The sequence below is a fragment of the Azospirillum brasilense genome (assembly GCF_007827815.1).
GTDB lineage: Bacteria > Pseudomonadota > Alphaproteobacteria > Azospirillales > Azospirillaceae > Azospirillum > Azospirillum brasilense_C.
Genome location: NZ_VITH01000004.1, coordinates 168,982 through 223,484, shown reverse-complemented (window position 1 = coordinate 223,484; position 54,503 = coordinate 168,982). Strand labels below are relative to the sequence as shown.

Genomic DNA, 54,503 nt, shown 5'->3' with positions numbered 1-54,503 from the left:
CCCTATCAGGTCAACCCGAAGCTGATGGCGGCAAGCGGCAACCCGCAGGTCAAGTTCATGCACTGCCTGCCGGCCTTCCACGACAGCGAGACGACGCTCGGCCGGCAGATTGCCGAGGACTACGGGATGCCCAACGGGCTCGAGGTGACCAACGAGGTCTTCGAATCGGAGGCGAACATCGCCTTCGAACAGGCGGAGAACCGCATGCACACGATCAAGGCGCTTCTCGTCGCCACGTTGGGGGAATGAGGGGGAGAATGAGACCATGCGCGTCGTCGTCGCTTTGGGAGGCAACGCTCTGTTGAAACGCGGCGAGCCGATGACCGCCGACGTGCAGCGCCGCAACATCCGCGTCGCCGCCGAGGCCATGGCCCCGGTCGCCCGGGAGCATCAGCTCGTGATCAGCCACGGCAACGGGCCGCAGGTCGGGCTTCTGGCGCTCCAGGGCGCCGCTTACCGGCCGGACGAAGCCTATCCGCTGGACGTCCTGGGGGCCGAGACCGAGGGCATGATCGGCTACATGATCGAGCAGGAGCTGGGCAACCTCCTGCCGTTCGAAGTGCCCTTCGCCACGCTGCTGACCATGGTGGAGGTCGACGGCGACGACCCAGCCTTCAACGATCCGACCAAGTTTGTGGGGCCGGTCTACGGAGCCGCCGAGGCCGAGCGCATCGCGGCCGAGAAGGGGTGGGTGTTCAAGCCGGACGGCGCATCCTGGCGGCGGGTCGTGCCGTCGCCGGCCCCCAAGCGCATCTTTGAGATCCGGCCGATCCGCTGGCTGCTGGACCAGGGAACCATCGTGATCTGCGCCGGCGGCGGCGGGATACCCACCATGTACCAGCCGGCCATGCACCAGCCGGCCACGCACCAGCCGGGCAAGGAACGCACGCTGGTCGGCGTCGAGGCGGTGATCGACAAGGACCTCTGCTCGGAGCTGCTGGCGCGCGAGCTGGGTGCCGACCTTCTCATCATGGCGACCGACGCCGAGGCCGTGTTCCTCGGCTGGGGAACGCCGGACGCGCGGGCCATCCACCGGGCAAGCCCCGAGGCGATGGGCCGGTACAGCTTCCCGGCCGGGTCCATGGGGCCGAAGGTGGACGCCGCCTGCCGGTTCGCGACGGCGACGGGGCGAACCGCGGCTATCGGGGCGCTCGCCGACATTCCGGCGATCGTGCGCGGCGAGAAGGGCACGCTGATCGACACCGCCTTCACGACGACGAGTTGGCACGGGTAGGCGGCCTGATTGGGGCGGCGATCCGGAAAAGGAGGCTGCGGCTATGGCGAACCACGTTTCGATGCCGGCTGGGGAAAAGCGGGAGGCGCGTCGGCCCACCCTGCTTGACGCCCTGCTTCCGATGATCGCTCTTATCGCCCTGCTCGCGCTGTCCTACCTCCTGTTCGGCAAGGACGCTTCCGCAGGGCCGAACCAAGTGGCGCTGCTGTTCTCCGGGATCATCGCGGCGGGGATCGCCTACAAGAACGGGATGCCCTGGGACGGGGTGCGCCAGGCTGTGGTCGACGGCATCGCCACCGGGCTTGCGGCCATCATGATCCTGCTGGCGGTGGGCGCGCTGATCGGCACCTGGGCGCTCAGCGGCACCATTGTGGCAATGGTCTATTACGGCCTCCAGATCCTCAGCCCCCACTATTTCTACGCGACGACCGCGATCATCTGCGCCCTGGTCGGCTTCAGCATCGGAAGCTCCTGGACCGTTGCGGGGACCATCGGCATCGGCCTGATGGGCGTGGCGGCCAGCATGAACCTGTCGCCGGAAATCACGGCCGGCGCGGTGATCTCCGGCGCCTATTTCGGCGACAAGGCCTCCCCGCTGTCCGACACCGCCAATCTGGCGACCGCGGTGACGGGGTCCGGGATCTACGAACACATCCGGGAATCGCTGTTCACCTCGGTTCCGGCCCTGCTCGTCGCCATCCTTCTCTTCGGGATGCTGGGGGCGCCCGGCGATTTCGACGCCACCGCCATGATGTCCGGCATCGAAAGCCACTTCACGGTGTCGCTCTGGGCCTTCACGCCGCTGCTGCTGGTCCTCGGCCTGTCGATCGCCCGGTTTCCGCCCTTCATCACGATCTTCTTCGGCGCCCTGGCGGGCGGGCTTCTGGCGGTTGTCCTGGAGCCGGGGCGTGTCGCCGCCTTCGCCGCCGCACCGGAGCTGCCGGCCGCCGTCACCATGCTGAAGGGTGTGTGGATGGCGCTCGCCAACGGCTACGTCGCGCACAGCGGCAACGAGTCCCTCGACGTCATCCTGACGCGGGGCGGCATGTCCAGCATGATGAACACGGTGTGGCTGATCATCACCGCGCTGTCGTTCGGCGCGACGGTGGAGCACGCCGGGCTCCTCAATCGCCTGATCGACCCGGTGATCCATCGGATGAGGTCCGTCGGCGGGCTCGTGGCGACCGTGGTCGCCACCTGCATCGGCGCCAACATCGTCACCTCGGACCAGTATATCTCGATCGCCCTGCCGGGCCGGTTGTTCAAGGCGGAATTCGCGAAGAGGGGTCTCGCCCCCGTGCTGCTGTCGCGCGTCGTCGGCGATTCGGCGACGGTGACCTCACCGCTGATCCCCTGGAACAGTTGCGGGGCCTACATGGCGGCGGCGCTCGGCGTGTCGGCGACCGGCTTCGCCATGTACTGCTTCTTCAACATTCTCAATCCCTTGGTGACGATTCTCTTCGCCGTCTCCGGTCTGCGGGTGTGGAGAAGGACCATCGACACGCCTCCGGGCAACGCACCGCCGCTGCAAGGCTGACGAGCCCTGCACACGGTGTCGGCCGCTGCGTGGCGCGGATGGGAGCAGTTCCGTCTTTTGGCTCAACGTGTGGAGTGATCACTGCCAGGATGGAGGGGACGATCATGAACCGCTGTTTTCTGGCGTGCTGCGCTGCCGCTGCTCTGGCAATGGGCGCCGGGGACGCCAACGCCCAGGCCAAGTACGAGATCAAAATCGGTGGCGATGCCTTCTTCGAAGCCGGCTTCGTCAATCAGGACCTCGACTCCGGCCTGCGTTCGACCGAGTTCCGCAACCGCTTCCGCGTGCACATCACGCCGGTCGCCAAAGCGGACAACGGCCTGGAGTATGGTGGGCGCATCCGCATCCGCGCCTCCGGTTCCGACACCGGCGTCAACGCCGACCGTGCCTTCATCTTTGCACAGGGCCGGTTCGGCGAGGTGCGCCTCGGCGTGTCCAATTCCTTCAACGATGAGACCTTCATCTCGACGCCGGGCGACTATCTGCCGACCAGCATCATCGATCTCGATCAAGTGACGAACTGGGTCGGCCCAACGACGGCCGGGCAGTCCGTCAACCCGGCGAATGGCCGGTATCAGGGCTCCGACGTCCTCGGTGGGGTCGCCGAAGCCGTCAACGCCGCCAGCATCCTGTGGCCATCGCTGACACCGGACGCCAACGCAACGAAGATCGTCTACTTCTCCCCACGCTTTGCCGGCGTGCAGTTCGGTGCCAGCTACACCCCGCGCAACGACTCCTTCAATCAGGACGTCAACCGGTTGAAGGCGTCTTCGGCGATCGCCAACCAGGGCGTCACCAACTCCTTCGCCAATCTGGTCGAGGTCGGCGCGAACTATGACGGCAACGTCTTCGGCTTCGACGTCAAGGCCAGCGCCGGCTATTTCTGGGGCACGTCCTCTGACAGCACGGTGGCCGCGGACTCCTTCCGCGACCTGAACGCTTGGCAGGTTGGCGCGCAGCTCGGTTATGCCGGCTTCGCCGTCGGCGGCAGTTACACCAGCTTCGGCAAATCGGGCCAGAACAAGCGTCCCGGTTTCTTCGCGGACGATATGTACAACTGGACCGCGGGTGTGCAGTACACCGCCGGAGCCATCGTGGTGGGTGCGAATTACAAATACGGCGTCGACCCCGGTTCCATGCTCGACCCGGGCAGCCGGCGGGTGACGGCCTACGAGGTTGGGGCCGGTTACACGGTCGCTTCGGGCCTGACCGTGAACGCCCAGTACGACTATGTGCTCTCCAACAGCGATCGCCCCGAGACCGCGGCCACGGGCTCGCCGGATGACAAGGCGCACGTCATCGTGCTTCGCACGGTCCTGGCGTTCTGATCGTCAAGGGGGCGGAAAAGCTGATCCGGCGTGGAGCGTTGAACCGAAGAGCGCCGGAATGCGGGGTATCGTCAACGTTCCCATGGAAGCCACGGCAAGGAAGGGAACCATGGCCAAAACGATGAAAGCGGCGGTGGTCCGCCAATTCAAAATGCCGCTGTCGATCGAAGAGGTTCCGGTGCCGGAGGTCGACAACAGGTGGTTTCCAGCATGCAGACCCGCGTCCGTGATGGGATGCTCCGTTCCGTGACGCCTGCCGCGGCCGGGCCATCGCGCTTGCCGGCGGGATCCGGCGGAGGCCCGGATCGCGGTGGCGCCGGAACCCGGACCGGCTCGTTTGATCGCGGCAGCTTTGGTGGAGGCAGGCTGGGTGGCGGTCGGTCGGGTGGTCGGCGTGAGCGGCATGGATCAACCGGACTTCGGCGTTCGCAGATCAGGAAAAACTGCGAACGTCCGGGCGCCTCGCATTCCGAAAAAACACTCGATTCTCTCGGGGCAATGAACATGATGCACAGCCGCAGGAAGCAAATGGAAAAATCCCAATACAAGTACCTTGTCATCCTGATAGCAAAAACGGCTATTGTTGTTTTGGCAATAGCCATCGCAGGATATCTGATTTTTGGCTATAATAGTGATGTTCACCCGCTCAAAAACAAACCAATGGTCGTGCCGCTTCTGCGATAGAGAAATATTTTCAAGAAAATTGATTTTTGGTTCATGCCATCGCGTTCTTGAAGACACTTGACCAGCTTCCCTCTGCACGGAAAACGGGGATGGTCAAACTTCATTTGGCCCTTGCAACGCGGGAAAGCCGGAGCGGATGCTCACCCGGAGCGGTTCGCCTTTCGCACCCCCCTCAAATGGGGTGCCACGAGCTTTTCGTAGGCAAACTTGACCTGCCGGTACTCCTCTTCGCACAGTTCGGCCCGTTCGGCCGGCAGATAGCCCTTCTCCACGAAATCGCCGAAGCTCTTCCGGTCGGAGCCATAGCTGATGCACATCAGGTTGTAGAAACGTTGGGCCGGCAAGCTGTGCTCGTTCGCGAAGTCCTTCAATTCCGTCGGCGCTTCCTTCGCCTCGCTCGCGTACATCACGGCAACGCTGGCGATCACCCGGCGGGCCTCGTCCTTGCCCAACTGCAGCAACGTGTAGGCGGCGATCTGGTCGGCGGCATCCTCCTCGCGGCCCAGGATCGGCACTTTCTTCAGATCAAAAATGGCGTGGGCGAGTTCGTGAAGCACGACCTCCAGAAAGGGTCCGACGATGTAGTTCGCAGGCGTCAGCCCCTCGCTGACACCAGCCGGTGGGATGTTTTGTCCGAGTTCCTGGATGTAGGCGAGATACTCGTAGCAGATGCTCAGTGTGGCGTCGGAGGTTTCATAGGAGGCATTGATCTCACCGTCGCACCCTTCGGTCCTGATGGTCAGCACGCGCGGCAGGTCGATTCCCTCGACGCGGTCGCGGATGCGTTCCAGCACGCGCTTGTCCTGCAACGTCCGGTAAATCGCCTCGTGCGAAGGGTTTTTCGGTACGGCGTAGACGATCCGCACATCGCCTGGACGGGCGTCCGCCGGGCAAGCGATGGCAACGGTCGCCAGTGCGATCAGAAGAACGCCGCAAAACCTGTGAGCGAAACGGGTGCAACGTGAATGAGCACGCATGGGCCGCGCTCCTCTGTCGGCCAAAGGGACGTTAATCGGTCCCACAGACATCATCCAACATGATCTTTTCCGGCCCGCTCGTCACACCAGGGTGGCAAGCGCTTCCTTGGTGAAATCGCGCAACGCCTCCATGCGCCCTTCCCGAACCTTCCGGACCCATTGTGGGTCGGAGAGCAGGGCCCGGCCGACGGCGACGAGGTCGAAGTCACCGCGCTCGAAGCGGCGCAGCAACTCATCCAGAGGGCTGGGCTGCGAACTTTCGCCCTGGAAGGCGGCGATGAACTCGCCCGACAGGCCGACGGAACCAACGGTGATCGTGGCCTTGCCGGTCAGTTTCTTGGCCCAGCCGGCAAAGTTCAGGTCCGAGCCCTCGAATTCCGGCTGCCAGAAACGCCGCTGCGAACAGTGGAAGATGTCGACGCCCGCGTCGGCCAGCGGAGCCAGCCACGCTTCCATCTCCTCCGGCGTCTTGGCGAGGCGCACCGCGAAATCCTGCTGCTTCCACTGCGAGAGGCGGAGGAGCACGGCGAAGTTCTCGCCGACCGCCGCACGCACCGCCTTGACCACCTCGACCGCAAAGCGGCTGCGTTCCGGCAGGGTGGAGCCGCCGAAGGCGTCGGTCCGCTTGTTCATTCCGGCCCAGAAGAACTGATCGATCAGGTAGCCGTGGGCACCGTGGATCTCGACCGCATCGAAGCCCAGCCGCTTCGCATCCGCCGCGGCGCGGCCGAAGGCGGCGATGGTGTCCGCGATGTCCTGCTCGCTCATGCCGTTGCCGCCGGGCTTGCCCGGCACGACGAGGCCCGAGGGGCCTTCGAATGGCTGCGCCGGCGTCCAGCCGGACAGGTGCGGGGCCATCACGCCCATGTGCCAGATCTGCGGCGCCATTGCGCCCCCCGCCGCGTGCACGCCGTCGATGACCCTCTTCCATCCGGCCAGCGCATCCTCTCCATGGAAGCGCGGAACGTTGGGATCGTTCGAGGAGGTGGGCCGGTCGATGACGGTGCCCTCGGACAGGATCAGGCCGACCTCGTTCTCCGCCCGGCGGCGGTAATAGGCGGCCACATCGTCCGTCGGCACGCCGCCCGGCGAGAAGGACCGGGTCATCGGGGCCATGACGACCCGGTTCTTCAGATTCAGCGACTTCAGGGCAAACGGGCGGAAGAGGATGTCCACGCTCATGGTGACGGTCGCCTCTGCAATGGTTTGTGAAAGAGGACGTGGAAGCCAGGGCACGGTTTTTCTCTGCGCCGGTTGTCTTCGCCAACAGAGCGCCGCGACGCTTGTTGCCCAGGCGATGTCGTGCAGGATCGGCAATCGCCCATTTCGCCCCGCCGTCCGCCGAGGCCGAGCGAGCGCAGAAGCAGGTCGAACAGGGTCTGGGCCACCAAGTCCGACGGCATGGCAGGTCTTCTCTCAAAATGTCTATAAAAAAAGCCTGAATATTTCTATGAATGTGTTTAAAGCATATAAACAACTAAATCTAAATGTTAATAATAGGTGTGGTTGTCCGTTGCCATGCCAGCGTTCGGGGACGTACCGCCGCCGTGTATCCGCTGATCAGCTTGCGGACGGCAGCAGCACGGATGGCAGGGACGCCGCCAGCATGGCGATCACCTGCCCGGTCAGGGCACCGAACACCGTCAGGATGGCGGCGGTCCGAGGGTCGAGTCCCCAGGCCCGGAAGGACATGGCCACCATCCCGAAGGCGAACCCTGACAGGCTTTGAACGAACCCGGCCACGGCTGCGCCCAGCGCGACGATCCACAACGACGCTTCCATCACCGCTCCCGAAGTCCCTCGCCGCCCGGTGGCTTGGCCGGACGCCCGTGCCAAGCCGCCGCTTGCGGGAGAGGTGTGGGGACCCGGACCCATCAAGAGGCTTTCCCGGGCGCGGAGACCGCGATCCCGGGCAGTGTTGCGATGGGAACACCCTTGGTCCGCCCAGAGCACGGAACGGACCCGCCGTCTTGTCGGAAGCCTACTCAGCGTTTGCGTTTGCGCCAGCACCACACCGTGGTGAGCACGGGGACCGACAGCGCGGCCCAGGACACGGCGTCCACGACGCCGTCATCCAGCAAAGCGGCAACCAGCCCGACGGCGGTGACGAGCGCGATCACCGTCGGAATGCCGAAGACCGCCAAGGGTCGGAAGGGAGCGCGCGGCGTCATTCCGCGGCCTCCCCGGCGGCATGATCCTGGAGACGGCGATCCTGGACATGGTTGTCCTGGGCACGGCGATTCTGGACAAGGCGGCGGCGGGCGATCCACAAATACAGGCCGCTGCCGAGGATGACGATGGTCAGCAGGTCCAGCACCGCCCACAGGACCTTCATCGGCAGCCCGCCGTAATCGCCGAAATGCAGCGGCTGCGACAACCGCAGCGCCAGCATGTACCAGGGCATGGAGCGCATGTCGGTGAAGGCGCCCGTCTCGGCGTCGATCAGGGCGGGGGTCAGGATGCGGTTGGTGGCCGGCGTGGCTCCCTTCAGCCACACCGCGTAATGGTGGTTGCTGGAAAAGCGCACGCCGGGGAAGGCGACGAATTGCGGCCGCATGCCGGGAGCGGCCTCCATGGCGGTGCGGACGGCCGCGTCGACCGAGGTGAAGCGTTCCGGAACCGGCTTGCCCTCATAGGGAGCGATCATCGCCGCCAGCTCGTTGGCGCGCCAATAGGCGACCAGCGGCACGGACAAGGTGTTGATGACGCCGGTCAATCCGACCACCACCACCCACATCAGCGTGACGATGCCCAGCATGTTGTGCAGGTCGAGCCACTTCAGCCGCCGGCCGCGCCCGGCCCGCACCGTGCCGAAGGACAGCTTGCGCATGAAGGGGGCGTAGATCACCACGCCCGACAGGGTGGCCAGGAGCAGCAGGAAGCCCATGAAGCCGAGGAACAACTCGCCGGGCAGCCCGGCAAACAGGTCCACATGCAGGCGCAACATCACATGCATGAACCCGCCGTCCTCGTTCAGGTCGGCGAGGATCCGCGTGGTGCGCAGGTCGATGGCCGAGATGTGCATCTGCGACACCGGAGGACGGGCCCCCGGTCCGGTGGTGACGTTCACCACCGGCCGGTCCACGTCGAAGCTGAGGAACAGCGGCCGCTCGCCGGGGTAGGTCGCCAGCGCCGAGGCCACAGCCTCGTCCAGCGATTTCAACGGCGTTTCGGCCGGCATCGGCGGGAGGGTGTCCTCGGCCGTCAGCGCCTCGATCTCGTCATGGAAGATCAGCGGCAGGCCGGTCAGGCACAGCAGCAGCATGAAGATCGTGCAGATCAGGCTGGTCCATTTGTGGATCACAGTCCAGATCCGGATGGTTCGGTTGGTCATCGGGGCCCCCTCATGCCGCCGTCACAGCTTCGCCGGTCGGGCATCCACCTCCAGAAATCCGCCGTCAGAAGTCCACCGACACCGACAGCTTGGCGGTCAGCGGGTTGCCCTGGCTGAGGTAGCCGCCGGAGGCCGACGCCCAATAGGCCTTGTCGGTCACGTTCTCGACCGCCGCCCGGATGGTCACCGGACGGTTCTGGACCTCGGCGATCATCCGCGCGCCGACGTCGAAGCGGGTCCAGCTGGGAATCTTCAGCGTATTGGCGGCGTTGAGATACTGCGATCCGGTGTGGATCACGCGCCCGGTCAGCGTCACGGTGGGGACGGACGCGGGGAGGAAGGGCAGGTCCCATTCGACGTTGGCGTTGAACTGGTGGCGCGGCACGCCGACGGCGTCCTTGCCCTCGGTTGCGGCGCTGCCGGTATCGCTCAGCTCCGGATCGATGACGGTGGCGCCGCCCAGAAGCCGGACGCCCGGCACCGGCTCGCCGTACAGCATCAGCTCGATGCCGCGGTTGCGCTGTTCGCCGGACACTCTGTAGACGCGGGTGAACGGGTCGGTGACGCCGCTGGGCTGCGTGGTCTGGAACAGCGACAGCGAGCCGCCGAAGCTGCCGAAGTCCAGCTTGCCGCCGACCTCGTACTGGACCGACCGGTAGGGCGCGAAGATCTCGCCGGAGTTGGCCGCGGTGGACGGGGCGGTCGGCCCCTGCGCCAGCCCTTCGATCCGGTTGGCGTAGAGCGACAGCGTCTCGACCGGCTTCACCACCAGCCCGACCACCGGCGTCAGCGCCGACTGGTCGTAATCGGAGGTGCGGGCGCCGTTGGCCCGGTTGTAGCCGCGCACCTGGATGTTCTGCTGGCGCAGGCCGGCGGTGACCATCACCCGGTCGTTCAGGATCGACACCGTGTCCGACGCGTAGACGCTGCGCAGCACCGACTCGCTGACCTTCGGCAGGTCGCCGATCATGCCGCTGGCCGAGGTCGTCGCCGGGCGCGGCAGGCCGACCATGGTGTAGAGGTTGATGGTCGAGGTCGTGCCGAACTCGAAGCCGTTGTTGTTGGTCGTCCGCAGCGCGGAGGCGCCGGCGTTCAACTGGTGCCGGAACGGGCCGGTCTGCAGGTCGGCCCGGACGCCGCCCTGGCCGGTGACGGTGTCGTCCTCGCGCGGGACGGTCAGGCGCCGGACCGTGCCGGTGCCGTCGGGCCGCGTGATGGTGGGAGAGGCGTAGTCGCCGTCCTCGCGCATGCTGCGCAGGCCGAAGGCGCCGTAGGCGGTCAGGGTGGGCAGGATGTCGTACTCGGCGCGGATCTGGCCGAAGGTGTCGCGCATCCGCGAATAGCTCCAGGGCTGCGCGTAGTTCTGCGAAGCCGACGGCACCGCCGGGACGAAGCTGCCGACATAGACCACGGGTCGGCCCTGCTCCACCCGCTGGGTCTGGGTGCCGACGTCGAGCGCCACGCGGGCGCGCTCGCCGCGGTAGTCCAGGGCCAGGGAGCCGAGCGTCAGCCTCCGCTCCTCGTCGTCGATGGCGGTGTCGCCGCCGCGGATCGCGGCGTTGGCGCGCACGCCGAACTGCTTGGCGTCGCCGAACCGGCGCCCGACATCGGCCGCCAAACCGAGGCGGCTGTCCATGGCGTAGCTGGCGGTCAGCCGGGTCAGCGGATCGTCCTCCGCCCGCTTGGGCACGAGGTTCACGCCGCCGCCGATGCCGGACCCGCTGGGGGCCGCGCCGTTGAGGAAGGCGTTGGCGCCCTTCAGCACCTCCACCCGTTCGAACATGTTGGTGGCGACGATCTGGCGCGGAGCGGTGCCGTAGAGGCCGTCGACCGACAGGTCCTCCCCGGCCAGCGGGAAGCCGCGGATGACGAAGCTCTCGGAGAAATTGCCGTAGCCGAGGCTGCTGCGCACGGCCGGGTCGTTGGCCAGCACGTCGGCGATGGTGTCCGCCTGCTGGTTGCGGATGGTTTCGGCGGTGTAGCTGGTGACGGAGAAGGGAACGTCCATCGCGTCCTGGTTGCCCAGCGCGCCGATGCGCCCGCCGCGCGCCACCTGGCCGCCGGCATAGGACGGGGGTAGGGCGCCGGGGCCGGTGGCGCCCCGGCTTCCCTCGACCTGCAGCGGGTCGAGCAGGACGGCGTCGCCGGCGGACACGCGCTCGACCGTCACGGTGTCGGCGTTGAGGAAGCGGGCGGCCAGCCCGGTGCCGGACAGCAGGCGGTTCAGCCCTTCGCGCGCGGTCATCGATCCGCTGACGCCGGGAGAATTGACGCCCTGGGTCACGGCGCCGGGGCTCAGCACCTGGATGCGGGTGGCGGTGGAGAAGGCGACGAGCGCCCCGTCCACCGACTGCGGCACGATGGCGAAGGTCACCGGGCCGGCCGTGATCGACTCCTGGGTCGACTGCGCCAGTGCCGCGGCGACGCCGGACAGGAGAAGGCCCGGCACGATCAGCATCGTCGTCGCCAGAAGGCGCCCCATGAACCGGGCTTTGGACCGGACTTTGAACCGGCTTGGGACCCCGTGCCCCAGCCGCCCGCCCAGAACACCGTCCCGGCACCCGTTCGTCACACCCGTCGCTTCACACATCACCGATGTCATCGCTCGCCTCTGTCGTCCGGTGAGAGAGCGCGCCGCTTTCTGAGATTGCGTCTCATTCTCTCCTTTCCCGAACATGACGACGGGCGCACGGAGAACCCTGGGAAGTTTTTTCAGGCCCCGCGTTTTTTTCAGCGGAGCAGGGTCAGGTAGGGAGTGATGCGGGTGGCGCGCACGCCGAGACCGCGCTCCAGCGCGTCGATCACGGCGTCCGGCCGGTCGAGCGCGAAGACACCCGACACGACGCGCTCCGCCGCCTCGTCGTTCAGCAGGACCACCCGGCCCGGCCATTGCCGGTTCAGCGCCGCGATGACCGAGGCGAGCGGCTGCTGGCGGAAGACAATCTGGCCCTGGCGCCACGCGAAGGCGACGGCGGGGTCAACCGCCCGTGGCCCGGTCACGCCGTGGGCATCGGCCTCCGCGCTCTCGCCGGGGCGCAGGCGGACGCTGTCGGGCCAGGGGGCGTTGCCATCGGCATTCCGATGGGCGACGACCTCCACCAGCCCTTCGCCCACGGTGACCGTCGTGCGGTCGGTCTCGCGCCGGACGCTGAACTGGGTTCCCAACACGCGGGCGGCGCCCGCCCCGCCATCGACGACGAAGGGATGGTCGGGATCGCGCGTGACGTGGAACCACGCCTCGCCGCGCAGAAGCCTGACGCGCCGCTCGCCGTCCCGGTCGTCGAACGCCAGCGCGGTGTCGCCGTTCATCTCGACCGTGGAGCCGTCCGGCAGGGTCAGGGTCCGGCGCTGGCCGGTCGCGGTTACTTGGTCCGCGACGGCGTTCTGGTACAGCGTCGGTCCGTGCCAGACGCCGACGCCGCCGACCGCCAGCAGGATGGTCAGCGCCGCGGCGAGGCGCCGGATGCCGGCCGCCGCCGGGCGGCGCGGCGGCGCGACGCGGGACTCGGCGTAGGCGGCGCGGGCGGGTTCCTTCAGGTCGTGAAGGAGGGTCTGCAAGCCGGTCCAGGCGCCCGAATGGGCCGGGCTGCGGGCCAGCCACTCGGCGAAGGCGGCGCGCTCCGCCGGCCGGACATCGTCGGACTGCAGACGGAAGTGCCACGCGTTGGCTTCCGAGAACAGCCGGTCCTCGTCCGGTCCGCCTTCCACTGGTCCGCCTTCCGCCGGCTCGCTGCGCTGTCCGTCCTGATGATCCATCGCGTCCCGCTGAGCGCTCCTGCTGTGCCGTGTTTGGGGTGTCTCGTGTTTGGATAGACGGTCGAGGGCGGCCGATCCCTCAAAGAAAATGGCCGGCCGGGACCCAGGCCCTGCCCATCATCGCGGCGGGCGCCGCTTCATGCGGGCGCGGCACTGCTCCAGCGCCGTGCGCAGATGGTACTCGACCGTGCGGGGGGAGATGCCAAGCCGTTCGCCGATGGCGCGGTAGGACAAGCCTTCGACATGGTAGAGAAGGAAGACGTCGCGGGTCTTGGGCGGCAGGGAGTCGATGGCGTCGCGCAGCCGGGCCATGGTCTGGTTCCGCTCCACCACCGCATCGGCCGCGGGGCTGGAGGAGGGCAGGTCCTCGTCGGGCGGACCGGCCTCGCGCTGGCGCTGGCGCTTGGCCGCCCGGCAATGGTCCAGCGCCACGCGGTCGGCCACCACATACAGCAGCCCGGCCGGGTTCTGGACCGCCTCGCCATCGGGCAGACGGGCCAGCCGCAGGAAGGCGTCCTGCGCGAGATCGCCCGCCGTTTGCGGATCGCCGGTCCGCCGCGCGATGGCACGCTCCACGCGCAGGCGATGGGCGTCGAACAACTCCGCGATCTTGCGCGCCCAGGCGCCCATGGCGCCCGTCATCGGGCGCTCCGGGACCGGGTGTCGTCGGGCAGCGGTGGGCGGAGGATGTCGGGCACAGACGCGCGGAATGACGGATGCGAGGACACCGGCGCCCGTGGGGTCATGGCCAAGGAGGCCGGTCGCACCCGTATAGCCGCATCACGCTTGGAATGCGAACTATTCTTATTATCAAGGCTCGCGGCGGACCGGCGGTCCCGGCGTGCGCTTGGACGGGTCCGGCGTCTTCGCCCTTTGCCGCGAGCTCAGGATCTGCTCGATGGTGACCGGGCGGAAATCCCACACATCCACGCCGACGTCGAACTGCCGGGGCATGCCCTTCAACTGGCCGTGGCTGTGGCCGTGCAGGTTCAGGGCGCCCTTGTACATGCCGTTCCAGGTGCGGAAGGCGTAATGGCACAGCACCAGCCGCCGCTCGTCCAGCAGCAGTTCCGCGTAGGGCTGCACGCTCGTCCAGCCGGGCAGGGCCAGGGTGGCGGGGCCGTCGTTGTTGCCGGTGATGAGGTGCTTGGTGCCGTGCAGGCGCTCCAGCAGCACCGCCATGGCGTCCGGCTTGCGGTGCAGGGCGAAGTCGCCGAGGTGCCAGACCGTGTCGTCCGGGCCGACCGTGGCGTTCCAGCTGGCCACCATGGCCTCGTCCATGTCCGCGACCGAGGCGAAGGGCCGGCGGAAGCGGCTGATCGCGCCGGCGTGGCCGAAATGCGTGTCGCTGGTGAAGAAGACCGCCATCGGGAGGCCTCAACACAGCGGCGGCGCGGAGGGTTCCCCGCGCCGCCGGCTGATGACGCCGTCCGTCAACCGTGCTTGTGCCCGTCCGCCGACGGATCGAGCAGCCGGTGCAGATGCACGATGAAGTAGCGGGTGTGGGCGTCGTCGATGGTCATCCCGGTGGCGCCGCGCCACGCCTTGTACGCCTCGTCGTAGTTGGGGAAGATGCCGACGATGTGGACCTTCGTCGGGTCGACGAACTGGTCGGAATCGGGACGGACGAGTTCGCCGCCGAAGACGAGGTGGAGAAGCTGCTTGTCGGGCATGACGCGGGCATCCTTGTTGGGCGGGGTTGGGATGGGAGTGGAACGGGGGTGCGCCGGTTTTTTGAGTACGTCATATCCGCCGTCCACCCGCTTCTTCAAGTGCAATGACAGTGCTGTGGTGCCCGGTTACCCCCCGATTGTCGCTTTTTTCCCGAAAGCTGGGCAAAAGGCACCGCCTTGGGGCATAGTCTAAGGAAGAACAGAAGAAGCGAGGGGTGATTCATGGTTGTTGGTAATACCACAAATCGGGCGAAGGGCCGGCGCGAGGTGGCGGTCTGGGACTTGCCGACGCGCCTGTTTCATTGGGGTCTGGTCCTTCTGGTGACGGTCGCGGTGGTCTCGGCCAAGACCGACCGCATGACCATCCACGTGCTGGCGGGGGAGGCGATCCTGGCGCTCCTGCTGTTCCGGCTCGTCTGGGGGCTGATCGGCAGCCAGACCGCGCGTTTCAGCCATTTCGTGAAGGGGCCGCGCGCCGTCCTCGCCTACGCCTGCGGGATGGTCCGCGGCGGGCGCGGTGGCGGCGAGCCGGCGCCGGTCGTCGGGCACAACCCGATGGGCGGGCTGATGGTGCTGGCGCTGCTGGGTGCGTTGACGCTCCAGGCGGTGGCCGGCCTCTTCACCACCGACGACATCCTGGTGGACGGGCCGCTGGTGGCCCAGGCGTCGGGGGGTGTGGTGGCCGGTTTCAGCACCCTGCACCGCATCCTGGCCGACGGGATCCTGATCCTGATCGGCGTGCATGTGCTGGCCGTGCTGGCCTATCTGGTGGTGAAGCGGGACAATCTGATCCGCCCGATGATCACGGGGCGGAAGGCGATCGCGGCGGACGCGCCGGTCGAGTCGCCCAAACGCCGTCCGGCGGCGCTGGCCCTGGCCGTGCTGGCCGCGGCGGCGGGCTTGGTGGCGGCGGTGGTGCAGGCGGGCTGAGTGGCGCCGCCCGGATCCTTCCCCGCAAGCGGCGGGGAAGGCATTCGTGGGCTTGCCGGATCAGTCGGCTCGGTAGCTCTCGTGGCAGGCCTTGCAGGTGCCGCCCACGGCGGCGAACTGCTTGGCGGTCGCGGCCTTGTCGCCGGACGCCGCAGCGGCCTCCAGCCCCTTGGCGGCGGCCTCGAAGGCCTGGGCCTTGGCGGCGAAATCGGCGTTGTTCGCCCAGATGTCGGCCTTGGCCTTGGTGTCGCCCTTGTCGCTGCCCGCCGGGAACAGGGTGGGGATCTGGGCGCCGAAGGCGCTCATGCGCTGGGCGACCGGGCCGACCTGGGCGACCTTGTCGCTGCCCAGCAGGTCCTTGATCTCGGCCATCGCCTTCTTGTTGGACTCGAACCCGTCCTTGCGCGCCTTGATCGGATCCTGAGCCATCGCCGTGCCGCCGACGCCGGCACCGGCGAGGAACAGGGCGGCCATGGCGGCCAGCGTGACGCGGGTGAGCATGCAGATCCTCCGGATGATGGATATTGATTAGAAAGAGGTAAGATACCCCGTCCGCGGCGTTGGCTTCAAGCCGGGCCCTTGCGGTGCAGCATCGGGCCTTCGGCCGAACGGTTGCGTCCGCCCGACGGGAAACCGCCCCGCTCGGGGAGTGATCGGCTTGCAAGAGCAATAAGGCGGAAGTAAGGTCCCGCGTCGCGTTCGCGCGGTCATACCAAGTTCTCACCCCAACCTTCCGCCACCTTCGTCATAGGGGCCAGTACGCCATGTCGATCATCGCGTCCCGTCTGTCGCGCATCAAGCCCTCGCCGACCATCGCCGTCACCCAGAAAGCCCGCGAGCTTGCGGCGGCCGGTCGCGACGTCATCGGCCTCGGCGCCGGCGAGCCGGACTTCGACACCCCCGACAACATCAAGGACGCCGCCATCAAGGCCATCCAGGCCGGCGACACCAAGTACACCGCCGTGGACGGCACGCCCGCGCTGAAGAAGGCGATCTCCGCCAAGTTCGAGCGCGAGAACGGCCTGAAATACGCCCCCGACCAGATCACGGTCGGCGTCGGCGGCAAGCAGGTGCTGTACAACGCCCTGATGGCGACGCTGAACCCCGGCGACGAGGTCATCATCCCGGCCCCCTACTGGGTGTCCTACCCGGACATGGTGGAGCTGGCCGAAGGCACGCCGGTCTTCGTCTCCTGCCCGGCCGAGCAGGGCTTCAAGCTGCAGCCCGCCGACCTGGAGAAGGCGATCACGCCGAAGACCAAGTGGCTGATCCTGAACTCTCCGTCCAACCCGTCGGGCGCCGCCTACACGCGCGACGAGATGAAGGCCCTGACCGACGTGCTGGTGAAGCACCCGCAGGTCTGGGTCATGACCGACGACATGTATGAGCACCTGCTCTACGACGGCATCGAGTTCGTGACCCCGGCCCAGGTCGAGCCGGCGCTGTACGACCGCACGCTGACCGTCAACGGCGTGTCGAAGTCCTACGCCATGACCGGCTGGCGCATCGGCTACGCCGGTGGCCCGAAGGCGCTGATCAAGGCGATGGGCGTGATCCAGAGCCAGTCGACCTCCAACCCGACCTCGATCGCCCAGGCCGCCGCCGTCGAGGCGCTGAACGGTCCGCAGGACTTCATCAAGGAGCGCGCGGCGGTGTTCGCCCAGCGCCGCGATCTGGTGGTGTCGATGCTGAACCAGGCCAAGGGCATCTCCTGCCCGAAGCCGGAAGGCGCTTTCTACGTCTACCCGTCCTGCGCCGGCACCATCGGCAAGACGACGCCGGACGGCAAGGTGATCGAGACCGACGAGGATTTCGTCACCTACCTGCTGGAGTCGGAAGGTGTCGCGGTCGTCCAGGGTTCGGCCTTCGGCCTCGCCCCGCACTTCCGCATCTCCTACGCGACCAGCACCGAGGCTCTGGAAGAGGCCTGCAAGCGCATCCAGCGCGCCTGCGGCAATCTGAAGGACTGATCTCCGGCATTTGCGACCGGTGAAAAAGGAAGAGGGGGCCGGAAGGCCCCCTCTTTTCGTTTGTGCGCTTTTGCTTTACGCGCCGCGGTCGGCGCCCGCAGCCTGCAGGGCCGAGGGAGCGTCCTTGGCCGACACCAGCCGCAGGACCACCGCACCCGCCGTCGCCGACAGGATCGAGCCGGCGAAGACGCCCACCTTCACCGCGTCGCCCAGCTCCGGCGAGGTCGGGAAGGCCAGCGCGCCGATGAACAGGCTCATGGTGAAGCCGATGCCGCACAGCAGGGCGACGCCGTAAAGCTGCACGGTGTTGGCGCCGGCCGGCATGTTGGCGAAGCCGAGCCGGATGGTCAGCCAGGCGGTGCCGAACACGCCGACCATCTTGCCGAGGAAGAGGCCGAGCGCGATGCCCAACGGCAGCGAGCCGGTGAGAATCGAGGGGCTCATGCCGGCGAAGGACACGCCCGCGTTGGCAAAGCCGAAGACCGGGACGATCAGGAAGGCCACCCAGGGGTGGATGCCGTGCTCCAGCCGGAGCAGCGGCGCGTGGGGGTCGGCCGCTTCGCCGGAAGAGGGACGCAGCGGGATGGTCAGGGCCAGGGTCACGCCGGCCAGCGTCGCGTGAACGCCCGACAGCAGAACCGCGCCCCACAGCCCCGCGCCCAGAACCAGATAGGGCAGGAGGGTGCGCACGCCGAACCGGTTGAGGCCGATCAGCGCCGCCAGGATCAGCGCCGCCACGCCGAGCGCGGGCAGGGACAGATCGGCGGTGTAGAACAGGGCGATGATGATGACCGCGCCCAGATCGTCGATGATCGCCAGGGCGGTCAGGAAGATCTTCAGCGAGACCGGAACGCGCGGCCCGAGCAGAGACAGCACGCCGAGCGCGAAGGCGATGTCGGTGGCCGCCGGGATCGCCCAGCCGTTGACCGTGGCCGGGTTGCCGGCGTTGAAGGCGAGATAGACCAGCGCCGGCACCAGCATGCCGCCCGCCGCGGCGACGCCCGGCAGGATGCGGCACGACCAGGTGGAGAGCTGGCCGTCCAGCATCTCGCGCTTGATCTCCAGCCCGACCAGCAGGAAGAAGATCGCCATCAGACCGTCGTTGATCCAATGGCCGATGCTGAGCCCCAGGACGTAGGTGTGGAGCGTGTCGAAATAGGCGGCGGAGAGGGGGGAGTTCGCCACCACCAGGGCCAGCGCCGCGGCGACCATCAGCAGGATGCCGCCCGACGCCTCGTTGCTCATGAAGTCCCGGATGAAAGCAGCCGGGCGCCGGCCGGCGGGTTGCCTGTGAGCATCCATGGCGCTTGTTTCCTTTTCTGGTTTGGTCGGAGGAGCGGGATTGCCGGAGGAGTCGTGAGGACGCAATTTGTGAAAAGAATGTGGCGTCATGGCGGATTCGCCATGACGCCCACGCAAGTTTCTTATCCGTCGCGCATCATTTTCAGCCGCGCGTCGTCACATGATGAAATTCGTGACGAGGACGTAGAGCGTCAAGCCGACCAGGCTGATCGTTCCGCCCCAGGCCCAGGCGAACTGGACCTTGCTCGGCAGCAGGTCGCGCTCGAAATCGCTGGTGAAGTTGTCCTTGACCGCCTTGATGGTCAGCCAGAACAGGACCGGTGAGAAGACCAGGGCCATCACGGAAGCGAGCTGGACCACGAAGATCGGCTCCGGCAGGCCGAAGACCACCGCGATGCCGGCGATCAGCCACACCACCTGCATGCCACGGTAGAGCAGCTTGCGGATCGCCGCGGTGTCCCAGTCGCGCTTCAGACGGACCACGCATTCCTCGAACAGGCGGGCCTGTCCGTCGAAGTAGGTGAAGACGGTGGAGAACAGAGCGGCCACGCCGCCGGCGATGATGACCGGGAAGATCCACGCGCCGAAGGTGTCGGTGTAGATGCTGGCGATGGTCACGCCCATCTCCGAACCCTTGGGCACCAGACCCTGCGGGTGCAGCACCACGGCGCCGACGATCAGGAAGATCATGCCCGACAGCATCGAGATGACGTAGCTGATGTTCATGTCGCGCTTGAACAGGATCAGGCTGTTCTTCATGTAGTTGGGGTCGAGCTGCACGGTGTGCCCCTGGGCGCGCATCTCGTTGACCTTGACCATGCCGGCCTTCTTGTCGACGGCCCAGTTCGACTGCATGGGCGCGACTTCCAGCGTGGTCGGGAAGTAGCCGAACATGGCGCCGAACAGCATCATCGAGCCGATCGGCGGCAGGGTCGGCAGCAGGCGCGACAGATACTCGCCCGGCGGCGGGGCCTGGAGCGCGAAGGCCACGAAGCAGGACACGGCGAAGACGATGATGAGGATCTTGCAGATGCCCTCGACCGCCTTGTAGCTGCCCATCCACAGGATGCCAACGGTCAGCAGCAGGATGGCCACCGCCCAGAGCTGCATCGACATGAAGGGGAAGGCCGCCCACATCAGCGCCGCGCAGCCGAGCGCGCGGCCGGCGATGCCCACGGTGTTGGCGAAGCCCTGGAAGATCATGAACCACAGCGGCCAGGTGCCGACGCGGTGGTAGGCGTTGATGATGGATTCGCCCTTCACCATCGTGTAGCGGTGGGCGAATTCGAAGGCGCAGTATTTGATGATGTAGGCGGCCAGGATCACCCACAGCAGATCGTAGCCGTAGAGCGCGCCGGCGGTCGGCGCGTGCATGATGTGGCTGGCGCCGATGCCGGTCATCGCCGCGGCGATGCCGGGGCCCATGGCCTTCCAGGTGTCCATGAAGCCGGTGCCGGGGGCTTCCAACCGGATGACCTTCTTGGCGCTGCCGTCCGCGGCGGCGCCGTATGGGCCATCGGCGTCGATGGCCGCGCTGTTCGTCGAGCTGACGCTCATTCCCGTTCCTCCCTAGGATTGGCCTGTCGATTGGCGTCGGGCCGTTCGAGACATTTTTGGCCCGGTTCCGTCCGGCTCCTTTTCCGATCCGTGCTTTGCTGCAGGGGCTGGTGTCCTGCACGCCATAGTTTGGTATGCCAAATATCAGCGGAACGTAGAAAAAAAAATCTGGGAGAACGGGACGTTTTTCGGACTCAGGGAAAAGGAAAAAATCAGGGACTAAAAACCGGTCATACCCATATTGTATATGATCATGGCGTCAATGATGAAAAGCAGTTCATGTTGAATTCCGATGGTTGTTCAGTGAATGGTGGGATCACATATCTTAATGGACTCAGTAAGCTTGGGCCGCAAGCTGCGTCACCTCCCTAAAGGCTGTCCCTGTTGAGTCAGGGGCAGCCTTTTGTCATTCTGATATTTCGGATGTGTGAGGATAAACCGCGATCCCAGGGATAAAAACTGGCCAGCTTTCTGGTCGAGCGTCACCGGTGCCGTGTGATTGGAGACGTATGGATTAGGTTTTTAATCCATTGACCGGCGCATTTTGCAAAGGCCACCAAGCGGCAGCGGAGCGTGCGGCTCGGCATGACGTGCCGCCCTGTGAAAAACGCGCAGGTCCTGGGGGACGGGGCGTGGCTATGCTGAGGGGTAAGGAGGGGCGGAACGCCGTGCAACGCCCGCCGGTCGGCCTGTTGTCGGAGTGTCGCCTCGATGGATGCGCCGTCCGGAACCGGCGCCCCGATTTGTCCGTGCGGGAGTTTCCATGGTTCTGGAACCGATCTCACTCGCCGTGGCGCTGTGCCTCGCCACCTTTGCCGCGACCGCCGTCGCGTCCCTGCTCACCACGCTGTGGGGAACCCACCGGAACCCCGGCGCCTTTCTCACCTCCAACCGGCCCTGCGGGCGTCCGGCCAACATGAACCGGCCGCCGCGCGGGGCGCGCCGCCATTTGCGGATCGCCGCGGAAGCGCGCGACTGAGGGGGGCGGTCAGGGCGCGCGCTCGGATGGGGCTGGAATCAGAAAGGGCCGCGACTGGATCGCGGCCCTTTCGTCGTCCGGTGTCGTCCGGCTGCCGGCGAGGCATGCTCACAGGACGCCGTACAGACGGGACTTCTCGCACCAAGCGTTCATGAAAGACGCGAAGGCCGCCAGGAAAGTCGAGCGCTTCGTGCCGTTTTGGTTGGCATGCAGATGGGTCACAGTCGCATAGGTCATGATCATCTCCGTCGTTCGATGAAGACACTGTGCTCTGGTATACCAAATACCAAAAGTGCAATCGCTGCATCGCTCGCTTGCCCTCATCACATGGCGGGTTATGTAAGAATTACTTGTTGCTTGTGGCGCTGATTTATTGTTGAGCAGATTTTCTTTCTTCGGTCTTGCTTCCGGCCATGAGAAAGGGGCCGGAGGACGCTCCCCCGGCCCCGCGCTCCCACACTTCCAGCGCTACTGCGCCGCCAGCGTCTCCTTGCGGATCTCCACCGCCTTGTCGGCGGCCTTGCCGGTCAGCTCCTGCAACCGCTCGAAGCTCCAGGTGAAGGTGCCGACGCCGAGCGACAGGGAGCGCAGCTCGACGATCAGGTCGTGCATCTCGGCCTGCGGCAGATAGGCCTTCACCTCGTCCCAGCCCTGCCAGCCGGGGCGCGCGTCGTAACCGAGGATCTGCCCGCGCCGCCCGCTGACCAGCCGCTGCACCTTCGACGTGAAGTCGCTAGGCACGGCGATGGAGACGGTCAGGATCGGTTCCAGCAGCACCGGCTCGCAGGCCGGCAGCGCCTCGGTCATCGCCTGCCGCGCCACCGTCTTGAAAGCCATCTCGGAGCTGTCCACGGCGTGGAACTGGCCGCCGGTCAGCTTCACCGCGAAGTCGACCACGGGGAAGCCCAGCGGCCCGCGCACGGCGTAGTCGCGCACGCCGGTCTCCACCGCCGGGATGAACTGGCGCGGCACGACGCCGCCGACGACGCCGTCCTCGAACTGGAAGCCGGCGCCGCGGGGCAGCGGCTTGACCTCCACATGGATGTCGGCGAACTGGCCGTGGCCGCCGGTCTGCCGCTTGTAGCGGGCGTGGTGGGCGGTGCCCTTGCGGATCGACTCGCGGTAGGGCACCTGCGGCGGCACGCCCTTGACCGAGACGTTGAACTTGTTGCGCAGCCGGTCCATGGCGATCTGGAGATGGATGTCGCCCTGGCCCCACAGCACCAGTTCGCCGGTGTCGGTGGACTGGTCCAGCTTCAGCGACGGGTCCTCCTCGACCAGCTTCTGGATGGCCGCGGTCAGCTTCACCTCGTCGTTGCGGTTCTGGGCGTGCAGGGCGAGGCCGAAGACCGGCGGCGGCAGCTCCGGCCACGGCGCCGACCGGCCGGCGTTGCCCTTGTCGGTCAGCAGGTCGCCGGTCGCCGCCTTGTCGAGCCGGCCGAGCGCCACCACCTCGCCGGCCGCCGCCTGGGACAGCTTTTCCTGGTTGTGGCCCATCATGCGGAAGACGCCGGACACCCGCTCCCCGCCCAGCGTCATGCCGTCGCTGACGGTGCCCCGCCAGACGCGGACGAGGCTGATCTTGCCGGCGTGGGAGCCGTTCAGCGTCTTGAAGACCTGGGCGGCCACCGTGGCCTCCGCCGGGATGCCGGCGCGCTCCGCCGAGGTGGCGACGTCCGGCCCCTCGTGGCGCAGCGCCTTCAGCAGGCGGCGGATGCCGTTGTCGTTCTCGGCCGAGCCGAAGAAGACCGGGACGATCAGGTCGTCGGCCAGCTCGCTGGCCAGCCGGTCGTAGACCTCCTGCGTGTCGGGGGCGACGTCCTCCAGCAGCTTCTCCAGAAGCGCGTCGTCATAGTCGGCCACCGCCTCCAGCATCTCCTGCCGCGCCTCGTGCTCGCGGTCCTTCAGGCTGTCGGGGATCTGGACGAGGTTGGACGGCTTGTGCGGGTTGAAGTGCCAGGCGCGCTCGCTGACCAGATCGACGAAGCCGGTGATCTTGCCGCCCTCGCGGATCGGCACCTCGCGCAGCACCAGCTTGCGCGCCGACACCGCCTGATAGGCCTGCACCACGTCGCGCACCCTGAGGTCGCCCAGGCTGTCGACCTTGTTGATGAACAGCAGGTGGGGGATGCGGTTGTCGTCGAGGAACTTGAACAGGGGGGCGAGCAGCACGGCCTTTTCCGGCGCCGCCTCGGCCACGATCACCGCGACGTCCGCCACCATCAGGGCGCTCTGCGTCTCGCAGGCCAGCTCCACCGAGCCGGGGCAGTCGAGCACGCTCCAGCGCTCGCCCAGGAACTCGAAGGAGGCGACGTTGACCTCGACGCTCATCTGCCGGGCCTTGGCCTCGGGGGAGCTGTCGCCGACCGCGTTGCCGTCGCGGACGCTGCCCTTGCGCGTGGTCGCCCCGGCGGCGGACAACAGGCTTTCCAGAAGCGATGTCTTGCCGCTGAGATAGGGGCCGACCAGCGCAGCGCAGCGGGCCGTCTGGATCTGTGAATGGGGCATGCACACCTCCCGTATGGCGTCTTCCCGTGTGGGCATCGGCCGGAACGCCGGGTGGCCTGGGTGGGCCGGGTGGGACGCTGTGGCCGGAAGCACCGGCGGCGCGCATGGCCCTGACAGGGTGCCGGACTGGTCCGGTGCTTTGAAAACAGTGCCTTTTCAAGGTTATGGTCCACCCGTGGCGGGGGACCTGTCGATGGAAAAAAGGGGCGGCATGACGTCACGCCGCCCCTGGTGGGGTGTCCTGCCCTAGGGCGGGCTGTTTGAAGGGGCACCATCGGCGTAGGGCGCCAGGGCCGCCGCGATCACCCGGTGGACGGGCGTCGGCACCCCCAGCTCCGAGCCGAGCTGCACCACCGCCCCGGACAGCCAGGGCAGTTCCAGCCGCCCGCCCCGCGTCAGGTCGTTCAGCATGGACGAGGTCATGACGGGCGGCACGCCGTCGAGCAGGGCCTCGACGCGGGCGACGATGCCGGTGCCCAGATCGACGTCGCGGGCGCGGGCCAGCCGGGCGACCTCGGCCACCGCGTCGAGGAACAGGGCGCGGCTCTCCGGAACGCGGCGGATCACCCCGGCGGGCTGGCGGGTCAGGGCGGTGACGCCGCTGAAGGGCGCCAGGAAGGCGAACTTCTCCCACTGCGCGCGCAGGATCGCCGCGGACAGCACCCCCTCGAAGCCGGCCGTCTCGGCCAGCGCGTGGAAGGCGGTCAGCCGGGGCGAGGGGCGCCCGTCCAGCTCCCCGTAGGTCAGGCGGGCCAGCGTTCCGGTGTGGCGGATCACGCCGGGGGCGGCGATGGTGGCGCCGATGTGGGCGACGCCGCCCGCCACATGCTCCCGCCCCAGGATCTGGCACAGCGTGTCCATCCCGGTGACGCCGTTCTGCACGGTGACGACCACCGTGCCCGGCTTCACCAGCGGGCGGCAGGCCTCCGCCGCTCGGTCGGTGTCCCACAGCTTGACGGCGAACAGCACGAGGTCCACCGGCCCGACCTCCGCCGGGTCGTCGGTCGCGCGGACGTCGGTCAGGTGCAGGGGGGCGGCCTCGCTCTCGATGCGCAGGCCGTCGCGGCGGATGGCCTCCAGATGCGGGCCGCGGGCGATGAAATGCACCTCGGCTCCCTGGGCCGCCGCGAGGCGCGCCCCGAAATAGCCGCCGACCGCGCCCGCCCCCATGATTGCGATGCGCATGCGTTGCTCCTCCCAAATGCGGTCCGGGCCGGCGCGCTCCGTTAAATGGTGCCGATCGATCGGCGGAGGCCGGGCGGGCCTTTGGTGCCGGACGCTGGGGGACAGTGTGGCGCGCGCGGAACTTTGCGGCAATAGGCCGCAGGATTGCGGATTGCCGGAGGCCGACTTTCTTTCGACAGTGGGCGGACCGATCGGCGCCCCGTCTCCGCATGACGCTTCCGCTTTGGCCGGTCCGGGGGATTTGCCATGAGATCTGTCACGAGCGCCTTTGTCCGAACGCCGCGGCGCCACGTCCTGTGGGTCCTGCTGGCCGTCCTCCTGCTCGCGCCGTTGCAGCCGGCGGGCCTCCGCGCCCAGCCCGGCGATCCGGAGCGCGAGCAGGTCCGCGCCGTCGCGCTGAAGGCGGCGGAGCTGATCGCCACGCGGGGCCTGGAGGCGGCGGCGGCGGTGTTCAACCGCGACGGCGAGTTCCGGCACGGCGCGCTCTACGTCACCGTCATCGACTTCGCCGGGGTGTGGAGGGTCTATCCGCCGCGGCCCGCCGGAGTCGGGATGAGCGTCATCAATGTGAAGGACCCGGACGGGCGCGACATCGTCCGCGATATCCTGTCGGTGGCGCGGGACGGGGGCGAAGGCTGGGTGGACTACCGCTGGCTTAATCCGGCCAACAACCGGATCGAGCCCAAGACCACCTTCGTGAAGCGCGTGCCGGGCCAGGAGCTGGTCGCCTATGTCGGCCTTTATCACTGACGGCGTGGGGCCGCGTCTTCGGGGCGCCCGATACGGACGCTTGATACGCATGCTGTTGCGGCGCACATCTTGATCCGCACCGGGCGCGCCCAAGCTTGTCGGGGTGGCCTTCACGGCATGCCGGGGCATGCGGATCGCGCAGGGCTGCTGTTTAGAAACTTTCTAAAGTAGGGACTTTACCCGGGGTGCAGCGGGGCGTAGCCTCGATTGCAGCCAAGAATGGAAGACAACCCCTCGGAGGATTGAGAAACCATGCAGATCGACATCGGGATCGCGGAAGCCGACCGCAAGGCCATCGCCGAAGGCCTGAACAACGTGCTCGCCGACACCTTCGCCCTGTATCTGAAGACGCATTCCTTCCACTGGAACGTCACGGGGCCGATGTTCAACACGCTCCACACCATGTTCATGACCCAGTACACGGAGCTGTGGACCGCCCTGGACGAGGTGGCGGAGCGCATCCGCGCCCTCGGCTATCCGGCGCCGGGCAGCTTCTCGCAGTTCACCAAGCTCGCCTCGATCAAGGAGGAGCAGGGCGTTCCGAACGCCCAGGAGATGCTGCGCCAGCTTGTCGAGGGGCATGAGGCCGTCGCCCGCACCGCCCGGAAGGTCTTCCCGACCGCCGAGGAGGCCAACGACCAGCCGACCGCCGACCTGCTGACCCAGCGCCTGCAGATCCACGAGAAGACCGCCTGGATGCTGCGCTCCATGCTGGAGTAGTCGGCAGCGCCGCCGGGCGGCGCAGCGCGGCCCGCGAATTGATGGGGCGCCGTCCTTCGGGTCGGCGCCCCGTCCTTTTGGGGCCAAAGAAAACAACAGGGGCGCAACAAGAGGCGGGGCCGCGCGTTCTCCAGGGAATGTCCGATGGACGCGGGAGAGGGCGCCATGGCCTCCTACGACTACGACCGGGTGCGGGGAGCGGACCGTGCGGCGACGGGCGGGCAGGATGCCCTGCTGCTGGCCGCGCGGCTGCTGATCGGGGCGATCTTCGTGCAGAGCGGATTCGGCAAGCTGATGGACCTCGGCGCGTTCGCCGGGAGCCTGGAAGGGCAGGGGTTGCCCATGCCGATGCTGCTGGCGGCGCTGGGCGGTGCGGTGGAGTGCTTCGGCGGTCTGGCCGTGGTGCTGGGGGCCTGGACGCGGCTGGCCGCGGCGGCGGTGGTGCTCTTCACCATCATGGCGACGCTGATCGCCCACCGCTACTGGACCTACCCGCCGGAGGCCCAGGGGATGCAGCGCATCCAGTTCATGAAGAACCTCGCCATCATCGGCGGCTTCCTCGCGCTGATCGCCGCCGGGGCCGGGCGGTTCAGCGTCGACGGGCTGATGAAGCGGCGGTAGGAGGGGGCCGGTCGCCCGGCCCCCGCCATAAAAAGCCTTACCAGTTGCCCGCCGGGCTCGGCTCGCCCTCGTGGTGGGCCAGCCAGCGCTCGGCCTCCAGGGCGGCCATGCAGCCCATGCCAGCGGCGGTGACGGCCTGCCGGTAAATCTTGTCCTTCACGTCGCCCGCCGCGAAGACGCCCGGCACGTTGGTGGCCGTCGAATCGGGGGCGGTGACGATGTAGCCCTCGGAGTCGGTCTCCACCTTGCCCTGGAAGACGGCGGTGGCCGGGACATGGCCGATGGCGACGAAGACGCCGGCGACCGGGATGACCCGCTCCTCGCCCGACTTCACGTTCTTCACGCGCACGCCGGTGACGCCGCGCGGGTTGCCCAGCGAGCCGTCGCCCTCGCCGACGATCTCCTCGACCACGCTGTCCCAGACCACCTCGATCTTGGGGTTGCGGAACAGCCGGTCCTGCATGATCCGCTCGGCGCGGAAGCTGTCGCGGCGGTGGATGACCGTCACCTTGGAGGCGTGGTTGGTGAGGTACAGCGCCTCCTCCACCGCGGAGTTGCCGCCGCCGATCACCGCGATCTCCTTGCCGCGGAAGAAGAAGCCGTCGCAGGTGGCGCAGGCCGACACGCCGAAGCCGCGGTAGATCTCCTCGCTGGAGATGCCCAGCCAGCGGGCCTGCGCGCCGGTCGCGATGATGACGCTGTCGGCGGTGTAGGTGTCGCCCGAGTCGCCCTTGCAGACGAAGGGGCGCTGGCTGAAGTCGACGTCGGTGATCAGGTCGAAGACCATCTTGGTCCCGACATGCTCCGCCTGCTTCTGCATCTGCTCCATCAGCCACGGCCCCTGGATGGGGTCGGCGAAGCCGGGATAGTTCTCGACGTCGGTGGTGATCATGAGCTGGCCGCCCGGCTGCATCCCCTGCACCATCAGCGGCTGCAGGTTGGCGCGCGCCGCGTAGATGGCCGCGGTATAGCCGGCAGGACCGGCGCCGATGATGAGAACCTTGGTGTGGTGGGTGCTGGGCATCGCTCTGTCCGTCACGATCTGGTCTGGTGCGGACCATAGGGCCGCGCCGAACATATGGTCCAGATCGGGCGCGCTGTCATCGGAAAGCCTGCCATGCCGCCCCCTCATGGGGACGATGTTTCACCCCGGCCGGCCCGGGGAACCTCCCTCACGGGTGGGCCGGGGCCTTGCGGTTCTTCAGCCAGGCGCCGACGCGGTGGCGCCACTGCTCGTGCCAGATGTAGACGCTGTTGCGGACCCAGTTCATCTGCACGGCGCGGCGCCGGCCCTCGAAGGAGTGGTGCCCGTGCCACGAGGTGTCGCAGCGGCGGAAGCACAGCAGCGTGCCCTCGTCCGGCGGCACCTCGGCGGCGTAATCTTCCAGGTTCGGGCTGCGCAGGACGCGCAGGCGCCCGCCCGACGCCTCCCAGGGTGGGTTCATGTAGATCAGGACGGTGACGATCTTGCTGGCCGAATCGGGGTGGATCTTGCCGTCCGTCGCCCGGCACATGCCGCGGGCGGTGAACATGGTCGGGTAGCGCGACAGGTCCAGCCCGAACTTCTCCGAGAAGGCCTGGCAGACCGCCTCGCCGCGCAGCTCCTCGATCAGGGCGTCGAAGGCCGGGCCCTGCGGGAAAACGCCCAACGGGATCGAGCCGGGTTTGTCCACCCTGGGGTAGTCGCGGTGCAGAGCCTCCAGATGCTCCCGCTTCACGAAGCCGGGGACGCAGAGGAAGTCGAACGGCTCGTGCTGCAGCGGGGTAGCGCGGAAGCGGTCCAGATCCAGCATGGAGGTGGGTATGGACATGGGGCGGTCTCCAGACGGCAGCAATTCAGGTCACGGCAATTCAGGCGACAGGCGAGTCGGGGAAGGCCAGCTCGTGGCGCGCGCGCCATTCAGGGCCGACGTAGTTCACGATGATCGACTTGCGGACGCCGCGGATCGGGCGCGGGGCGAAGCCATGCCACGTGTTCGTTCCGGGAACGAAGACCAGTCCCCCGTTGAAGGCGTAGGGCGCGCGGGTGACGACGGTGCGGGTGGCGTCCAGCACGTCGGTGCCCCAGCCGGCGCAGTCCGGCCCCTTGGAGAGATAGATCAGCATCGTGAACTTCTTGACGCCGATGTCGGTGTGCGGCTCCAGCCAGAAGCCGTCGGTGTCCTGGCAATATTCGATGCGCAGCGAGGTGCCGGCCAGATCGACGCCGCAGGTGCGCCCGATCGCCTCCGTCACCGCCCGCCGCTGGAAGGCCGTGGCGACCGCGTCGCAGACGGGATGCTCGGCCCGGCTGCGGGCGCAGAAATAGCTGCGGGTGGCGTTGTTGGTGTCGCGCTTGCCCATGGTGTCGCCGACCGGAGGCGGCGCCCAGGGCAGGGCGGCGATGCCGTCCGCGGCCTCGTCGGTGAGCGCGCGCGACAGCAGCCAGTGGCGATAGGGCTCATCCTTGATCGGGGCGTTGTCCAGGCAGCGGATGAAGGCATCCTGGACCGCGTCGGGCGTGACCATGCGAAGAAATCCAATGCGTCCCAGCGGTAAAAGCGAATTACCACGCGCCGGGACACGCGCTAAATGAATTAGCGTTCATGAAGCGTTTGACAGGAATCATCCCCTGATGAGCGCAAGAAAACAACGATGCATCGCGGCAACGCGGGGCGCGCGGCGCCCCGGATTTCAAGCGTCATGCTTGGCGCGGTGGGCGAGAAGACGGTGTCGCAACTCTTCGGCGACTTGCCGGGTGTCGTCCAACGTTGGGTAGGTCCAGTGCTCTAGGGCGCCGGTGAAGGGTCGGGTGATGCCTTCCTTGTAGAGTTCTTCGTGGAAGCTGCGGAACTTGGGCGAGCCGCCCTCCAGCTCGATCACGTAGACCGGCTTTCCGGTGGAGCAGGCTTCCGAGGTCATGGACACGCTGTCGCAGGTCACCACAACGGCGTCGGCCAGCCCGAGATAGGCGAAATAGGGGTTCTCGCCGGTGCCGTCCCACACCTCCGCCGGCAGGCCGTTCAGGCGGGCGCGCAGGATCGCCTCGTTGTCGGCGCCGGTGCGGCGCGACGGGGTGACCATCAGCCCGGCCCCCTTGCCGCGGGCCAGCTCCGACAGCTTCTCCGCGACGTCGCCCATGATGGTCGGGGTCAGGGCGTAGACGCCGTTGGTGCCGCCGATCAGAACGGCGACGCGCGGGTGCGGCAGGTCGGCGAGCCGCGGGGCGTGGCGCTGCGCCGCCTCGGCCAGCAGCTTGGGCGTCACACGGTGCAGGGCGCCGCGGGTGGCCATGACGTTGGGGCCGCGCAGCCGGTCGTGGCGGGGCACCACGACGAGGCCGAAATGGCGCGGGTTGATCTGGGGGTCCTGGATGTAGACGGTGAAGGTCCGGCCGCGCGACTGCTTGCTGGCGGCCAGCAGCGGCGCGATGGCCTGACGCCCCGACCCGATCATCAGGTCGGGCCAGGGCGCGCGGATGGGATCGCCCTCCGGCCCGGCGGCGAAGCGGTTGCCCAGCCGCAGGAACGGGCTGAGCTGGCGCCACGGGCTGCGCAGCCGCACCCGCTTCACGGCGGGGGTGAGGCCCAGCGCCTCGGCGAGGCCGATGCACTGGTTTTCCATGCCGGGCTTGCCGTCCGAGACGACCCAACAGGTGAGGGAACCGGGAAGGGAGGACTGCATCGTCACACGAATGGTTTTGAGGGTGCGGCGGGTTGTCGCGCCCAGGTGGGCGTCGGAGCTGGATACATCGATAGAAAGTTTTTCCACCGACGCCGATACGGGTTTCTTGCTTGGCGTGGATGGCTGCGCCGTGTAATATCCTTTCTTCAAATCACCCCCGGAGCGACCGAGCAAACCATGCGGCGGGTCAAACTCGACCGAATTGACCGGCGGATTTTGCGCGACCTGCAAAATGACGGCCGGATGACCAACGTAGAACTCGCGAGGCGTGCCGGCATCTCTGCCCCTCCGTGTTTGCGGCGTGTCCGCGCCTTGGAAGAGGCGGGCTTCATCCGCGGCTATCACGCCGACATCAATCCCGACGCGCTCGGGTTCGGTGTCACCGTGTTCGCCCAGGTCGGCCTGTCCAGCCAAGCTGAAGTGGACCTAAAGAAATTCGAGGAACTCGTCAACTCCTGGCCCATGGTGCGTGAATGCAACATGCTGGCGGGCGAGTATGATTTCCTGCTGAAGATCGTTGCGGAGGACTGGGACGACTACCAGCGCTTCCTGACCACGAAGCTGACGGCGGCGCCCAACGTGGCGCACGTCAAGTCGGCCCTGTCGATCCGCACGTCGAAGCACACGCCCGGTGTGCCGATCGATGTGGACTCGCCGGACATCCCCGACTCGCTGGAGGATGACGACGAGGAGGACGAGGGCGAGTCCTCGACCCGTCTGGCGCGCCGCTGACGCGGCGCCGCACCGACGCGAAGCCTTTTCCGAACAGCCGGCACCGCACCCCGTGCAAGGGATGTGGTGCCGGCTGTTCGCGTTTCGGGGATGGGCGTCACCGCGCAATCTTGTGACGCCGAGCGTTTCCAAAAATGGATTCCAGCCCGTCTTCGCACGTGCGATGCTTCCACAGGGCGAAGGTGCTAAACTTGCGCGCAACCGACTTCGCCGATTTTGCCCGTGACCGGGAGACGATGATGGCCTCACCCCGCCGCCGTGCCCTTCCGCCGCGCCTGTTGCTGCCGACGCTGGCGTTCGCCGCCGCTCTGGCCCTGCCGACCCTGCTCGCCTCCCCGCCGGCTGTGGCGGCCACGCCGGGCGTCCATGCGGAGGAGATCGTCCGTTTCCCCTCGCTCGACGCCGACCTGACCAGCGGCGCCCCGACGCCGCTGACCGGGCGTTTCCTGCGTCCCAAGGCCGAGGGGCCCTACGCCACGGTCGTCCTGCTGCATGGCTGCAGCGGCCTTTACGCCAAGACCGGGCGGGTGGCGGCCCGGCACATCGACTGGGCGCTGACGCTGCGCGAACAGGGCTACGCGGTGCTGATGGTGGACAGTTTCGGCCCGCGCGGCGTGGCGGAGGTCTGCACGGTCAAGGACCGCCCCGTCCGGGCGACCGAGGAGCGCAAGCGCGACGCCTGGGCGGCGCTGGCCTATCTGCGCGCGCGCAGCGACGTGGACAGCGAGCGGATCGCCCTGATGGGCTGGTCGCAGGGGGCGGGCACGGTGCTGGCCGCCTATGGGCCGGGCGGACAGGGGAACGGCTTCCGCGCCGCCATCGCCTTCTATCCCGGTTGCCGGACGCCGCTGGGCGACGCCGACTGGCAGCCGGAGGGCCCGCTGCTGATGTTGCTGGGCGGCAAGGACGAGTGGACCCCGGCGGAGCGTTGCCTGGAGCTGGCGAGCCGCGAGCCGGTGAAGGAGCGCACCGAGGTCGTGGTCTACCCCGACGCCCATCACGGCTTCGACTCTCCCCATGCGCCGCTGCGCAAGCGCCACAATCTGGCGACCGCCCCGGCGGGCGAGGCGACGGTCGGCACCGACGAGTCCGCCCGCAAGGACGCCATCGAGCGGGTCAGCGCCTTCCTGGCGGAGCGGCTGCGGGGCTAGCAGACCGTTCCAAGGATGAAAGCGAAACGCCCCGCACCGGTTGCCGGTGCGGGGCGTTTCGTTTCGCGGTCGGTGGCGGGGCGGTGTCTTGCGAACCGGCCCCTGAATCTTGAACCGGCGCTTACTTGAAGGCGACGGTGACGATCTCGTAGACCTTGGAGCCGCCGGGGGTGGAGACCTCCACGCTGTCGCCGACCGACTTGTTGATCAGAGCGCGGGCCAGCGGCGCCTGGATGGACAGCATGCCGTTCTTGATGTCGCTCTCGTCCTGGCCGACGATCTGGTAGGTGATCTCCTCGTCGGTGTCCTCGTCCGCGAGCGTGACGGTGGCGCCGAACTTCACCGAACTGCCGGACAGCTTCGTCGGGTCGATGACCTCGGCGCGGCTGATCTTGTCCTCCAACTCCGCGACGCGGCCCTCGATGAAGCTCTGGCGTTCACGCGCGGCGGTGTATTCGGCGTTTTCCGACAGGTCCCCATGCTCACGCGCCTCGGCGATCGCCTTGATGACGTTGGGCCGTTCGACAGTCTTGAGGTGCTTCAACTCCTCTTGCAGGCGGTTGTATCCCGCCGCAGTCATTGGAACTTTTTCCATCGTTCAATCCATCACCATGCCGACGCAGCGCCCTGGGAAAGCTACGGCGCGGCGGAGGAGGTCCGCCGCGCCGTAAACCGTCCTAATAGGAACCGCTAAGGTACGACTGCAGCGGCGCGACTTCAAGGCTGCCGTTCCGGAGTGCGGCAATCGCTTCCACCGCCGCGCGTGCACCGGCCATGGTGGTGTAATAAGGCAGGTTGTAGGTCAGCGCCGTGCGCCGCAGGCTGAAGCTGTCGGACAGGGCCTGCGCGCCGTCCGTGGTGTTGATGACCAGATGCACCTCGCCGTTGATCATCGCGTCGACGATGTGCGGCTGGCCTTCCACCACCTTGTTGATCGACTCCGCCGGGACGCCGGCCTGGCGCAGCGCCGCCGCGGTGCCGGTGGTCGCCAGGACGCGGAAGCCCATGGCGTGCAGCTTCTGCCCGATCTGCACGGCCGACGGCTTGTCGCGCTCCTTCACCGAGATGAAGACCGTGCCCTGGACCGGCAGGGTGACGCCGGCGCCGAGCTGCGACTTGGCGAAGGCCAGCGCGAAGTTGTGGTCGAGGCCCATCACCTCGCCCGTCGACTTCATCTCCGGGCCGAGCACGATGTCGACGCCGGGGAAGCGGGCGAAGGGGAACACGGCCTCCTTCACGGCGGTGTGCGGCGGGGTCGGGCCGTTCAGCGTGAAGTCGGCCAGCTTCTCGCCGGCCATGACGCGCGCGGCGACCTTGGCGATGGCGGTGCCGGTGGCCTTGGCGACGAAGGGCACCGTGCGGCTGGCGCGCGGGTTGACCTCCAGGATGTAGACCGTGCCGTCCTTCACCGCGAACTGGACGTTCATCAGCCCGACGACGTGCAGGGCACGGGCCAGCGCCTCGCCCTGGCGGCCGATCTCGGCGATGGTCTCGGCGGGCAGCGAGTAGGGCGGGAGCGCACAGGCCGAGTCGCCGGAATGGATGCCGGCCTCCTCGATGTGCTCCATGATGCCGGCGATGTAGACCTGGCCGGTGGCGTCGGCCACCACGTCCACGTCCACCTCGATGGCGTCCTGCAGGTAGCTGTCGATCAGCACCGGGTTCTTGCCCGACACCTTCACGGCGTTGCCCATGTAGCGCTTGAGCCCGGCCATGTCGTGGACGATCTCCATCGCGCGGCCGCCCAGCACGTAGGACGGACGGATGACGACGGGGAAGCCGATCCGCGCGGCAACCGTCTCCGCCTCCTCCAGCGACCGGGCGAGGCCGTTGGCCGGCTGCAGCAGGTCGAGCTGGTGCAGCAGTTTCTGGAAGCGCTCGCGGTCCTCGGCGAGGTCGATGGCGTCCGGCGAGGTGCCGAGGATCGGGATGCCGGCCTTCTCCAACGCGTCGGCCAGCTTCAGCGGGGTCTGGCCGCCGAACTGCACGATGCAGCCGAGAACCGTGCCGTTGCGCTGCTCGACGCGGACCAGCTCAATCACGTCCTCGGCGGTCAGCGGCTCGAAATACAGGCGGTCGGCGGTGTCGTAGTCGGTGGACACCGTCTCCGGGTTGCAGTTGACCATGATGGTCTCGATGCCGGCCTCGCGCAGCGCGTAGACGGCGTGGACGCAGCAATAGTCGAACTCGATGCCCTGGCCGATGCGGTTCGGCCCGCCGCCCAGGATGACCACCTTCCGCTGAGCGGTCGGGTCCGATTCGCACTCGGCGGCACCCGTGCCGTCGGTCTCGTAGGTCGAGTACATGTAGGGCGTGCGCGAGGCGAACTCGGCGGCGCAGGTGTCGATGCGCTTGAAGACCGGCGTGACCCCGGCGGCGCGGCGGGCCTCGGCGACCTCACTCTCGCTTTTGCCGGCCAGCTCGGCCAGACGGGCGTCGGAGAAGCCCATCTGCTTCAGCGCCTGCCAGCCGGCCTTGTCGGTCGGCAGGCCGCCGCTGCGGATCGCCTGCTCGCGGTCCACGATGGCCTTGATCTGCTCCAGGAACCACGGGTCGTACTTGGAGACCTGCTGGACCTCGGCGACGGTGAAGCCGTGGCGGAAGGCCTGGGCGATGACCAGCAGGCGGTCCGGCGTCGGCCGGGCCAGCGCGCCGCGGATGGCCGAGGCGTCCGGCGTGTCGCTGTCGCCGATGCGCACCTCGTTGAAGCCGGTCAGGCCGGTCTCCATGGAGCGCAGCGCCTTCTGCACCGACTCCTGGAAGGTGCGGCCGATCGACATGGCCTCGCCCACCGACTTCATCGAGGTGGTCAGCAGCGGCTCCGTGCCGGCGAACTTCTCGAAGGTGAAGCGCGGCATCTTGGTGACGACGTAGTCGATCGTCGGCTCGAAGCTGGCCGGGGTGGTGCCGGTGATGTCGTTGGTCAGCTCGTCCAGCGTGTAGCCGATGGCCAGCTTCGCGGCGATCTTGGCGATCGGGAAGCCGGTGGCCTTCGAGGCCAGCGCGGAGGAGCGCGACACGCGCGGGTTCATCTCGATGACGATCAGGCGGCCGTCCGCCGGGTTCACCGCGAACTGGACGTTGGAACCGCCGGTCTCCACCCCGATCTCGCGCAGCACCGCGATCGAGGCGTTGCGCATGATCTGGTATTCCTTGTCCGTCAGCGTCAGCGACGGGGCGACGGTGATCGAATCGCCGGTGTGGACGCCCATCGGGTCGATGTTCTCGATGGCGCAGACGATGATGCAGTTGTCCGCCTTGTCGCGGACGACCTCCATCTCGTACTCCTTCCAGCCCAGCACCGACTCCTCGATCAGCACCTCGCCGACCGGGCTGGCGCGCAGGCCGCCGCGCACGATGTCCTCGAACTCCTGACGGTTGTAGGCGATGCCGCCGCCGGTGCCGGCCAGCGTGAAGCTGGGGCGGATGATCGCGGGCAGGCCGACGAACTCCAGCGCCTCGGTCGCCTCCTGCATGTTGCGCACGAGGCGCGAGCGCGGCGATTCCAGGCCCAGCTTGTCCATGGCGTCGCGGAACAGGATGCGGTCCTCGGCCTTGGCGATGACGTCGCGCTTGGCGCCGATCATCTCCACGCCGAGCCGTTCGAGGGTCCCGTCGTCGGACAGGGCCATGGCGGTGTTCAGCGCGGTCTGGCCGCCCATGGTCGGCAGCAGGGCGTCGGGGCGCTCCTTCTCCAGGATCTTCGCCACCACGGCCGGGGTGATCGGCTCGATGTAGGTGGCGTCGGCCAGACCCGGATCGGTCATGATGGTGGCCGGGTTGGAGTTCACCAGGATGACGCGGAAGCCTTCCTCGCGCAGCGCCTTGCACGCCTGGACGCCGGAGTAATCGAACTCGCAAGCCTGGCCGATGACGATCGGCCCCGCGCCGATGATGCAGATGGATTTGATATCAGTGCGCTTGGGCATGGGTCCGCTTCTCGACGTTCGTGCAGCAAAAGCCCCCTCGCGCCATTGGCCCCTTTCGGGGCGCGGGTGTGAGAGGGCACGGATCAATATGTCGTTGCGAGGCCCCTTTATAGGGAACAAGGCGGCGCGGGGGAAGGGGTGGGATGATGCGCGGGCCACATGTCTGAAACATCGCCAGCGGGCGGCGAGGCAAGGCTTGAACCCGCGCCGAAAGGGCGTCATCAATCGGGGTGCGCCGGAAACCCGGCGTGTTCCGAATTCGTCCAGCGGGAGAAGCCCGCACACCTGATCCTGATCGCCGCCGGAGTTCGCGCCCAACGATGACCCACGCTTTCGCCAAGGACAGCCGCGCCTGCGCCGCCTGCGTTTCGTGGGGGGGCGACCGCGCCCTGTCGGACGACAACACGCTCGTCCACGTCGACCGCTACAGCGCGGAGGGGGAGTGCCGGACGGCGACCAGCCAGGATTACCGGAAGGTCACGCGCTCCTACCACACCTGCGCGACCTGGGCGCCGCTGCCGATGCTGAAGAAGCACGGCGGCCGGCCGGAGCGCCAGCCGGTCTTCGCCAGCCGCCCGGCGCCCGCCCTTGCCGCCGTCACGCCGGTGCCCGAGGCCGTGGCGGCCGCGCCGGTGCGCGTGGTTGCCACCGCCGCCCCAGCCGTTCCGCCGCCGCCCCCCGCGCCGCCGGTCTGCCGGTCGGAGCCGCTGGACCTCGACCAGATCCCGCAGATCGCCAGCCTGCTCTACGTCCACTGGCGCCGCGTCCTCCGTGGGCGTCCGATGCCGGAGGCGCATGACATCGACACCGCCCAGATCCGCGAATGCGTGCCGCGCCTGTGCCTGATGGAACCGCTGCGCGGCGGCGAGGACTTCCTCTACCGGGCTTGTGGACGGGCGGTGCAGCGGCGGATCGGGCAGCGCGCGGTGCCGCGCCCGGTCAGCGACTGCCACCCCGCCGAGGCGGCGGCGCGCTTCAACGCCGACCTGCGCGCCTGCCTGGAGACGGGGGAGCCGCGCGGTCTTCTGGTGCGCGACGACCCGATGCTGCCGGGCGCGCGTTTCGTCGAACTGCTGCTGCCGCTGTCCGACGAGGACGGCCGCCCGGCCCGCGTGCTGGCTTTCCGGCACGTGCCGGGGGGCTGACGGGAGGCGGCGGTGCCCTGGAGCGCCCAGCCCCCGCCGGAATCTCCGATGCCGTCGCCCGGCGACGGCAAGCCGGCCGGCGGCGCCGACATGGTGGGGGTTTGGCCCTCCGCCGTGTGGATCGTTGTCGGCACGCTCTTCTATCTGGAGAACCCGCAGAGCTTCGCCGGCTGGAAGGGCGCGCTCTATTACGTGGTCGGCACCGCCGCCGTGGCGCTGGTGATCGGGCTGGTCAGCCTGAACCTGCGCCGCGCCATCGCCGGCATGCTGGCCGAGGTGTTTCCCCGCCGCGACCGCTTCACCGACCTCGTGAGCCTGATGCTGCGGCTGATGCTGGCGACCGCGGAGGGCATGCTGGTGGCCCTGCTCGCCCGCTGGACGCTCGGCGCGCTGGGGTAGGGCGCGCTGGGTAGGGTGATCCTTCGCTAACCAATCGGCGCTACACTGGGCGTCCCGGGACCGCTCGTTCCGGGGAGGGAGCGTCATGCAGAACCTGTCCGCCTACTGGTCACCGGCTGAGCTGGCCGTCAACGGCGTCATCCTGCTGCATCTGGTCGGGGCGCTGGGGCTCGGCATCCTGATGGGGTACGAGCGCTCCTTCCACGGGCGGGCGGCGGGGATGCGCACCTACGCGCTGGTCTGCCTCGCCTCGACGGCGCTGACCGTGGTCAACGCCTATCCGGGGCTGTGGTACGGTGGCATCGGGAGCGGAAACGGCGGGGGCGGCGACCCGACGCGGGTTGTCCAGGGCATCGTGACCGGCATCGGCTTTCTCGGCGCCGGGGTCATCATGCGGGAGGGCTTCTCCATCCGCGGCCTGTCCACCGCGGCGTCGATCTGGACGGCGGCGGCGATCGGGGTGACCATCGGGCTCGGCTTCTACGCCGCGGCCATCGGCGCGGCCTTCCTGGTCATCCTGGTGATGAGCGCCTTCCGCCGGCTGGAGGCGGTGCTGCCCCACCACACGGTGGTCCAGGTGATGCTGGTGTTCGAGCGCGATCAGGCGCCCCCGGCGGAGGTGCTCCGCGTCAAGGCGCTGGAGCACGGCTACGAGATCGTGTCCTGGGCCTTCCACCTGCGCAACGGCAGCGGTCACCTGGAGTATCAGCTCACGCTCCAGGCCAACGGCACGCCGGACCCGATGGAGCTGATCGACAAGCTGGCCCGCACCAGCCGGGTGGTGGAGTTCCGCCTGTCGCCGTCGCGCATGTGAGAGACCGGCGGGGCTACTTGTCCAGCAGGAAATAGGCGAGGTCGATGCTGGGCGCGGCCAGCCCGAACTGCGTCAGCAGGGTGTGCACCTGCCCGCGATGATGGGTCTGGTGGTTGAACACATGGGCCAGCACCGCGGAGAAGGGCATGGTGAAGGCCTGCCCGGCCAGCGAGTGGTAGTGGAGGTCGGTGGCGAAGCGGGCCTCCTCCTGCGCCGCCACGACGCGGATGAGGCGCTCGTCCTCCGCCTCGCGGGCGGCGCGCAGATCGTCGAAGCCGTCATAAAGGATCTCGTCGAGGGCGAAGGGCGTCGGCCCGTCCCCCTCGATGCGGCGCAGCCACACCCGGTCGGCCACCAGGATGTGGTTCAGCGTGCCCCGCACCGAGCGGAAGAAGGCGCTGCGGTCCTCGCGGTACTGGGCGTCCGACAGCTCGGCCGCCACCGCGTAGAGGCGGCGGTTGGCCCAGCGGTTGTAGCGCGCGAACCGTTCGAAATGCGCCCTCATCGCCCTCTCTCCCTTCCCTAGACCCCGGCGCGCTTGGCCGACAGGCCGGCGGGGGACAGCAGCACCTCGCGCTTGCCCTGGTGGTTGGCCTGGCCGACCACGCGCTCCGTCTCCATCCGCTCGACCAGACGGGCGGCGCGGTTGTAGCCGATCTGGAGCTGGCGCTGGATGAAGCTGACCGACACCTTGCCCTCGCGCACCACCAAGTTGACGGCCTGCATGTAGAGGTCGTCGCCGGAGTTGCTGCCGCCGCTCTCGTCGTCCTCGTCGGCGACCGCCTCATCCTCTTCCTCGGTGATGGCGGTGACGTAGTTGGGGGCGCCCTGCGACTTGATGAACTGCACGATCTCCTCGACCTCCGAATCGGAGACGAAGGGGCCGTGGACGCGGGTGATGCGGCCGCCGCCGGCCATGTAGAGCATGTCGCCCTGGCCGAGGAGCTGCTCCGCCCCGGCTTCGCCGAGAATGGTGCGGCTGTCGATCTTGGAGGTGACCTGGAAGCTGATGCGGGTCGGGAAGTTGGCCTTGATGGTGCCGGTGATGACGTCCACCGACGGGCGCTGCGTCGCCATGATCAGGTGGATGCCGGCGGCCCGCGCCATCTGGGCGAGCCGCTGGATCGCCGCCTCGATCTCCTTGCCGGCGACCAGCATCAGGTCGGCCATCTCGTCGACAATCACGACGATGTAGGGGAGCGGCGTCGGCTCCTGCGGGGTCAGGTCGAAGACGGTCTCGGCCTCGCCGGGCACATGGCGGCGGGGCATCGGCTCGCCGTTGGCGATCATCTCGGCGATGCGGGCGTTGTAGCCCTCGATGTTGCGCACGCCGAGCTTGGACATCGCCTCGTAGCGGCTCTCCATCTCGCGCACGGCCCAGCGCAGCGCGATCACCGCCTTCTTCGGGTCGGTGACGACCGGGGTCAGCAGATGCGGGATGCCGTCATACACCGACAGCTCCAGCATCTTCGGGTCCACCATGATGAAGCGGCAGCGCTCCGGCGGCAGCCGGTAGAGCAGCGACAGGATCATCGTGTTGATGGCGACCGACTTGCCCGACCCGGTGGTGCCGGCGACCAGCAGGTGCGGCATGCGGGCGAGGTCGGCGACCACCGGTTCCCCGCTGATGTCCTTGCCGAGCGCGATGGCGAGATGGGCCTGCGATTCGGCGAAGGCCGCGTGGTCGAACATCTCGCGCAGATAGACCATCTCGCGCACCGGATTCGGCAGCTCGACGCCGATCACGCTGCGGCCCGGCACGATGGCGATGCGGGCGGTGACCACGCTCATGGAACGGGCGATGTCGTCGGTCAGGTTGATGACCGTCGCCGACTTGGTGCCCGGCGCCGGCTCGAACTCGTAGAGCGTGACGACGGGGCCGGGGCGCACGTCCATGATCTCGCCGCGGACGCGGAAGTTCCGCAGCACCGTCTCCAGCATCCGCGCGTTGCGGGCCAGGACCGTCTCGTCATGCTGCTGCGGCGGGCGCGGCGGCGGGTTCTGGAGGAGCGTGGTGCCGGGCAGCGCGTAGGGGTCGTCTTCCCCGGTGGGCTCGCCGACGGGTTCGCCGAAGGATTCGCCATCCTCGTCCGCGTCCCCGTCCGCGTCGTCCAGCGCGACGGCGTCGTCGGTGTATTCGTCCGCCTCGTCCTCATCGGCGAGGGCGTCCTCCGCCGCCTCGTCAGGCTCCGCCTCCTCGGGCAGGTCCTCGGCGTCGGGAATAAGGACGTCCTCGACCTCCGCCGGCGCGTCCACGGCCGCATCCGACACCAGGACCGGGGCCGCCTCCGCGGGGCGCGCCTCATAGGCCCATTCGACGCCGGACAGGAAGGCGAAGCCGGCGACCACCGCCAGCGCCTCGTCGCCGAGGTTGGTCGAATAGACCGTGCCGGCCCGCGGGGTTCCGGGCAGCACCTCCACATCCCACAGCAACCGCCCGTCCGGGCGCGCGTTGGGAATCAGGTTGAAGGGGCGGCCGTTCAGCGCGCACCACAGATTGAACTCGTCGGCGGTGACGACTCCCGACTGGGTCGCGGGCGCGGTCAGGTGGGGCGTGCGCGGCGTCATGCCGGGGCTCCCGGTTTCTGTTCGGTGGAGAAGGACTCGCCGTCTTCGGCATCGTCGTGGGTGTCGTCGGTCTCGGTCTCGGCGTCCGCGATCCCGTCCGTTTCGGCGTCTTCGTCCGCAAGAGCCTCGGGGGCGGGGGCCGCCGTGCCGTCCGCATCCGGTTCATCGTCATCCAGCGCGTCGACGTCCAGCTCGGCCTCGTCATCCGTCTCCTCGTTCGCCGCGGCGGGAATGAGCGCGGCGCAGGGCGGTTCGTCCGGCGGCTGTTCGTAGGCGGCGACCAGGATCTTGTCGATGGTCTCGCCGTCGCTGGACATCGGCAGGGCCAGCCGCTCCCAGGTCCGCATGACGCCGCTGAAGTCGGCGGTGTAGACGCGGGCGACCGGCAGCCGTTCGCGCAGGAGCGAGGCGTATTCGGGGCGCAGGATGGCCCGCTGCTCCTCCGGAAGATCGTCCAGCGTGGCGCCCAGGCGCGAATGCCCGAACGCGGCGGCGAGCGACTGGCCATAATAGGAATAAACGAAGTCGTCGTCGCCGATGACTTCGAAAATCACAATATTATCCTTCCACGGCCGCAGGTCTGCCGGGGCGATGCTGCTGGACACCGGCGGCCTTCCGCCGATGCATTTGGTGAGCCAGAAGTCAAGCAGGCCGCTCAGGTGCGGCGTCGCCAGCTCGGTTCTTTCCTTGATCATGGATTGGGCGCGGAATGTCTCGGGCGGCGCCCCGCGGGGCTACCCCCTGGAGCTTTCATGGACCGCCGGAACCATACCCGGAAGGGGCGGGCAGGCGCAACCGCAAGGGCGACGTTGCCCAAGGGCCGGGCATGGATTCCCGGGCGGGTGTGTCCGTGGCTCCCGTCCGGTCCCGCGCGGGCGCGCCGGACGGCAAAACCTTGAAGCAAAGGGTCTTTTCACGATCAATCGATAATTCATATTCGAAGCATATCCGAAGGAATCACACGCTTATGTGCAAAACAATAATAATAAATGATCATGCATGATAATGATCCATCATGCAGTTGTACTCTTTATAAAAAAGACTCTTAGCAGTTGATTGCTTTCTGTTGTGGTGATACAAGATGTTTGTCGCGATTGAAGTGCTGATGTTTGAACACAAAATAAAGGAGGAAACTGTGACGACATTTCTTGATCTGCAAAATGGCTTCTACAACGGGCTCTGCCAGGGCCTCGGCCTGTCGCCGAGCTCGTTCCAAATTCTGCAGCCGTCGCCGCCGCTTGTGGCCAACAACAACACGCTGTTGTGGGATTACTTCAACAACATCCCGCCGCAGTCGCTGACGCAGAACTACATCGCGAGCGGCGGCAACCAGTTTTTCTCCAACTACAAGGGCATCATCAGTTCGCTGGTCGCACCGCCGAACACCTTCGAGGCGGACATCGGGCCGGACAACTACAAGGCCTGGAAGAGCTACATCGCCGGCATCGTGCCCACGCCGGCGGCCAACCAGCTCCCCAGCACCTTCTTCCAGTGGGGCATGATCAACGCGCCGACCGTGGCGAACATCGGTGCGCAGGACCTGTCGGCGATGCTGCTCGAGACCGTCAGCGCCGCCAGCCTGGCGCTGATGCCCTACACCAGCGTGCCCTTCCAGACGCCGCCGGCCCCGCCGCCGGATTGGAACGCCGGCTATGCGGTGCTTGCCCAGCAGCTGTCGCAGGCGCCGTCCCGCTCGTTCACCTTCTCCAGCTCGACCATGAACAGCAACGTGTCGAGCAGCTGGTCGAAGGGCGGCAATTCGGGCTTCTTCGGACTGTGGGGCGGCAGCAGCTCGACGTCCTCCCAGAGCACGAAGTTCGCCTCCAGCAACGTGCAGATCACCAAGGCGACCTTCCGGCACCTGCTGACCTTCGCCGCGTCGCCGGGCAACTGGTACAGCTCGTCGGCGATGGGGCTCGCCTATTCCAGCGCCGATACGCCGCCGTGGAGGACGGGGGCGCTGCCCAGCTGGAAGACGGTGTTCGATCCGTCCACGGGAACGACCACCCGGTTCATGGTCAACCTGATCGTGGCCGACACGATGTACATCGAGGTCACGTCGGACGCCAAGTTCGACGCCAACGACCAGAGCGTCATCAACAACAACAAGTCGTCCGGCCTGTGGCCCTTCTACACCAGCGGGTCGGGCAGCGGCTCCTCGACCTCGGTGTCCTTCAACCAGAACGGCAACATGACCGTCACCATCACCAGCGATCCCGGCGTTCCGATCGTCCTGGGCGGCAACGTCCTGCCGGTCCAGACCTATCTGGGCCATTCGACCGCCGCCCTGAAGTCCGTGTCGCACAAGGCGCCGGCCATGGCCTGAGGGCCGGGGCCGCCGCCCGCTGAAACCGCGGCGAGTGGGGGCCGGCCGTACCCGCGGCCGGTCCCCTTCGCTTCATGACGCTCCGGACGGAAATCGGGAGAACGCGATGTTACGCCAACACGAAGCCGCTGCGGTCACGCCGGGCGGCATGGAAGGGCTTCAGAACCGCTGGTACAATGCCGTCGTCCGATCGCTCAATCTCACGTCCGCCGCGTTCCAACTCCTTCAGCCGTCCTTCGTCGTGCCCCAGACGAATCTGGGGCTGTGGCGTTACGGCCAGGAGATTCCGCAGCGTTCCCTTACGGCGAACGCCTACGACATGAGCCTGGACCGCTTTTTCGACATCTACGCGGCGGTCGTCGGCCAACTGAACTTTCCCGAGTCCTGCTTCAGGGCGGACATCGGCGACGACACCTACGAGGCGTGGACCGCTTATCTTGCGACGCTCCACCCCCAGCCGTCCGCCCAGCAACTGCCATCGCTGTTCCTGGTCTGGGCGATGATCAACGCGCCGACGGTCGCCAACGTGGGGCAGCAGGATCTGGCGGAGATCGCCCTGATCGGCTCGGCCCAGGCGGCGCTGGAGCCGTATGCCGGACCGGACGGGCAGCCTGCGGAGTTCGGGGGAAGCTACGCGCAGCTGATCCAGAGCCTGGCCCATGGCATCACCACATCCTTCAGCTTCGACAGCAGGACGGCCAGCGGCGATGTGTCCGGCTCCTGGACCGGCGGCGTCGACACCGTCAGCGACGGGTTGTGGAGCGGCGCGGTTCCGGGCAACCGCCAAAGCCTGCTGTTCTCGCGCAGCCACGTGCAGGCGTCGGTCGGCGTGTCGGGGCTGGTCACCTGGCCGCTCACGCCGGGCCCCTGGTACGATTCCTCGATCTTCGCGACCGCCTACGCCGATCCGGCCACGCCGCCCTGGCCCGACCCGGCCCAACCCGCCTGGGACGCGGTGTTCGGCGCCGACGGCAGCCTGCCGCGGGTCATGGCGTCGCTGGCGGTGGCGAAGGGGATCGACGTGACCGTCACCTCGGACGCGGTTTATTCGCCCCTGGACCAGGCCATCATCGAAACCTTCGCCCCGCTCGGCCTCTGGCCCTTCTACCTGCCGAGCGGCATGGCGCAGACCACGGTCAGTTTCGGACCATCCTCGGGCATGACCATCCGGACCGTCTCGGCGCCGGGAACTCCGGTCGTTCTGGGCGGCAACGTTCAGGCCATCGGCGCCTTCCTGGGAGTCGGGGCGGGGTAGGCGTCCGACCAGCGGGCGCCCCGTCCCCTCTCACCCCGTGCCGGTCACCCGACGCAGCTCACCCCGGTGCCGCCCAGCCCGCAATAGCCTGCGGGATTCTTGGACAGATACTGCTGGTGGTAGTCCTCGGCGTAGTAGAAGGGCGGGGCCTCGCGCAGCTCCGTCGTCACCGGGCCGAAGCCGGCCTGCTGCAGGCGGGCCTGATAGGACTCGCGGCTGGCCTCGGCGGCGGCGCGCTGGGCCTCGCTGTGGGTGTAGATGGCCGAGCGGTACTGGGTGCCGACGTCGTTGCCCTGGCGCATACCCTGGGTCGGGTCGTGCGCTTCCCAGAAGACGCGCAGCAGCTCCTCGAACCCGACCTTGGCCGGGTCGTAGACGACGCGCACCACCTCGGTGTGGCCGGTGCGGCCGGAGCAGACCTCCTCATAGGTCGGGTTGGGGGTGTGGCCGCCCTGATAGCCGACCATGGTCGTCCAGACGCCCGGCACCTTCCAGAACTTGCGCTCCGCCCCCCAGAAACAGCCGAGCCCGACGTCGACGACCTCCAGACCCTCCGGATAGGGCGGGGTCAACGGGTTGCCGTTGACGTGGTGGCGCGGCGGCACGGGAACCGGCGTGTCGCGCCCGGGCAGGGCCTCCGCCGCGCTGGGCAGCGCCAGGGGCTTGCGCATGAACATTCCGAGCATCTCGGCCTCTCCGATGGCGTAGGAATTGGGGATGGGGACTTGGGGATTATGTCGGGTCGCCCCGCCCCGGAGGCAAGTTGCCGCCTTTGCAAGGGAGCCTTCCGCGGCCCCGCCTGTTTACCCTTCGGAATGTTCAGTCCAAGGTGGAACCGCGGGAGAATACGATGACGATCGACGACGCCACCCTCCAGCGCCTGATCGACAAGGGGCGCAAGCACGGCAACCGGCTCGGCATCGAGCAGCTCGGCCAGGACGTGCCGGTGGAGACGATGACCCCGGAGGAGGTCGCCGTCGTGGTGGAGCGGCTGGAGGCCGCGGGCATCGACGTGGAGCTGACCGACGAGCGGCTGAAGCGACCGCGCGGCGGCGGAGATTATGAGCGCGGGGCCGGCGTGGTCACCATCGCCAGCCCGGCGGCGCCCGCGGTGTCAGCCCCCGGCGCCCGCCCGTCCGAACATGGCTGGGCCGACGAGGGGCTGGGCCACGCCCACGGCGCGCATCACGGCTCCCGTCGGGCGCCGACCTGGGACCGCGACGGGGTGGACATGCTGCCCATCGTCTCGGTCCTGGTGGTGGCGCTGGTGCTGATCATCGCCCTGGGCGGCTGACCCGCCAAACCGTCAGCCCGGCTTGGCCAGCGCGTGGATGAGGATCGCCGCGGTCGCCGCGACGTTCAGCGACTGGATGCGGCCGGTGCCGGGCAGGGTCAGGATGTCCTCGCAGGCGGCGAGGGTGGCGGGCGGAAGCCCGTCCTCCTCGTTGCCCAGCACGACGGCGGCAGGCCGGTCCCCGGTGGCGAGGGCCGCCGGGTCGGTGACCACCGCCCGGCCGCGGCCCAGCGCCGTCCCGGCCACCCGGTGGGACTCGCGCAGCCGCTTCAGGACCGCCGGCAGGTTGGCCGCCCGGTACAGTTCCACCCACTCGAAGCCGCCTTCGGCGACGCGGTAGGCGGACTCCGACGGCAGGGCCTGTCCGGGATGGTCCGAGACCACGACGCGCCGCAGGCCGAAGAAGGCGGCGGTGCGCAGGATGGCGCCCAGATTGTGCGGGTTGCCGACCCCGTCGAGGATCAGCAGCGGCTGCCCGTCCGCCGCCCAGCGCTTCGCCGCCTCCACGTCGAAGGCCGGCACCGGGCGCGGCGCGATCAGCGCGACCACCCCGCCGTGCAGCACCGTTCCGGCGACCTTGGCCAGCTCGTCGGCCTCCACCATGCGGTAGGGCCGGCGCGCCGCCGCCATCGCCTTGCAGAAGTCGCCGGTCTTCGCCTTCAGCCGCTCCTCGAAGAACAGCCGCTCCACCCGCGCCGCGTCGTGGGCGAACAGGGCGGAGACGGCGGACAGGCCGGCGACGCGGAACAGCTTGCCCACTTCCCGGCCCGGCTCCTCGCGTGGCCCGTCCCGGCGCGGATCCTTGCCGGCGTGGGGAGGACCCGGACGCGGGGAGCGGGCAGGGGAGGGGACGGGCGGACGGCCGCGCGGGGTCGTCGGCTTCGGCATGATGGACTCGGGGGCTTGGGGGAACGGGCCGGCATTCTGGACCAACCCGTTCCCGAACTCAAAGCCCTCAGTGGTTTCCGTTCTTGCTCCGCGCGTAGCCGGCGTAGGCCGCAGCGGCGGCGGCCGCGACCCCGGCGACGAGCAGCGGCGACACCCAGCCGGGCGGCGGGGTGCGGAAGCCGCCGGTGACGCCGCGGCCGCGCTCCACCGGGCTGAACAGGTTCCCGTCGCTCGGCGCGGCGGGCGGGGTCCGGCTGAAATGGCGGTGGGCGCCGTGGCCGGCGATCTTCTCCATCAGGCGCGGCGCCACCGCGTGCCCCAGCCGGGTCAGCGGCGTCATCGCCCCGACCATCGCCTGGGCGCGCGGGCGCAGGGCGAGGGACAGCACGGTGTCCGCCACATCCTGAGGGTCGTCGTAGAAGGGGCTTTCCGCGTCCAGCTGGTGGCCGGTGTAGTTGGCGCCGTGCGACATGCCCGGCGTGTCGGTGAAGAACGGGTAGACGCCGCAGACATGGACGCCCGGCGCGTCGACCAGCTCCGCCCGCAGGCTTTCCAGAAGCCCCTCCAGCCCGAACTTGCTGGCGGCGTAGGCGGCGGCGTAGGGGGCGGGCGCCCAGGCCCCGACCGACACGGTGTTGATGAGCACCCCATGGCCTTGCCGGCGGAACAGCGGCAGCACGGCGTGGGCGGCGTACAAGGGGCCGAACAGGTTGGTCTCGACGACGCGGCGGTGCGCCTCCAGCGGCGTGTCCTCGAACCGCCCGACGGCGCCGACCCCGGCGTTGCTCACCCAGACATCGATGCCGCCGTACAGCTGCATTGCCCGGTTGGCCAGCCGGAGCACCGCCTGGGCGTCGGTGACGTCGGTGGGCACCACCTCGGCCTCGCCGCCCAGCTCCCGGCATTCCTCGGCGACCTCGCCGAGCAGGGCCTCCCGCCGGGCGGCCAGCACCAGCCTGGCCCCCTCCCGCGCGAAGGTCAGGGCGGTGGCTCGCCCGATCCCGCTCGACGCTCCGGTCACGACCACCACGGCTCCGCGCACGCTGTCCATCCATCCTCTCCCGATCAATGCCTTCTGCGGCATCAACAGGACGGGACGGCGGGGCGTCGCGGTGCCGTGGCGACGGCGGGGCGGATCAGATCAGCTTGATCGCCAGGAAGCCGCCGATCAGCGCGACGGCGAAGGCGGTGGTGACCAGGGTCAGCCGCTTTTCAATGAAGGCGCGCACCGGCTCGCCGAACCAGTAGAGCAGGGCGGCGACCAGATAGAAGCGGATGGCCCGCGACAGGATCGAGGCGCCGATGAACACCCAGATGTTCAGCTTCGCCACACCCGCGGTGATGGTCAGCAGCTTGTAGGGGATGGGCGTCATGCCCTTGATGATGAGAATTTCCGCGCCGTATTCGACGAAGGTATGGCGCAGCGTCTCGAACTGGGCTTCCAGGTGGTAGAAGTCGATGACCGCCTTGCCGATGGCCTCGTACAGGAAGAAGCCGATCATGTAGCCGGCGACGCCGCCCACCACCGAGGCCAGCGTGCAGATCGTCGCGATCCGCCACGCGGCCTGCCGGTTGGCGAGCACCATCGGCACCATCAGGATGTCCGGCGGGATCGGGAAGAAGGAGCTTTCCGCGAAGGAAACCCCCGCCAGCCAAGTGGTGGCGTTCTTCGAGGCCGCCTTGGCCATCGTCCAGTCGTAAAGGCGCTTCAGCATGCCGGTCGCAGCCCGTGTTGTGCCGGTGAGGGAGCCCCTGTTTTAGCGGGGGACCGGGCCAGCGGCTACGACCAATTCGGGGCGGCCCCGGAAAGGCTACGCCATCGGCCTAGCGGGGCGCGGGCGTGCTCCCGGACTCGGCGGTGTCCGGTTCCGCCTTCTCGGGGTCGGCGCGCGCCACCGGATCGCAGTCGCCGTCGCGGGAACCGCCGGGATGGCCGCCCGGCATGCCGCGGTAGCGCGTGTCCGGGTTGGACCCGCCGCCGCCGCTCTGCTCGTCGCACAGCCGCCCGATGTCGGTCTTGCGGATGGGCTCCTTGGGCTCGCTGGTCGTCTGCCCGGTGTGGTCGTCGGTCATGGCCGGTCTCCGGCTGCGGTGTGGGAAACCGGGCAACAGGCCAGCGCCGCCGCGGTTCCCGTTCCGCCCAGCTTCCGCTCCACCGGCGCTCACTTCGTCGCGGATTCCAGATAGGCGATCAGGTCGGCCCGGTCCTCCGGCTTCGCCACCCCGGCGAAGGCCATGCGGCTGTCGGCGATGACCGCCTTCGGGTTGGCGAGATAGGGGTCGAGCGTCTTGGCGTCCCACGCGATGCCGGAGGCCTTCAGCCCCTCGGAGTAGTTGGCGTAGCTCTCCACGGTGCCGGCCTTGCGCCCGAACAGCCCGTGCAGCGTCGGGCCGACGCGGTTCTTGCCCGCCTCCACCGTGTGGCAGGCCTTGCACTGGCGGAACAGCTTCTCGCCGTTCGCCGGATCGCCGTCGGCCAGGGCCGGGAGCGGCGCCGCGGCGAGAAGGACCAGGGCGGCCAAGGCAGTACGGGCGGCGGTGGGGGCGGCGGTGCGCATGGGTCGTGGGCCTCCTTCGTTTCGCCGCGGCGGAAGGTCGCGGCGTCGAGGGAGACTTTACGGATCGCCGGAGTCCGGGCCATTGGACTTTGGATCAGCGGAGTCCGCGCCTTTTTCGGACGCCGCCTCCGGTTTCAGCGCCTCGTCCAGCCAGGCGAGGTGGGGCGCGGCGGCGCGGCGGGCCTCCTCCTCCATGCGGCGGTAACGGGCGATCACCTCCTGTCCGAAGGCGGTCAGGCCGGTCCCGCCGCCCTCGCGCCCGCCGACGTTGGTGCGCACCACCGGCTCGCGGAAGGCGGAGTTCATGGTTTCCACCAGGAACCACGCGCGGCGGAAGGACATGCCGAGCGCCCGCGCCGCCGCGGAGATCGAGCCGGTGCGGTTGATCTCCTCCAGCAGGGACACCTTGCCGGGTCCGATGGCGCCGGAGGGGTGGAGGAAGCGCAGCCGGATGTCGGTCGTCATGGCCTGAAGTCTCGCCGGGAAACGGATGGGTCTCCGCCCAAGGTATCATCGGACGGGCGGTGGTCGGTCCCGAATCTGGGGCTGGTCGCGTCTGCAACCAAAGTCGAATTTACCGGCCTTCCCCGAAACCGCGATAACGGCGGGGCGCTGTGACGGATACCGATCATCGGACGAACGGACACAGGGCGCACAACCCGCCAAACGTCATTCCACGACATTCAGTTCGGGCAATCCGCTTCGGGAGGAAACCGCCGTGATCCATCAGGCCCTGGAAACGCTCAGCAAGCAGGTCGCCATCCGGCCGCGCTACGACAACTTCATCGGCGGCCAGTGGGTGGCGCCGACGAAGGGCCAGTATTTCACCAACCTGACCCCGATCACCGGCAAGACGCTGTGCGAGGTCGCCCGCTCCACCGCGGAAGACATCGAAAAGGCGCTGGACGCCGCCCACAAGGCCAAGGACGCCTGGGGCCGCACCTCCCCGGCGGAGCGCGCGCGCATCCTCAACAAGATCGCCGACCGCATGGAAGAGCGTCTGGACGTCCTGGCGCTGGCCGAGACGCTGGACAACGGCAAGCCGATCCGCGAGACGACCCACGCCGACCTGCCGCTCGCCATCGACCATTTCCGCTACTTCGCCGGCTGCGTCCGCGCCCAGGAAGGCACCATCGCGGAAATCGACCACACCACCTACGCCTATCACTTCCATGAGCCGCTGGGCGTCGTCGGCCAGATCATCCCGTGGAACTTCCCGCTGCTGATGGCCGTGTGGAAGCTGGCCCCGGCGCTGGCCGCCGGCAACTGCGTCGTGCTGAAGCCCGCCGAGCAGACCCCGATGGCCATCATGGTGCTGATGGAGATCATCGGCGACCTGCTGCCCGACGGCGTCCTCAACGTCGTCAACGGCTTCGGCATCGAGGCCGGCAAGCCGCTGGCCCAGAGCCCGCGCATCGCCAAGATCGCCTTCACCGGCGAGACGACGACCGGCCGCCTGATCATGCAGTACGCGGCGGAGAACATCATTCCGGTCACGCTGGAGCTGGGCGGCAAGTCGCCGAACATCTTCTTCAACGACGTGATGGCCGACGACGACGAGTTCCTGGACAAGGCGCTGGAAGGCTTCGCCATGTTCGCGCTGAACCAGGGCGAGGTCTGCACCTGCCCGTCGCGCGTCCTGGTGCAGGAGAAGATCTACGACAAGTTCATGGAGAAGGCCGTCGCCCGCGTCGCCGCCGTCAAGCAGGGCAGCCCGCTCGACCCCGCGACGATGATCGGCGCCCAGGCGTCCATCGACCAGCTTGAGAAGATCCTCTCCTACATCGACATCGGCAAGGCCGAGGGCGCCAAGGTGCTGATCGGCGGCGAGCGCGCCCATCTCGGCGGTGAACTGGAGAGCGGCTACTACGTCCAGCCGACGGTCTTCGAAGGCAACAACAAGATGCGCGTCTTCCAGGAGGAGATCTTCGGGCCGGTCGTGTCCGTGACCACCTTCAAGACCGAGGAAGAAGCCCTCGCCATCGCCAACGACACGCTCTACGGCCTGGGCGCCGGCGTGTGGAGCCGCGACGGCAACCGCGCCTTCCGCATGGGCCGGGCGATCCAGGCCGGCCGCGTGTGGACCAACTGCTACCACCTCTACCCGGCCCACGCGGCCTTCGGCGGCTACAAGCAGTCGGGCATCGGCCGTGAGACCCACAAGATGATGCTCGACCACTACCAGCAGACCAAGAACCTGCTGGTCAGCTACAGCCCGAAGGCCCTGGGCTTCTTCTAAGCGTTTTGTCTCCTCCCTGACGACCTTTGGGCCGGCGGCCATTCGGCCTCCGGCCCTTTTTCTCATCCGACGGGCCATTCACTCGGGAGTGTCCGCCCATGGTCGAACGAGTCGTCGCCACACCGGCGGCCCTGGCGCTGATCGAAAAGCTGCGCGGGCTCTACGGGCCGCTGTTCTTCCACCAGTCCGGCGGCTGCTGCGACGGCAGCGCGCCGATGTGCTTCATGGACGGGGAGTTCCGCCCCGGCGGGCAGGACGTCCGGCTGGGGGAGATCGGCGGCTGTCCCTTCTACATGGGGGCGGCGCAGTTCGAATACTGGTCGCACACCCAGCTCATCATCGACGTGGTGCCGGGCCGCGGCGCCAGCTTCTCGCTGGAGGCGCCGGAGGGTGTGCGCTTTCTCACCCGCTCCCGCCTGTTCTCCGATGGCGAGGTGGAGGCGCTGCGCTCCGATCCCGGCGATATGACGAAAAAGACATAGCGCTGTTCCGTGGAATGCGGTATTCAGAATTCGACTTTGGGACTTTCCCAGTCGGCACGGCCTCCGGGCGGTCTGATCCGTGTTCAGACCGGCTCCCCCGCGTGGTGGTGCATATGGAACCGAACTCAGGCGCCTTCCGCGACGGCGGAAGGCGCCTTTTTCGTTGCGTGGGAAAGACGTGGGTCCTTGGACCTTTGGAGGAGCGAAGGCCGCGGTTCCGTCCGCAGCCCCCTCTTATCCGATGACCGCCGGCGTGGCGCTCAGGCGCGCTTCCAGGTCGTGCCCTGCGGGCCGTCCTCGAGAATGATGCCGAGGTCGGCCAGCTCCTTGCGGATGCGGTCGGCCTCCGCGTAATTCTTGGCCTTGCGGGCGGCCAGGCGGTCGTCGATGCGCTGCTGGATGTCGGAATCCGACAGGGCGGCGGCCCCCTTCGGCGCCCAGCGGAACCACGCCTCCGGATCCTGCTGGAGCAGGCCCAGCGCCTCTCCGGCGGCGCGCAGGGCGCCCTTGGCGGCGGCCTTCTCCGCCTCGCCCGCCGCCTTGTTCACCGCCGAGGCCAGCTCGTGCAGGTGGGAAATGGCGAGCGGGCTGTTGAGGTCGTCCTCCAGAGCGGCCAAGACATCGAAGGGCAGCTCGGCGTCCGCCGGGGCGGGCTCGCCGCGCAGCGCCTGGTACCAGCGGTCGAGCGTCGCCTTGGACTGCTTCAGCCCCTCGCCGGTGAAGTCCAGCGGCTGGCGGTAATGGGCGCTCAGCAGCGTCAGGCGGATGGCCTCGCCGGGGAACTCGTCCAGCAGATCGTGCACGGTGAAGAAGTTGCCCAGCGACTTGGACATCTTCTCGCCCTCGACGGTCACGAAGCCGTTGTGGACCCAGTAGCGGGCCAGCGGCTCGCCGCCGTGGGCGCAGCGGCTCTGGGCGATCTCGTTCTCATGGTGCGGGAAGATCAGGTCCAGCCCGCCGCCGTGGATGTCGAAGGTGACGCCCAGATGCTCCTTGGCCATGGCCGAGCATTCGATGTGCCAGCCGGGGCGCCCGCGGCCCCACGGGCTGTCCCAGCCGGGCTGGTCGGCGGCGCTCGGCTTCCACAGCACGAAGTCGGAGGAGTCGCGCTTGTAGGGGGCGACCTCGACCCGTGCGCCGGCGATCATCTCGTCCAGCGAGCGGCGGGAGAGCTGCCCGTACTCCGCCATCGACGGTACGGAGAACAGCACATGCCCTTCCGCGGCGTAGGCGTGGCCGCGCTCGATCAGCAGGCCGATCAGCGCGACCATGTGGGAGATATGGTGGGTGGCGCGCGGCTCGATGGTCGGGCGCAGCGCGTTCAGCGCGTCCATGTCGGCGTGGTAGAGGTCGGCGGTGCGCTTGGTCAGCGCCTCGATCGGCTCGCCGCTGTCGCGCGAGCGGTCGATGATCTTGTCGTCGACGTCGGTGATGTTGCGGACGTAGGTCACCGCCGGGTACAGCCGCCGCAGCAGCCGGAACAGCAGGTCGAACACCACCACCGGACGGGCGTTGCCGATGTGCGCGGTGTCGTAGACCGTGGGTCCACACACATACATGCCCACCCGGTCCGGAGTCATCGGCTCGAAGCGTTCCTTGCGGCGGGTCAGCGTGTTGTAGAGGTCCAGCGGCACGGCGCCATGTCTCCTGTATGGGGTCTTCGCGGTTTTACGCGGTCTCTCCCGCGAGGCGCTTTTGCGCGCGGGTTCGGCCGATCAGGGGTAGCAGGTTCTTCAATTCCGGTCCATGGTCCCGCCCGGTGAGGGCCCGGCGCAGGGGGAGGAACAAATCCTTGCCCTTCCGACCCGTCTTCGCCTTCACCGCACCCGTCCAGGTGCCCCAGGTGGAGAGGTCCCACGGCTCTTCCGGCAGCAGGGCCGCCGCCTCGGCCAGGAAGGCGGGATCGTCCGCCGCCGGGGCGACCGGGGCGTGGGTCACCGCCCACCAGTCGCGGGCCTCGGCGACGCGCGACAGGTTGGGGCGCACCGCCTCCCAGAAGGCGGCGTCGGCCTCAT

General features: G+C 68.1%; 55 protein-coding genes (2 of these 55 only partly in view). 21 read left to right on the top strand and 34 right to left on the bottom strand.

The features are described 5' to 3' along the window. The 5 genes from FBZ83_RS10045 to FBZ83_RS10025 all read left to right on the top strand — a co-directional run. On the top strand, window positions 1-249 hold the 3' end of the coding sequence (locus FBZ83_RS10045) for an ornithine carbamoyltransferase (RefSeq protein WP_145682319.1). The gene continues 756 nt to the left of window position 1, outside the view; only the last 249 of its 1,005 coding nucleotides appear in the window; the start codon falls outside the window, past its left edge; it ends in the stop codon at window positions 247-249. Between the two features lie 16 nt (window positions 250-265). Further along, window positions 266-1,234, top strand: coding sequence for a carbamate kinase (arcC, locus tag FBZ83_RS10040; protein ID WP_145682318.1), 969 nt, complete (start codon window positions 266-268; stop codon window positions 1,232-1,234). A 43-nt stretch (window positions 1,235-1,277) separates the two neighbouring features. Continuing rightward, window positions 1,278-2,771, top strand: a complete 1,494-nt coding sequence (locus FBZ83_RS10035) for a Na+/H+ antiporter NhaC family protein (RefSeq protein WP_145682317.1) — start codon at window positions 1,278-1,280, stop codon at window positions 2,769-2,771. An 89-nt stretch (window positions 2,772-2,860) separates the two neighbouring features. After that, complete coding sequence (locus FBZ83_RS10030; RefSeq protein ID WP_247888247.1) at window positions 2,861-4,099, top strand: porin; 1,239 nt, start codon at window positions 2,861-2,863, stop codon at window positions 4,097-4,099. A gap of 210 nt (window positions 4,100-4,309) precedes the next feature. Continuing rightward, window positions 4,310-4,783, top strand: a complete 474-nt coding sequence (locus tag FBZ83_RS10025; protein WP_145682316.1) for a hypothetical protein — start codon at window positions 4,310-4,312, stop codon at window positions 4,781-4,783. A 140-nt stretch (window positions 4,784-4,923) separates the two neighbouring features. Here the strand turns inward: FBZ83_RS10025 and FBZ83_RS10020 are convergent, their stop codons facing one another. The 10 genes from FBZ83_RS10020 to FBZ83_RS09975 form a co-directional block, all read right to left on the bottom strand. After that, complete coding sequence (locus FBZ83_RS10020; RefSeq protein ID WP_186466030.1) at window positions 4,924-5,760, bottom strand: DUF4344 domain-containing metallopeptidase; 837 nt, start codon at window positions 5,758-5,760, stop codon at window positions 4,924-4,926. A gap of 81 nt (window positions 5,761-5,841) precedes the next feature. Continuing rightward, window positions 5,842-6,942 (bottom strand): NADH:flavin oxidoreductase, encoded by a 1,101-nt coding sequence (locus FBZ83_RS10015; protein WP_145682314.1) that lies wholly within the window; start codon window positions 6,940-6,942, stop codon window positions 5,842-5,844. A gap of 378 nt (window positions 6,943-7,320) precedes the next feature. Beyond that, window positions 7,321-7,542 (bottom strand): hypothetical protein, encoded by a 222-nt coding sequence (locus FBZ83_RS10010; RefSeq protein WP_211101645.1) that lies wholly within the window; start codon window positions 7,540-7,542, stop codon window positions 7,321-7,323. A 203-nt stretch (window positions 7,543-7,745) separates the two neighbouring features. Beyond that, the gene (locus tag FBZ83_RS10005; protein WP_145682313.1) at window positions 7,746-7,931 is read right to left on the bottom strand and encodes a hypothetical protein; all 186 of its coding nucleotides are present in this window, start codon (window positions 7,929-7,931) and stop codon (window positions 7,746-7,748) included. After that, a complete protein-coding gene (locus FBZ83_RS10000; protein WP_145682312.1) occupies window positions 7,928-9,094 on the bottom strand; it encodes a PepSY-associated TM helix domain-containing protein in 1,167 nt (388 codons plus the stop codon). The genes FBZ83_RS10005 and FBZ83_RS10000 overlap by 4 nt, the downstream gene beginning before the upstream one ends. 64 nt (window positions 9,095-9,158) lie before the next feature. After that, complete coding sequence (locus FBZ83_RS09995) at window positions 9,159-11,576, bottom strand: TonB-dependent receptor (protein ID WP_247888246.1); 2,418 nt, start codon at window positions 11,574-11,576, stop codon at window positions 9,159-9,161. Window positions 11,577-11,824: 248 nt separating this feature from the next. Continuing rightward, window positions 11,825-12,850, bottom strand: coding sequence for a FecR family protein (locus FBZ83_RS09990; RefSeq protein ID WP_145682311.1), 1,026 nt, complete (start codon window positions 12,848-12,850; stop codon window positions 11,825-11,827). Between the two features lie 117 nt (window positions 12,851-12,967). Next, window positions 12,968-13,492 (bottom strand): RNA polymerase sigma factor, encoded by a 525-nt coding sequence (locus FBZ83_RS09985; protein WP_145682310.1) that lies wholly within the window; start codon window positions 13,490-13,492, stop codon window positions 12,968-12,970. Window positions 13,493-13,660: 168 nt separating this feature from the next. After that, entirely contained in the window at window positions 13,661-14,218 is a 558-nt protein-coding gene (locus tag FBZ83_RS09980) for a metallophosphoesterase family protein (protein WP_145682309.1), read from the bottom strand. A 65-nt stretch (window positions 14,219-14,283) separates the two neighbouring features. Beyond that, window positions 14,284-14,523 (bottom strand): DUF4170 domain-containing protein, encoded by a 240-nt coding sequence (locus FBZ83_RS09975; RefSeq protein ID WP_014241380.1) that lies wholly within the window; start codon window positions 14,521-14,523, stop codon window positions 14,284-14,286. 222 nt (window positions 14,524-14,745) lie between these two features. On the opposite strand from FBZ83_RS09975, the gene FBZ83_RS09970 reads away from it, so the two are divergent. After that, on the top strand, window positions 14,746-15,453 hold the full coding sequence (locus FBZ83_RS09970) for a cytochrome b/b6 domain-containing protein (RefSeq protein ID WP_145682308.1): 708 nt from the start codon (window positions 14,746-14,748) through the stop codon (window positions 15,451-15,453). A 60-nt stretch (window positions 15,454-15,513) separates the two neighbouring features. Here FBZ83_RS09970 and FBZ83_RS09965 read toward each other — a convergent pair whose 3' ends face one another. Then, window positions 15,514-15,954 (bottom strand): c-type cytochrome, encoded by a 441-nt coding sequence (locus tag FBZ83_RS09965; RefSeq protein WP_145682307.1) that lies wholly within the window; start codon window positions 15,952-15,954, stop codon window positions 15,514-15,516. Window positions 15,955-16,217: 263 nt separating this feature from the next. Between FBZ83_RS09965 and FBZ83_RS09960 the strand changes: the two genes are divergently transcribed. Further along, a complete protein-coding gene (locus FBZ83_RS09960; RefSeq protein ID WP_145682306.1) occupies window positions 16,218-17,423 on the top strand; it encodes a pyridoxal phosphate-dependent aminotransferase in 1,206 nt (401 codons plus the stop codon). A gap of 75 nt (window positions 17,424-17,498) precedes the next feature. On the opposite strand, the gene nhaA is transcribed toward FBZ83_RS09960, so the two are convergent. After that, window positions 17,499-18,725 (bottom strand): Na+/H+ antiporter NhaA, encoded by a 1,227-nt coding sequence (nhaA, locus tag FBZ83_RS09955; RefSeq protein WP_145682305.1) that lies wholly within the window; start codon window positions 18,723-18,725, stop codon window positions 17,499-17,501. 156 nt (window positions 18,726-18,881) lie between these two features. Beyond that, window positions 18,882-20,282: an Nramp family divalent metal transporter gene (locus FBZ83_RS09950; protein WP_145682304.1), complete on the bottom strand. Its 1,401-nt coding sequence runs from the start codon at window positions 20,280-20,282 to the stop codon at window positions 18,882-18,884. Window positions 20,283-21,045: 763 nt separating this feature from the next. Here FBZ83_RS09950 and FBZ83_RS09945 point away from each other — a divergent pair. Next, window positions 21,046-21,261: a hypothetical protein gene (locus tag FBZ83_RS09945; RefSeq protein WP_145682303.1), complete on the top strand. Its 216-nt coding sequence runs from the start codon at window positions 21,046-21,048 to the stop codon at window positions 21,259-21,261. Window positions 21,262-21,369: 108 nt separating this feature from the next. Here FBZ83_RS09945 and FBZ83_RS32305 read toward each other — a convergent pair whose 3' ends face one another. From FBZ83_RS32305 to FBZ83_RS09935, 3 genes are all read right to left on the bottom strand, one after another. Continuing rightward, window positions 21,370-21,498 carry a hypothetical protein gene (locus tag FBZ83_RS32305; RefSeq protein WP_282186894.1) on the bottom strand — a complete coding sequence of 43 codons (129 nt, stop codon included), beginning with the start codon at window positions 21,496-21,498 and terminating at the stop codon, window positions 21,370-21,372. Between the two features lie 231 nt (window positions 21,499-21,729). Continuing rightward, the gene (locus FBZ83_RS09940; protein ID WP_145682302.1) at window positions 21,730-23,769 is read right to left on the bottom strand and encodes an elongation factor G; all 2,040 of its coding nucleotides are present in this window, start codon (window positions 23,767-23,769) and stop codon (window positions 21,730-21,732) included. A 246-nt stretch (window positions 23,770-24,015) separates the two neighbouring features. After that, window positions 24,016-24,954: a ketopantoate reductase family protein gene (locus FBZ83_RS09935; RefSeq protein WP_145682301.1), complete on the bottom strand. Its 939-nt coding sequence runs from the start codon at window positions 24,952-24,954 to the stop codon at window positions 24,016-24,018. A gap of 246 nt (window positions 24,955-25,200) precedes the next feature. On the opposite strand from FBZ83_RS09935, the gene FBZ83_RS09930 reads away from it, so the two are divergent. The 3 genes from FBZ83_RS09930 to FBZ83_RS09920 all read left to right on the top strand — a co-directional run bounded on the left by FBZ83_RS09930 (window position 25,201) and on the right by FBZ83_RS09920 (window position 27,045). Next, window positions 25,201-25,704, top strand: a complete 504-nt coding sequence (locus tag FBZ83_RS09930; protein WP_145682300.1) for a cache domain-containing protein — start codon at window positions 25,201-25,203, stop codon at window positions 25,702-25,704. A 252-nt stretch (window positions 25,705-25,956) separates the two neighbouring features. Beyond that, entirely contained in the window at window positions 25,957-26,424 is a 468-nt protein-coding gene (locus tag FBZ83_RS09925) for a Dps family protein (protein ID WP_035675596.1), read from the top strand. 144 nt (window positions 26,425-26,568) lie between these two features. Beyond that, window positions 26,569-27,045 carry a DoxX family protein gene (locus FBZ83_RS09920; RefSeq protein ID WP_247888244.1) on the top strand — a complete coding sequence of 159 codons (477 nt, stop codon included), beginning with the start codon at window positions 26,569-26,571 and terminating at the stop codon, window positions 27,043-27,045. A 37-nt stretch (window positions 27,046-27,082) separates the two neighbouring features. On the opposite strand, the gene trxB is transcribed toward FBZ83_RS09920, so the two are convergent. The 4 genes from trxB to FBZ83_RS09900 form a co-directional block, all read right to left on the bottom strand. Beyond that, entirely contained in the window at window positions 27,083-28,069 is a 987-nt protein-coding gene (gene trxB, locus FBZ83_RS09915) for a thioredoxin-disulfide reductase (RefSeq protein ID WP_035675595.1), read from the bottom strand. Window positions 28,070-28,217: 148 nt separating this feature from the next. Further along, window positions 28,218-28,856 (bottom strand): 2OG-Fe(II) oxygenase, encoded by a 639-nt coding sequence (locus tag FBZ83_RS09910; protein WP_145682298.1) that lies wholly within the window; start codon window positions 28,854-28,856, stop codon window positions 28,218-28,220. Window positions 28,857-28,896: 40 nt separating this feature from the next. Beyond that, window positions 28,897-29,553 carry a 2OG-Fe(II) oxygenase gene (locus tag FBZ83_RS09905; protein ID WP_145682297.1) on the bottom strand — a complete coding sequence of 219 codons (657 nt, stop codon included), beginning with the start codon at window positions 29,551-29,553 and terminating at the stop codon, window positions 28,897-28,899. A gap of 165 nt (window positions 29,554-29,718) precedes the next feature. Beyond that, on the bottom strand, window positions 29,719-30,648 hold the full coding sequence (locus FBZ83_RS09900) for a mitochondrial fission ELM1 family protein (RefSeq protein WP_247888243.1): 930 nt from the start codon (window positions 30,646-30,648) through the stop codon (window positions 29,719-29,721). A gap of 237 nt (window positions 30,649-30,885) precedes the next feature. Between FBZ83_RS09900 and FBZ83_RS09895 the strand changes: the two genes are divergently transcribed. Together FBZ83_RS09895 and FBZ83_RS09890 are read left to right on the top strand one after the other, a co-directional pair. Continuing rightward, on the top strand, window positions 30,886-31,440 hold the full coding sequence (locus FBZ83_RS09895) for an Lrp/AsnC family transcriptional regulator (RefSeq protein WP_145677495.1): 555 nt from the start codon (window positions 30,886-30,888) through the stop codon (window positions 31,438-31,440). A 239-nt stretch (window positions 31,441-31,679) separates the two neighbouring features. Further along, on the top strand, window positions 31,680-32,591 hold the full coding sequence (locus tag FBZ83_RS09890; RefSeq protein ID WP_145682506.1) for a dienelactone hydrolase family protein: 912 nt from the start codon (window positions 31,680-31,682) through the stop codon (window positions 32,589-32,591). A gap of 121 nt (window positions 32,592-32,712) precedes the next feature. On the opposite strand, the gene greA is transcribed toward FBZ83_RS09890, so the two are convergent. Both greA and carB read right to left on the bottom strand, forming a co-directional pair. Then, on the bottom strand, window positions 32,713-33,186 hold the full coding sequence (gene greA, locus FBZ83_RS09885) for a transcription elongation factor GreA (protein WP_079285121.1): 474 nt from the start codon (window positions 33,184-33,186) through the stop codon (window positions 32,713-32,715). An 82-nt stretch (window positions 33,187-33,268) separates the two neighbouring features. Further along, a complete protein-coding gene (carB, locus tag FBZ83_RS09880) occupies window positions 33,269-36,520 on the bottom strand; it encodes a carbamoyl-phosphate synthase large subunit (RefSeq protein ID WP_145682296.1) in 3,252 nt (1,083 codons plus the stop codon). A gap of 320 nt (window positions 36,521-36,840) precedes the next feature. Between carB and FBZ83_RS09875 the strand changes: the two genes are divergently transcribed. From FBZ83_RS09875 to FBZ83_RS09865, 3 genes are all read left to right on the top strand, one after another. Next, on the top strand, window positions 36,841-37,665 hold the full coding sequence (locus tag FBZ83_RS09875) for a hypothetical protein (protein ID WP_145682295.1): 825 nt from the start codon (window positions 36,841-36,843) through the stop codon (window positions 37,663-37,665). A 48-nt stretch (window positions 37,666-37,713) separates the two neighbouring features. Further along, a complete protein-coding gene (locus FBZ83_RS09870; RefSeq protein ID WP_145682294.1) occupies window positions 37,714-38,064 on the top strand; it encodes a hypothetical protein in 351 nt (116 codons plus the stop codon). 85 nt (window positions 38,065-38,149) lie between these two features. Further along, on the top strand, window positions 38,150-38,878 hold the full coding sequence (locus tag FBZ83_RS09865) for an MgtC/SapB family protein (RefSeq protein WP_145682293.1): 729 nt from the start codon (window positions 38,150-38,152) through the stop codon (window positions 38,876-38,878). Window positions 38,879-38,891: 13 nt separating this feature from the next. Here FBZ83_RS09865 and FBZ83_RS09860 read toward each other — a convergent pair whose 3' ends face one another. The 3 genes from FBZ83_RS09860 to FBZ83_RS09850 are packed head-to-tail and all read right to left on the bottom strand — an operon-like array spanning window position 38,892 to window position 42,000. Next, a complete protein-coding gene (locus FBZ83_RS09860) occupies window positions 38,892-39,383 on the bottom strand; it encodes a DinB family protein (RefSeq protein WP_145682292.1) in 492 nt (163 codons plus the stop codon). A gap of 17 nt (window positions 39,384-39,400) precedes the next feature. After that, the gene (locus FBZ83_RS09855; RefSeq protein WP_145682291.1) at window positions 39,401-41,446 is read right to left on the bottom strand and encodes a DNA translocase FtsK; all 2,046 of its coding nucleotides are present in this window, start codon (window positions 41,444-41,446) and stop codon (window positions 39,401-39,403) included. Then, window positions 41,443-42,000, bottom strand: a complete 558-nt coding sequence (locus tag FBZ83_RS09850) for a PAS domain-containing protein (RefSeq protein ID WP_247888242.1) — start codon at window positions 41,998-42,000, stop codon at window positions 41,443-41,445. The genes FBZ83_RS09855 and FBZ83_RS09850 overlap by 4 nt, the downstream gene beginning before the upstream one ends. A 581-nt stretch (window positions 42,001-42,581) precedes the next feature. Here FBZ83_RS09850 and FBZ83_RS09845 point away from each other — a divergent pair. Both FBZ83_RS09845 and FBZ83_RS09840 read left to right on the top strand, forming a co-directional pair. Then, window positions 42,582-43,772 (top strand): hypothetical protein, encoded by a 1,191-nt coding sequence (locus FBZ83_RS09845; protein WP_145682289.1) that lies wholly within the window; start codon window positions 42,582-42,584, stop codon window positions 43,770-43,772. A gap of 106 nt (window positions 43,773-43,878) precedes the next feature. Beyond that, window positions 43,879-45,027: a hypothetical protein gene (locus tag FBZ83_RS09840; protein WP_145682288.1), complete on the top strand. Its 1,149-nt coding sequence runs from the start codon at window positions 43,879-43,881 to the stop codon at window positions 45,025-45,027. Window positions 45,028-45,071: 44 nt separating this feature from the next. On the opposite strand, the gene msrA is transcribed toward FBZ83_RS09840, so the two are convergent. Next, window positions 45,072-45,713 carry a peptide-methionine (S)-S-oxide reductase MsrA gene (gene msrA / locus FBZ83_RS09835; protein ID WP_145682287.1) on the bottom strand — a complete coding sequence of 214 codons (642 nt, stop codon included), beginning with the start codon at window positions 45,711-45,713 and terminating at the stop codon, window positions 45,072-45,074. A gap of 164 nt (window positions 45,714-45,877) precedes the next feature. Between msrA and FBZ83_RS09830 the strand changes: the two genes are divergently transcribed. Beyond that, complete coding sequence (locus FBZ83_RS09830; RefSeq protein ID WP_145682286.1) at window positions 45,878-46,321, top strand: RNA polymerase sigma factor region1.1 domain-containing protein; 444 nt, start codon at window positions 45,878-45,880, stop codon at window positions 46,319-46,321. A gap of 12 nt (window positions 46,322-46,333) precedes the next feature. On the opposite strand, the gene FBZ83_RS09825 is transcribed toward FBZ83_RS09830, so the two are convergent. From FBZ83_RS09825 to FBZ83_RS09800, 6 genes are all read right to left on the bottom strand, one after another. Continuing rightward, window positions 46,334-47,209, bottom strand: a complete 876-nt coding sequence (locus FBZ83_RS09825; RefSeq protein ID WP_432612489.1) for a TrmH family RNA methyltransferase — start codon at window positions 47,207-47,209, stop codon at window positions 46,334-46,336. Between the two features lie 67 nt (window positions 47,210-47,276). Continuing rightward, window positions 47,277-48,260 carry an SDR family oxidoreductase gene (locus FBZ83_RS09820; protein WP_145682284.1) on the bottom strand — a complete coding sequence of 328 codons (984 nt, stop codon included), beginning with the start codon at window positions 48,258-48,260 and terminating at the stop codon, window positions 47,277-47,279. 85 nt (window positions 48,261-48,345) lie between these two features. Beyond that, complete coding sequence (locus tag FBZ83_RS09815) at window positions 48,346-48,924, bottom strand: YqaA family protein (protein ID WP_038529360.1); 579 nt, start codon at window positions 48,922-48,924, stop codon at window positions 48,346-48,348. Between the two features lie 109 nt (window positions 48,925-49,033). Next, complete coding sequence (locus FBZ83_RS09810) at window positions 49,034-49,282, bottom strand: hypothetical protein (RefSeq protein WP_145682283.1); 249 nt, start codon at window positions 49,280-49,282, stop codon at window positions 49,034-49,036. Window positions 49,283-49,371: 89 nt separating this feature from the next. After that, window positions 49,372-49,767 (bottom strand): c-type cytochrome, encoded by a 396-nt coding sequence (locus tag FBZ83_RS09805; RefSeq protein WP_145682282.1) that lies wholly within the window; start codon window positions 49,765-49,767, stop codon window positions 49,372-49,374. A gap of 57 nt (window positions 49,768-49,824) precedes the next feature. After that, window positions 49,825-50,232 (bottom strand): winged helix-turn-helix domain-containing protein, encoded by a 408-nt coding sequence (locus FBZ83_RS09800; RefSeq protein WP_145682281.1) that lies wholly within the window; start codon window positions 50,230-50,232, stop codon window positions 49,825-49,827. A gap of 253 nt (window positions 50,233-50,485) precedes the next feature. Here FBZ83_RS09800 and adh point away from each other — a divergent pair, with 253 nt between their 5' ends. Together adh and FBZ83_RS09790 are read left to right on the top strand one after the other, a co-directional pair. Beyond that, a complete protein-coding gene (gene adh / locus FBZ83_RS09795; RefSeq protein WP_145682280.1) occupies window positions 50,486-52,006 on the top strand; it encodes an aldehyde dehydrogenase in 1,521 nt (506 codons plus the stop codon). A gap of 98 nt (window positions 52,007-52,104) precedes the next feature. Then, the gene (locus FBZ83_RS09790) at window positions 52,105-52,488 is read left to right on the top strand and encodes a DUF779 domain-containing protein (RefSeq protein WP_145682279.1); all 384 of its coding nucleotides are present in this window, start codon (window positions 52,105-52,107) and stop codon (window positions 52,486-52,488) included. Between the two features lie 260 nt (window positions 52,489-52,748). On the opposite strand, the gene cysS is transcribed toward FBZ83_RS09790, so the two are convergent. Beyond that, window positions 52,749-54,122: a cysteine--tRNA ligase gene (gene cysS / locus FBZ83_RS09785; RefSeq protein WP_145682278.1), complete on the bottom strand. Its 1,374-nt coding sequence runs from the start codon at window positions 54,120-54,122 to the stop codon at window positions 52,749-52,751. A 34-nt stretch (window positions 54,123-54,156) separates the two neighbouring features. Then, window positions 54,157-54,503: the final stretch of a glutamate--tRNA ligase gene (gene gltX / locus FBZ83_RS09780; RefSeq protein WP_145682277.1), read on the bottom strand. Its footprint extends 1,012 nt past the window's final position; 347 of the gene's 1,359 nt are visible here — the last part of the coding sequence; its start codon lies beyond the right edge, outside the window; its stop codon occupies window positions 54,157-54,159.

Excerpts from the sequence above, each read along its gene's own strand:
- FBZ83_RS10020 (WP_186466030.1), bottom strand. The coding sequence starts at position 5,760 with ATGCGTGCTCATTCACGTTGCACCCGTTTCGCTCACAGGTTTTGCGGC.
- FBZ83_RS09910 (WP_145682298.1), bottom strand. The coding sequence starts at position 28,856 with ATGTCCATACCCACCTCCATGCTGGATCTGGACCGCTTCCGCGCTACC.
- FBZ83_RS09950 (WP_145682304.1), bottom strand. The coding sequence starts at position 20,282 with ATGAGCGTCAGCTCGACGAACAGCGCGGCCATCGACGCCGATGGCCCA.
- msrA (WP_145682287.1), bottom strand. The coding sequence starts at position 45,713 with ATGCTCGGAATGTTCATGCGCAAGCCCCTGGCGCTGCCCAGCGCGGCG.
- FBZ83_RS09985 (WP_145682310.1), bottom strand. The coding sequence starts at position 13,492 with ATGACGGGCGCCATGGGCGCCTGGGCGCGCAAGATCGCGGAGTTGTTC.
- FBZ83_RS09965 (WP_145682307.1), bottom strand. The coding sequence starts at position 15,954 with ATGCTCACCCGCGTCACGCTGGCCGCCATGGCCGCCCTGTTCCTCGCC.
- FBZ83_RS09810 (WP_145682283.1), bottom strand. The coding sequence starts at position 49,282 with ATGACCGACGACCACACCGGGCAGACGACCAGCGAGCCCAAGGAGCCC.
- FBZ83_RS09905 (WP_145682297.1), bottom strand. The coding sequence starts at position 29,553 with ATGGTCACGCCCGACGCGGTCCAGGATGCCTTCATCCGCTGCCTGGAC.
- FBZ83_RS09995 (WP_247888246.1), bottom strand. The coding sequence starts at position 11,576 with ATGGGGCGCCTTCTGGCGACGACGATGCTGATCGTGCCGGGCCTTCTC.
- FBZ83_RS09805 (WP_145682282.1), bottom strand. The coding sequence starts at position 49,767 with ATGCGCACCGCCGCCCCCACCGCCGCCCGTACTGCCTTGGCCGCCCTG.
- FBZ83_RS09815 (WP_038529360.1), bottom strand. The coding sequence starts at position 48,924 with ATGCTGAAGCGCCTTTACGACTGGACGATGGCCAAGGCGGCCTCGAAG.
- FBZ83_RS09895 (WP_145677495.1), top strand. The coding sequence starts at position 30,886 with ATGCGGCGGGTCAAACTCGACCGAATTGACCGGCGGATTTTGCGCGAC.
- FBZ83_RS09875 (WP_145682295.1), top strand. The coding sequence starts at position 36,841 with ATGACCCACGCTTTCGCCAAGGACAGCCGCGCCTGCGCCGCCTGCGTT.
- FBZ83_RS09970 (WP_145682308.1), top strand. The coding sequence starts at position 14,746 with ATGGTTGTTGGTAATACCACAAATCGGGCGAAGGGCCGGCGCGAGGTG.
- FBZ83_RS10005 (WP_145682313.1), bottom strand. The coding sequence starts at position 7,931 with ATGACGCCGCGCGCTCCCTTCCGACCCTTGGCGGTCTTCGGCATTCCG.
- FBZ83_RS09935 (WP_145682301.1), bottom strand. The coding sequence starts at position 24,954 with ATGCGCATCGCAATCATGGGGGCGGGCGCGGTCGGCGGCTATTTCGGG.
- greA (WP_079285121.1), bottom strand. The coding sequence starts at position 33,186 with ATGGAAAAAGTTCCAATGACTGCGGCGGGATACAACCGCCTGCAAGAG.
- FBZ83_RS10035 (WP_145682317.1), top strand. The coding sequence starts at position 1,278 with ATGGCGAACCACGTTTCGATGCCGGCTGGGGAAAAGCGGGAGGCGCGT.
- FBZ83_RS09930 (WP_145682300.1), top strand. The coding sequence starts at position 25,201 with ATGAGATCTGTCACGAGCGCCTTTGTCCGAACGCCGCGGCGCCACGTC.
- FBZ83_RS09980 (WP_145682309.1), bottom strand. The coding sequence starts at position 14,218 with ATGGCGGTCTTCTTCACCAGCGACACGCATTTCGGCCACGCCGGCGCG.
- FBZ83_RS09960 (WP_145682306.1), top strand. The coding sequence starts at position 16,218 with ATGTCGATCATCGCGTCCCGTCTGTCGCGCATCAAGCCCTCGCCGACC.
- FBZ83_RS09820 (WP_145682284.1), bottom strand. The coding sequence starts at position 48,260 with ATGGACAGCGTGCGCGGAGCCGTGGTGGTCGTGACCGGAGCGTCGAGC.
- FBZ83_RS09840 (WP_145682288.1), top strand. The coding sequence starts at position 43,879 with ATGTTACGCCAACACGAAGCCGCTGCGGTCACGCCGGGCGGCATGGAA.
- FBZ83_RS09940 (WP_145682302.1), bottom strand. The coding sequence starts at position 23,769 with ATGCCCCATTCACAGATCCAGACGGCCCGCTGCGCTGCGCTGGTCGGC.
- FBZ83_RS09825 (WP_432612489.1), bottom strand. The coding sequence starts at position 47,209 with ATGCCGAAGCCGACGACCCCGCGCGGCCGTCCGCCCGTCCCCTCCCCT.
- FBZ83_RS09920 (WP_247888244.1), top strand. The coding sequence starts at position 26,569 with ATGGACGCGGGAGAGGGCGCCATGGCCTCCTACGACTACGACCGGGTG.
- FBZ83_RS10030 (WP_247888247.1), top strand. The coding sequence starts at position 2,861 with ATGGAGGGGACGATCATGAACCGCTGTTTTCTGGCGTGCTGCGCTGCC.
- FBZ83_RS10010 (WP_211101645.1), bottom strand. The coding sequence starts at position 7,542 with ATGGAAGCGTCGTTGTGGATCGTCGCGCTGGGCGCAGCCGTGGCCGGG.
- FBZ83_RS09925 (WP_035675596.1), top strand. The coding sequence starts at position 25,957 with ATGCAGATCGACATCGGGATCGCGGAAGCCGACCGCAAGGCCATCGCC.
- FBZ83_RS09890 (WP_145682506.1), top strand. The coding sequence starts at position 31,680 with ATGGCCTCACCCCGCCGCCGTGCCCTTCCGCCGCGCCTGTTGCTGCCG.
- carB (WP_145682296.1), bottom strand. The coding sequence starts at position 36,520 with ATGCCCAAGCGCACTGATATCAAATCCATCTGCATCATCGGCGCGGGG.
- nhaA (WP_145682305.1), bottom strand. The coding sequence starts at position 18,725 with ATGGATGCTCACAGGCAACCCGCCGGCCGGCGCCCGGCTGCTTTCATC.
- FBZ83_RS09975 (WP_014241380.1), bottom strand. The coding sequence starts at position 14,523 with ATGCCCGACAAGCAGCTTCTCCACCTCGTCTTCGGCGGCGAACTCGTC.
- FBZ83_RS09800 (WP_145682281.1), bottom strand. The coding sequence starts at position 50,232 with ATGACGACCGACATCCGGCTGCGCTTCCTCCACCCCTCCGGCGCCATC.
- FBZ83_RS09945 (WP_145682303.1), top strand. The coding sequence starts at position 21,046 with ATGGTTCTGGAACCGATCTCACTCGCCGTGGCGCTGTGCCTCGCCACC.
- FBZ83_RS09860 (WP_145682292.1), bottom strand. The coding sequence starts at position 39,383 with ATGAGGGCGCATTTCGAACGGTTCGCGCGCTACAACCGCTGGGCCAAC.
- arcC (WP_145682318.1), top strand. The coding sequence starts at position 266 with ATGCGCGTCGTCGTCGCTTTGGGAGGCAACGCTCTGTTGAAACGCGGC.
- FBZ83_RS09865 (WP_145682293.1), top strand. The coding sequence starts at position 38,150 with ATGCAGAACCTGTCCGCCTACTGGTCACCGGCTGAGCTGGCCGTCAAC.
- FBZ83_RS09790 (WP_145682279.1), top strand. The coding sequence starts at position 52,105 with ATGGTCGAACGAGTCGTCGCCACACCGGCGGCCCTGGCGCTGATCGAA.
- FBZ83_RS09990 (WP_145682311.1), bottom strand. The coding sequence starts at position 12,850 with ATGGATCATCAGGACGGACAGCGCAGCGAGCCGGCGGAAGGCGGACCA.
- FBZ83_RS32305 (WP_282186894.1), bottom strand. The coding sequence starts at position 21,498 with ATGACCTATGCGACTGTGACCCATCTGCATGCCAACCAAAACGGCACG.
- trxB (WP_035675595.1), bottom strand. The coding sequence starts at position 28,069 with ATGCCCAGCACCCACCACACCAAGGTTCTCATCATCGGCGCCGGTCCT.
- FBZ83_RS10000 (WP_145682312.1), bottom strand. The coding sequence starts at position 9,094 with ATGACCAACCGAACCATCCGGATCTGGACTGTGATCCACAAATGGACC.
- FBZ83_RS10025 (WP_145682316.1), top strand. The coding sequence starts at position 4,310 with ATGCAGACCCGCGTCCGTGATGGGATGCTCCGTTCCGTGACGCCTGCC.
- FBZ83_RS09870 (WP_145682294.1), top strand. The coding sequence starts at position 37,714 with ATGCCGTCGCCCGGCGACGGCAAGCCGGCCGGCGGCGCCGACATGGTG.
- FBZ83_RS09855 (WP_145682291.1), bottom strand. The coding sequence starts at position 41,446 with ATGACGCCGCGCACGCCCCACCTGACCGCGCCCGCGACCCAGTCGGGA.
- FBZ83_RS09830 (WP_145682286.1), top strand. The coding sequence starts at position 45,878 with ATGACGATCGACGACGCCACCCTCCAGCGCCTGATCGACAAGGGGCGC.
- FBZ83_RS10015 (WP_145682314.1), bottom strand. The coding sequence starts at position 6,942 with ATGAGCGTGGACATCCTCTTCCGCCCGTTTGCCCTGAAGTCGCTGAAT.
- FBZ83_RS09900 (WP_247888243.1), bottom strand. The coding sequence starts at position 30,648 with ATGGAAAACCAGTGCATCGGCCTCGCCGAGGCGCTGGGCCTCACCCCC.